The following is a 45258-nucleotide window of genomic DNA, read 5'->3' on the forward strand; positions in this document are numbered from 1 at the left end:
GTCGGTGCCGAAACTGTCCTTCCCCGGCGGTGCGCTGATCGGCTGCGCGGCCGGCTTCGTCAACGTGCCGCGCATCAAGGGCTCGCACAATGCCGTGCTCTCCGGAATGCTGGCGGCCGAGCATGTCTGTGATGCGATAGCCGCCGGCCGCGCCAATGACGAGCTGGCCTCCTACGAGGCCGCCTGGCGCGCCACCGATATCGGCAAGGACCTGAAGAAAGTGCGCAACGTCAAGCCGCTATGGTCGCGCTTCGGCACCATTGTCGGCGTCGGCCTTGGCGGCCTCGACATGTGGCTGAACACGCTGTTCGGCTTCTCGCCCTTCGGCACGATGAAGCACGGCAGGGCCGACTACGCCACGCTGGAACCGGCCGCCGCGCACCAGAAGATCGCCTACCCGAAGCCGGACGGGGTGCTGACCTTCGACCGGCTGTCGTCGGTGTTCCTGTCCAACACCAACCACGAGGAAAACGAGCCGGTGCATCTGCTCGTCGCCGACATGGACCTGCAGAAGCGCTCCGAGCATGACGTCTATGCCGGGCCCTCGACGCGTTACTGCCCGGCCAGCGTCTACGAATGGGTCGACAAGGACGGCAATGCCGCCGCCGATCCTGCCGCCAAGGATGTGCGCTTCGTCATCAACGCGCAGAACTGCGTGCACTGCAAGACTTGCGATATCAAGGACCCGAACCAGAACATAAATTGGGTGCCGCCACAGGGCGGCGAGGGCCCGGTCTACCAGAACATGTAAGTCACAAGGTTTGCTCCGGACCAAACAAGATGAGGAGCAGCGCAACCGTAGGATTGTTGAATAGACCGCCTGCCTGTGTTTCCTTTCTGTGACGACAGGGAGGAAGGAAAATGCGTCTGGCAGTTCTGACGAGCGTTGTGGCGATCGGGGCGTTGTGCACCCCTTCAGCCTTGGCCGACACTAAAGTATTGGTCAAGACACGAACTTACAACATTGCCGGAACCACCGGCGCGGCACTGATCGAGGCCATGGATCGCCGGGGGCCGAAGCACGGCTTCATGACCCACGCCATCGCGCAGACCGGCTACAGCGTCGATGATTGGACCTTCGACGCCCATCGGGAAAACGGCGTCTGCCGCCTGCGCCGGGCCAACGGGACGCTCAATCTCTTCTATACCTATCCCCGACTAGTCTCAGCCACGTCGCCTGCGCTGCAGAAGCGCTGGAAGCGGTTCTTCGCTGGCGTCCGCGCCCATGAAGAGACCCATGGCCGCATCGCCAGACAGATGATGCGGGCCACCGAAAAGTCGGTTCGGGGGCTGACAGTCGGTGATGACCCGCACTGTTTCGAGGCACGTCGCGAGGCGAAGCGCCGGATCAATGCCATCTATGCCGAATACGAGGCAAAGCAGATCGCCTTCGATGCGCACGAGCATCGCGACGGCGGCCCTGTCGAGCACCTCATCCGCGCTTTTGTGGGCCAGTAATAAGCCAGGTCGAGATTGGACTGCGGATTTTCAGCTTCGCGTCCCGCCAGGCAGCGCCGCAAGCGCGGTCGCCGTCTGGTGCTCGTCGAGCGGCTTTTGTTCATCCGACCGTAGCGAAAACTCCACCAGCACCGGCAGATGGTCTGAGCCGGTGTCTTCCAGCTTCGACGCCGAACGGATGATGATAGCGCCCTTGCTGAAAACCTGGTCGATCGGCAGTCCGGCGAAGCGCAGGAAATCCGGCAGCCTTCTGTAGAGCCAGGTCGGCCCGACCGACGGCATTACAGTCAGCTTGCCAAGCGATGCGACGCGCCGGACGGCGGCGCTCCATGGTGCTGCGTTGCAGTCGCCCGCCAGGATCGACGTCTCGCCAAGCGAGGCGATTTCGTCAGACAACCCTCCAATCTGCCGTGATTGGTTGTGCGGCCATGGCCAAGTGAGGTGGATGGCGGCGACATCGACGTCGGTTCCGCCGAAATCGACCGTGGCGATCGCCATCGCGCCGCGGCTGTCGCAGTGCGGCTCCGTGCCTATGGCAAACGGTCGTCTGGACAGCAGCGCAACGCCGAACACGCCATTGGGATATGGGCAGAGGATCCGGTGGGGATAGGCGCCGGACAGCAGTCCAAGCTTTGCCTTCCACATCTCGGACACCTCGTCGAGGGTGATCACATCAGGCTGGGTCCGGCCGATCAGCGACAGCACCTTCTCAGGCGTTGGATTGTTGAACCTGAGGTTCATCTGCAGCAGGCGGTAGACTGGCTCGTCACCGGGTTTGGCTTCGTAGGCCGCCTGCACCTGCCATAGCCGCGAAAGCGGCAAGGCATTCGACGTGGTGGCAAAGGAGGCTACCGCAAACAGCAATGCGGCCGCCGCCTGCAGGCGAAACGAGGTGGCGAGCAGCGGCAGCGCGCAAAGCGCCATCAGCACGGAAAAATGGACGCGGAAATGAGCAAAGGAATCGAGGGCCGGATGCAGCGATCCGAAGAACCCGGCCACCAGCGCGGCCGAGAGTGCAAGCATTGCGACGAATGCCAGCGCAACCGTCATGTCCAGAACACGTGCCATCGCTTTGTCTATCGGCAGAAATGCGGCTCAATCAAGATGACGAAATGTCCTGACCTGGACCGACACATGCGATTCGGCATCTACTGGAAGGCAGTTTCCGAAAAGCTCCTGAGCTTGCGCGAATGCAGTCGCTCCATCGGCATTCCAGCCAGCTTCTCCATCGCCCTGATGCCGATGGTCAGGTGCTGCGCTACTTGCCGCTTGTAGAACTCGGTCGCCATGCCGGGCAACTTCAATTCGCCATGCAGCGGCTTGTCGGATACGCAAAGCAGCGTGCCATAGGGCACCCGGAAGCGGAAGCCATTGGCGGCGATCGTCGCCGATTCCATATCGAGCGCGATCGCCCGCGACTGCGACAGCCGCTGCACCGGCCCGCGCTGGTCGCGCAGCTCCCAATTGCGGTTGTCGATAGTGGCGACGGTGCCGGTACGCATGATGCGCTTGAGGTCGTAGCCGGAAAGCCCGGTGACCTCGGCGACCGCTTCCTGCAGCGCCACCTGGATTTCGGCCAGCGGCGGAATCGGCACCCAGACCGGAAGATCGTCGTCGAGGACATGGTCTTCCCGCACATAAGCATGCGCCAGCACATAATCCCCCAGCGCCTGGGTGTTGCGCAGGCCGGCGCAATGGCCGAGCATCACCCAGGCATGCGGCCGGAGCACCGCGATGTGGTCGGTGATCGTCTTGGCGTTGGAAGGTCCAACGCCAATATTGACCATGGTGATGCCGCCATGGTTCGGCTTCTTCAGATGATAGGCCGGCATCTGCGGCAGGCGAGGCGGCGCGGCACCCTCACCGGGCGCGCTGTCCCCGACTTTGGTCACGATATTGCCCGGCTCGACGAACTCGACGTATCCGTCACCGCCATTGGCCATCAAATCGCGTGCACGGGCGACGAATTCGTCGATGTAGAACTGGTAGTTGGTGAACAGCACGAAGTTCTGGAAATGCTGGGGACTGGTCGCCGTATAATGCGACATCCGGTGCAGCGAATAGTCGATCCGTTGCGCGGTGAACGGTGCCAGCGGCCGTGCCTCGCCCAATGCCACTTCGAACGTGCCGTTGGCGATCTGGTCGTCGGTGCCGTCGAGATCCGGCACGTCGAACAGGTCACGGATCGGCCGTTTGATGCGTTCCGCGGCAGTGCCGTCGACATGAGTGCCCTCGAGAAAGGCGAAATGCAGCGGGATGGGAGTGGTCGATTCCGAGACCGTGACCGGAACGCCGTGGTTGCGCATGATCAGGCGAAGCTGTTCGGTGAGATAACTCTCGAAAAGAGCCGGCTGGGTGACGGTGGTCGAGAAATGCCCCGGCGTCGGCATGTGGCCATAGGCCTGCCGCGAGTCGATCTGGGTGAATGAACTCGTGGTGACGCCGATCTCCGGATAGAAGGCCCGGTAGCGTTTGTTGTTGTCACCGCCCGCGGCGAGAGCGGTAAATGAATCGCGCAGGAATTTGGTATTGCGATCGTAAAGCACCTGGAGGGCTGCAACCGCCTTCTTGGCGTCGTCGAAGCTCTTTCGGCCAAACGGCTCCGGCGTGACGACTGATTCAATGGCTTGGGGATAGATTCGCTTTTCCATGACCCAATATAGAGAGTTGGGCGCGCAGTTGGGAGGGGGTAAGGTGATCTCAGAACGCCTGTTGGCGTTTTCTTTCCAGCGGCCTTAAGCGCGTCGCGTTCGTCCGGCCTCATGCGACACGCTTTAGGTTCTTGCTTTTATGCATGCCGTTGTCGCAAAACCGCTGCACACTTTTGCGCGACATGCATTAGCCGCGCCGCAAGCTTACCAGCAGCACAAAGCCGATGCCGGACTTCCTCGGCGCAGGCGCCTCGATGGTCGAACCAGCATCGGCGCGCATCGTCGGCACGGCCAGGACCGGGGCCGCCAGGAGCATCAGGATGAGCGCCGTCCGCGGCAGAAGCCGAAGGGTCTTGACGATGTTGGCGGTGAGGCGGGTCATGGCGTGGGTTTCAATATCTCGCTGTCGGGTTCAGTGGCGAAGCTGGTTCGGGCAACCGAGCCGGCAGGAAATGGCGACGTCCCAGGCGCGGGCCGGCCGGCCGGCTTCGGCGACAAGGACGGCGAACAACATGCCGAACAGGCTCATCAGCAGGCAGACGATGGTGAAGCGGCGGGCAAGCATTGCGCGGTGTCTCCTTCAACACGCATGACAATGCCTTGCCCAGGCTGAACCGGCTCTGATGCCGCCGTTCATCTGGGGTTCAAAATGGTTGATGATCTCTGGGCGGGCCGCCTTGAAAGCAGCGACCTATGGCGACGCCGTGGCTGCCAGACCGACAACATGAAAACGGGGCCGACTGGCCCCGCTCACCACGGCAGGAAGGGCTCGATCAGAGCTTGTGCCAGGTCTGGCTTTTGCAGATCAGCCCGCCGAAAACGCAGCCGCTCATCTTGAGTGAACTGCCGGAAAGGGAAGCCTTGCCCGAATAGGTCTTGTCGGTTTCCGGGTCGGTTATGGTGCCGGCATATTTGTTGGCGCCGGCCACCTTCAGTGAACCGATGTTCTTGCCGGCAAATTTGCCGGATTTGAGCGTAATCGAAAATGCCCCGCCGCCACCCGAAATGGCGGCAGTCGATCCGGCTTGCGTTTTCCAATTGCCTTCGATCGGATCGGCCAATGCCGCGCCGGTCATCATTATTGCGGCCGCGAGGGCCAGGCTCACTTGTCGAAACATGTCTCTCCTCCCTCAGGCAAGTCCAATCGGGCTCCGTCCCGGCTGTCTGCCCCTTACGCAAACGTAAGCTAGTCCAGCTCCCGGAAAAACAAAAGCGGTGCCGCGACGGAAGGGTTGCGGGTTTTTGCCCGCTCCCGAACGGCCGCGCTGGCGAAAAATGAAACGGGCCGCACACGTCTTTGTCTTCTGTGGTTAGCGGAGTCTTGATCCGCGCCTCGCAAGTTTTCTTCAAATTTTGTGCAAACCGGCGCGATTGCTGGCTTTGTATCCTTAACGAATTTTCGCGTTTACCTCTTGTTTTAGCTTTGTTTTCTTCAAATTAAGCACGCCATTTAACGACGGATTCAAGCCTCCGCGGCATTCTCGAAAGCATCGAAAGAGCGGCCGCCCCCGAAGGTAATCAAGGACACCGAGGGACAGACGGAGACAGCTCTCGGGAGCCAGAACAGGGGATTTGAAATGGCACGTTTTGAAATGCTTGAAGCCGGCTTCGGCGCCATGGGGGCAACTGCCCAGGCCGATATTCTTTTCGAGTTGGGCATGATGTATGCGACCGGCCGCGATTGCGAGACCGATGTCGTCGCGGCCCACAAATGGTTCAACATCGCCGCGATCAAGGGTTCGGCCCGCGCCGCGGAACTGCGCTCTGAATTGTCGGCCGCCATGTCGAAGGGGGAGATCGCCAAGGCGCTGCGCGAAGCCCGCGAATGGATGACGATGCACTGAATTCGCCGGCATCGACTTCACAGGGGTACTGACCTCACGACAGGGACGCTTCGGATCAAAGCCGCGCAGACGGCTGGACCCGAAAATCAAGGCCGCGCAAGACGGCTGGGCCAACAAGAACACGGCAGGCGGACGAGCCGTGCAATAAACCCTACAAAACAGGGAAGGCGAGCGGATCCCGGTGCTGATACCTCGGGAAGCTCGATGAGAAAAGCTGCGACCGGCCGGAACAAGGCTGGCGCGGCTTTGTCTTTGGGACAGCGTGTTGCAGGCCCAATCGAGTGCCGCCGATGCGTCTAGACAGGCTTGGCGAAGGGTGAAATTCTCCCGCCCACTCTGGAAGAGGCGCGGCCGGGCGGCCGCGCGAGAGTGGAGGAGTGTATCACCATGAAAAAGTTGGGTATTTTGAGCGCGGCCATAGTGGGCCTGATGATGAGTGCGCCGATTGCCTTCGCCGACGACATCACCTTTTCGGTGGTCGGACCGATGACCGGTCAGCTTGCCACCATCGGCGACCAATTCAAGCAAGGCGCGCAAGCCGCCGCCGACGCGATCAACGCGGCCGGCGGCGTCGATGGCCGCCAGATCAAGCTCGACGTCCAGGATGACCAGTGTGATCCGAAACAGGCGGTTTCGGTCGCCAACCGCGTCGTTGCCAACGGCGTCAAGTTCGTCGATGGCCATGCCTGTTCGGGCTCGAGCATCCCGGCCTCCGCGGTCTATGCCGAAGCCGGCGCGCTGATGATGAGCCCGGCTTCGTCGAACCCGGTGCTGACTGACGCAGCGGCGAAAGCCGGCTGGCCGACGATCATGCGTCTCTATACGCGCGACGACGCGCAGGGCGCTTTCATCGGTCCATGGATCGCCAAGAAATATGCCGGCAAGAACGTCGTCATCCTGCACGACAAGAGCGCCTATGGGCAGGGCGTCGCCGATGTCGTCAAGGCAACGATGAACCAGAACGGTCTCAACGAGATCCTCTACGAGGGCATCAACGCCGGTGAAAAGGACTACGCGGCGCTTGTCACCAAGCTCAAGGACCTGAAGGCTGACGTCGTCTATTTCGGCGGCTACCACCCCGAAGCCGGCCTCATCCTGCGCCAGTCGGCGGAACAGAACCTGAAATTCCAGCTGATCATGCCGGACTCGATTGCCACGCCGGAATTCTGGCAGGTTTCCGGCCCGGCCGGCGAAGGCACCATGTTCGTCTTCCCGTCGGATCCGCAGGCGAAGCCCGAAGCCAAAGAAGCCATCGCCAAGATCAAAGCCGGCGGCTTCGTGCCGGAGGGCTTCACGCTGTTTTCCTATGCGGTGATCCAGGCCTTCGCCGAGGGCATCAAGCGCGCCGGCAGCGACGACCCGGCCAAGGTTGCCGAAGCTTTGAAGAGCGGCGAGCCGATCAGCACCGTCGTCGGCGCGGTCACTTTCGACGAAAAGGGCGACCTCAAGAACGTCAGCTACGACATCAACCAGTGGCACGACGGCAAATACGCGCCGATCCAGCCGTAATGGCCGCGGCGCCGCAAGACGCGCTGCTGTAATCGAACATGGCCGGGGTCAAACCCGGCCATGTTGTTTTTGGCGACGCCTTTGTGACGCGTTCGAGATCACTTCGTGGATAGGGAAACAGCAGTCAACTGGGGTTCCTCGGCAAAGCGAACCAGCACGGTCCCGTCGGTGACCTGCGCGCCTTCGGCAGCAATCTCGGCGATAACCCCGTCATGGGGCGCGGCAATGGTGTGCTCCATCTTCATCGCCTCCAGGATCAGCAGCGGCTGGCCCTTGATCACGGACTCGCCTCTGGCTGCACGCACCAATTTGACCAGGCCGGGCATTGGTGCGCGCAGGCTGCCGGAAGCGGCGGCGGCTTCGTCGGCTCGCGCCAGCGGATCCGGCACGGCAAAACCGTAGCCGATTGCGCCATCGAAGACCGTGACGTGGCCCGGCCAGCGGGCGAGGCGAGGCGCCGCGCGAAGATCATGCGAATTGACACGCTCATAGGGCGCATCCAGCACCACCTCGAACCGTCCGTCCGGCCGCACCGACACGCGCGCGACGATCTCCTGCTCGCCAAATTTCAGCAGGGTGCGCCGCGCTACAGCGTGGAAATGCGCATAGCCGGCCAGTGACGACCAGGGATCGTCCGAGGACGGCAAGTCGCCCGCACCAGACGCGGCAAGTGCCGCGGCGGCAATTGTCTCACCGCTCGGCGGCGGGACCGCCGTCAACGCCTGCTGATGCCTGGCGATCAGGCCGGTATCGACATCGCCCGCCGCAAAATCCGCATCAGCGGCCAGCGCGGCAAGAAAGCCAGTGTTGACCGTTGAGCCGGCGATTTCTGTCTGCGACAGCGCCGCGCCAAGTGCTGTGAGCGCCGCCCGTCTGTCCTTGCCATGAACGATCAGCTTGGCGATCATCGGGTCGTAAAACGGCGAAATCGCATCGCCGGCGCGCACACCGGTTTCGATGCGCATGGTTGCACCCTCCGGTGCCGGCTGCGGAAATTTCAAATGGTGCAAGGTGCCAGTCGCCGGCAAAAACCCCCTTGCCGCGTCCTCGGCATAGATACGCGCCTCGAAGGCGTGGCCGGAGAGCGCGATCTCGCTCTGCGTCTTCGGCAGTTTTTCGCCGGAGGCTACCCGCAACTGCCACTCGACCAGGTCGATGCCGGTGACCATTTCGGTGACGGGGTGCTCGACCTGCAGGCGGGTGTTCATTTCCATGAACCAGAAACGGTCGGCCTTCAGACCTTGCGAGGCATCGACGATGAACTCGATGGTACCGGCGCCGGAATAGTGGATTGCCTTGGCGGCTTTCACCGCCGCCTCGGTCATCGCCTTGCGCAGTGCCGGCGTCATGCCCGGGGCAGGCGCCTCCTCGATCACCTTCTGGTGGCGGCGCTGCGCCGAGCAGTCACGTTCGTGAAGATGTACGGCGTTGCCGAAATTGTCACCAAACACCTGCACTTCGATGTGGCGCGGCTTGTCGACATATTTTTCCACCAAGACGCGGTCGTCACCGAACGCGGCTTTCGCCTCGCGCCGCGCGCCCGACAATGCTTCCGAAAAATCATCGGGATGCTCGACACGCCGCATGCCCTTGCCGCCGCCGCCGGCGCGCGCCTTGATCAGTACGGGGTAGCCGATCTCGCGCGCCTTGGAGGCGAGCAACACGATCTCCTGCGCTTCGCCATGGTAGCCCGGAACGACAGGCACGCCGGCCTTTTCCATCAGCCGCTTGGCCGCGTCCTTCAGTCCCATGGCACGGATCGAGGCCGCCGACGGCCCAATGAAGATCAGCCCAGCCGCCGCGACCTGGTCGACGAATTCGGGGTTTTCCGAAAGAAAGCCGTAGCCCGGATGGATGGCCTCGGCACCTGTGGCCAAGGCCGCCGCGATGATCTTGTCGCCGCGCAGATAGCTTTCGTTGGCGGGAGAGGCGCCGATATGCACCGCTTCGTCGGCCATTTCGACATGCAAGGCGTGAGCATCGGCGTCGGAATAGACGGCGACGCTGCGCACACCCATCCTGCGTGCCGTGCGGATCACCCGGCAGGCGATCTCGCCACGGTTGGCGATCAGGATCTTGGCGAACATCGGGCCTCCACAGGCAGAGCTTGCCGCTAACGGCGCGAATTCTCTCTACGCGAGCTGCGGCGATGTCCTGCTTTGTAGTCTGGCGGTCAAAGGGTAGGCAAGCGAGGCCTGCCTACTTTGAGGCCGCGATTTCGCAAGCTCCCCCGGTTGTGACCTTGTAACGGTTGCGGGTGGCCTGGCAGGATTTCATCGCCATATCCTCGGCAGCCTTTTGCGACGGCGCATTCAAGCGTGAGCCGCACAGGATGTACAACGAACGCACCCGGGAATACGGAGTGGTCGCATAAGCTGAATGGCCGCTGGCCGCCACATAGGCCTTATATGCCTTGGTGCATGGCCGATCCGCGGTTGCCGGAAAATACGGGTAGAAGCGGACGTCGCCCTTGCTTCCAGCCAGCGATTCCGCAGCGCCGACACTGGGGCTCGAGATTAGAAGCAACCCAGCTATTAGCGAGAGGACTGCTTGTTTGACGCTGATAGACTTCATTTTTTCCCATCCATTGGAAACGTCGAAGGCCGCCGAGTGTCGGCCTATTTGGAGGCAGCTATGGCGCATGCCCCTGCAGTCGTGACCTTGTACTTGCTGCGCGCGGACTGGCAGGACTTCAACGCCAGTGCTTCAGCAGCCTTCTGGGATGGTGCATTCAGATAAGCACCGCAAATAGTGAATTCGGTTGCCCAGTTGAATGGCGTCATCGCATAGGCCGAGTGACCGCCAGCCGCCACGTAGTCCTTGTAATTTTTGCCGCAGCCTCCGATTGTACCCGGTGCAAAATAGACCGGAAAACGGCTGTCGCCCTTGCTTCCCGCCAGCGATTCGGCGGCGCCAACATTCGGTCCAGAGGCCACGAGCAGTGCAAGTACCGATATGGCTGTTCGCCTGATGGATAAAGATTTCATTGCCCAACCCATTTGAAAAACCCCAACACTGTAGATATTCGCTTATTTAGAGGCGGCGATTTCGCAGCCCCCACCTGTTGTAACCCTGTAACTGTTGCGGGTGGCCTGACAGGATTTCAACGCCAACTCTTCGGCAGCTTGCTGTGACGGTGCATTCAAGCGCGAGCCGCAGATGATGTACAGCGAACGCACCCGGGAATACGGAGTGGTTGCATAGGCTGAATGGCCGCCGGCCGCTACATAGGCCTTGTAGGCCCTGGTACATTCATCCTTCGGGTTCTGCGGCAAATAGGGATAGAAACGGGTCTCGCCCTTGCTTCCCGCCAACGACTCCGCTGCACCGACGCCAGGCGTCGCTAATATAAGCAACCCCGCAAGTATATGCACAGTTGTTCTCTGAAAAACCCGCCGCCTCATCTTCGCCCAATCCCCATTGGTATTTGCGATGATCAATAGCCGTGATTCTTTCGTCTGGCCAGATCAAGAAGCAAAAAATAGTCGGGAGATGTGGTGGGTTGTCGCCTGCGCAGGATCACACCCTGCCGAGTGCGGCAACGACCCACTGATACAGTTCGGCCGTCGGCTCGTCGAAGCAGCAGAAAATGACGGCTTCCGGAACGACGTTCTGGCCGATGAAGGCACTCACGGTACCGACGGCAATTTGCGTCGCCTGGTCCTTTGGATAGCGGTAGACGCCGGTCGAGATCGCTGGAAACGCCACCGTCCGGCAGTCCTTTGCGGCGGCGATTTCGAGCGACCGGCGATAGCAGGAGGCGAGCAGTTCGGCTTCTCCTTTGCTGCCGCCTTGCCAGACCGGCCCGACCGTATGGATGATGTAGCGCGCGGGCAGCTTGTAGCCCTTGGTGATTTTTGCGTCTCCGACCTTGCAGCCATTCAGCATCCGGCATTCGGCCAGAAGCTCGGGGCCGGCCGCGCGGTGAATGGCGCCGTCCACGCCACCGCCGCCGAGAAGCGAGGTGTTGGCGGCGTTGACGATGGCATCGACCGCCAGCTTCGTTATGTCGCCGGTTTGAATGCGAATCCTCGGGCCGGTTTCGCTCATCTCACATCCTGAACACGCCGAAGCGTGTCTCCTCGATCTCGGCGTTGAGCGCGGCCGAAAGGCTGAGCGCCAGCACCTCGCGGGTCTTGGCCGGGTCGATGATGCCGTCGTCCCAGAGCCTTGCCGACGAATAGAGCGGGTGGCCTTCGTGCTCGTACTTCATCAGGATTGGCTTCTTGAATTTCGCTTCCTCCTCGGCGCTCCATTCGCCGCCCTTGCGCTCGATGCCTTCGCGCTTGACGACGGCCAGCACCGTTGCCGCCTGCTCGCCGCCCATCACCGAAATGCGGGCATTCGGCCACATCCACAGGAAGCGTGGTGAATAGGCGCGTCCGCACATGCCGTAATTGCCGGCGCCGAACGAGCCGCCGATGATCATCGTTACTTTCGGCACCTTGGCGGTGGCGACCGCCATCACCAGCTTGGCGCCGTCCTTGGCGATGCCGCCGGCCTCGTATTTTCGCCCGACCATGAAACCGGTGATGTTCTGTAGGAAAATCAGCGGCACCCTGCGCTGGCAGCACAGTTCGATGAAGTGCGCGCCCTTCAGCGCGCTTTCCGAAAACAGCACGCCATTGTTGGCGACGATGCCGACCGGCATGCCGCTGAGGTGGGCGAAACCGGTGACCAGCGTGGTGCCGTAATTCTGCTTGAACTCATCGAACTCGGAGCCGTCGACGATTCGGGCGATCACCTCGCGCACGTCGTAAGGCTGGCGCAGATCCGTCGGTACGATGCCGTAGAGTTCATGTGGATCGTGAAGCGGCGGAATCGATTTCTTCAGGGCCAGGCTTACAATTTTGTTCCGATTCAGGTTTTTGACGATCCGCCGGCATATGGCCAGCGCATGCTCGTCGTCGAGCGCATAGTGGTCGGCAACGCCGGAAAGCCTTGTGTGCACGTCGGCGCCACCGAGGTCCTCGGCGGTGACGTCCTCGCCGGTGGCCGCCTTCACCAGCGGCGGCCCGCCGAGAAAGATGGTTGCCTGGTTGCGCACCATGATTGTCTCGTCCGACATCGCAGGCACATAGGCGCCGCCGGCCGTGCACGAACCCATGACGCAGGCGATCTGCGGAATGCCGGCGGCCGACATGTTGGCCTGGTTGTAGAAGATGCGGCCGAAATGATCGCGGTCGGGAAACACCTCGTCCTGGTTGGGCAGATTGGCGCCGCCGCTGTCGACCAGATAGACGCAAGGCAGATTGTTCTGTAGCGCGATCTCCTGTGCACGCAGATGCTTCTTCACGGTCAGCGGATAATAGGTGCCGCCCTTCACCGTGGCGTCGTTGACGACGACCATCACTTCGGTGCCTTCGACCCGGCCGATGCCGGCGATGAGGCCGGCGGAAGGGATGTCCTCGCCATACATCGACCAAGCGGCGAACTGGCCAATTTCGAGGAGCGGCGAGCCCGTATCGAGCAATTGCGCGAGGCGTTGCCGCGGCAGGAGCTTGCCGCGAGAGACGTGCCGCTCACGCGCCTCTTCCGAGCCACCGCGCTCGATGGCGGCGGCTTTTTCAGCGATGTCGGCGACCAGCGCCCGCATGCGCTCGGCATTGGCGCGGAAGATATCGGAGGCGGGCGAGATCTGCGAGGTGAGGGGGGCCATGGCGCTACCGGATCAGCTCGATTTTGCAGCCGACATCGAGGTCGCCCCAATCGCGATCGGCGGTGACGGCAATAGCGTTCTCGCGAATTGCCAGTGCGAGGCAGGCCCGATCGCCCAGCGACAAGCCGCGATGCCGCGTCAATTGGCGAAGCTGCCCGGCCGCGATGCCCATCGCGTCGTCGAAAACGGCGATCGGCATGCCGAGACTGGCGAGGTCGTCCGCGGCCTGTTCCATGCTGCGTCCCTTGTCGATCAGCTTGGCGATGATTTCGGCCGCATTGATTGAACTGCATTGTGCGTCCGGCGCGAACCCCAAAGCATTGTCGGTGCCTTGCTCGTTGAGCAGGATTGCGAGCGCCGCCGAGCTGTCCATGACGTAGGGCTTCATTTCGCCCGCTTTCCCGTTGTCCCTTCGGCGTGAAGCCGGTCGAGACGCTTGTCGCTTCGACGCTGCTCTTCCCGCCGCTCCTTCAAAAATTCGTCGACCACGCTTTCACCGGGCTGTTTCAGCGCTGACAATTCGGCCTGGACCCGTCGCAGATTCTGCAGCCACGATCTTACCCGCAGCTCGCCGCTTTCGACATGAAGGATCATGTCCTCGCCAGGCTTCACGCCCATCTCCTCGCGCATCGCGGCAGGGATGACGAAGCGCCCGCCCTCGCCAAGCTTGACACGCTCGCGTTTCGCCGGAACCCGAAGCTGTGGTTGGCGAGCGCCGGCATCGAACTGTGCTTGCGGGTCTTCTTCAAGTCCGGACTTTCCCGTTTTGCCCGCCATGGTCCGTCTCGCCTGTATTGTGGCACATATTCCGAGGTATGCCACATCTTGCGGCTTCTGGCAAAATCTTAAAAAGATGCCATCAGGCGCTCTCCGCCATGATTTCCCGCCCGATCAGCCAGCGACGGATTTCGCTGGTGCCGGCGCCGATCTCGTAGAGCTTGGCGTCGCGCAGCAGCCGGCCGGTCGGGTAGTCGTTGATGTAGCCGTTGCCACCCAAAAGCTGGATGGCGTCGAGCGCCATCAGCGTCGCCTTTTCGGCGGCGAAGAGAATACAGCCGGCAGCATCCTTGCGGGCCGTCTCACCGCGATCGCAGGCGGCGGCTACGGCATAGACGTAAGCACGCGCCGCGTTCATCGTCGCATACATGTCGGCGAGCTTGCCTTGCACCAACTGGAATTCGCCGATCGGCTGGCCGAACTGCTTGCGTTCATGCACGTAAGGTATCGCCACGTCGAGGCACGCCGCCATCAGCCCGATCGGGCCGCCGGCCAGCACGGCGCGTTCGTAGTCGAGGCCCGACATCAGCACCTCGACGCCGCGCCCTTCCTCGTGCAGCACGTTGTCGAACGGCACTTCGACATTCTCGAACACCAGCTCGCCGGTGTTCGAGCCGCGCATGCCGAGCTTGTCGAGCTTTTGCGCCACGGAAAAACCGGCAAAGGCCTTTTCGACGATGAAAGCGGTAATGCCGCGCGAATTGAGTTCCGGATCGGTCTTGGCGTAGACGACCAGCGTCTCGGCATCCGGCCCGTTGGTGATCCACATTTTGGTGCCGTTGAGTACATAGCGATCGTTGCGTTTTTCGGCGCGCAGGCGAAGCGACACCACATCGGAGCCGGCACCCGATTCCGACATCGCCAGTGCGCCGACCTTTTCGCCGCTGCAGAGCGAAGGCAGATATTTTTCCTTCTGCGCCTGCGTTGCCCAGCGGTTGATCTGGTTGACGCAGAGGTTGGAATGGGCACCGTAGGAGAGGCCGACCGAGGCGGAGACGCGCGAAATCTCCTCCATCGCGACAACATGGGCGAGGTAGCCCATGCCGCTGCCACCGAAATCGGGATCGGCGGTGATGCCGAGCAGGCCAAGCCCGCCGAGCTCCGCCCACAGATGTGCCGGGAATTCGTTCGAGCGGTCGATTTCGGCGGCGATCGGTGCGATCTTTTCCTGGGCAAAGCGCCGCACCAGGTCGCGCAGTGCCTCGATGTCTTCGTCAAGCCCGAAGTTGAGCGTATGCGTGTACATGCCGTTCCTCCCGGCGCACGATCCCGAAAATCGGGATCGTGCGCGAAATCAAGTTGCTAGAACGTCCTTTGCGCGCCCGAATAGACGCGCGGCGTCGTAGCTCGTTGACGCGCCGTCGTTCTTTGCTCCAACAAGGCGCAATGTCATTGCTAGATATGTAGCGGTGACTTCGGCGATCGACAGCCGTTCGCCCGGCCGGAACCAGACGATGACGCCGGTCATCATCTGGATCAACGCCATGGCGGTGAGCCCCGTGTCTTCGATACTGAACAAGCCCGCTTCGACGCCGTCGCGCAGGATAGCGCGCAGCTCCTTCTCGTAGGCCGCGCGCATGCGCAGGATCTGCGTTAGTTTTTCGTGCGACAGGCTGCGCAGCTCCATGTTCGAGACATGGGTGGAATGGCGGCGTTCGACATGGAAGGCGATGTGGTTTTCGACATAGGCGGCGAGCCGCGCTGCCGGATCGGCGCCGACAGGGCTTGTTGCGCGCCACGTCTCGATCAAGCCTTCCATATGCTCGCGCATCAGCGTGAACAGGAGGTCCTGCTTGGTCGGGAAATAGCGGTAAAGCGCCGCTGCCTGGACGCCAACCTCGGCCGCCAGCTGGCGCATCGACATCGCCTCGTAGCCGAGACGCGCAATCAGGCTGACCGCCGCCTCGCGGACCGCAGCTTCGGTCTTCTCTCCGTCGGAACCGGTCGTACGCGCCATGACAAGCCGCCTTTTCGCGGACAATAAAACAAACGTTCAATTAATTCAAGGGCCGAGGTATGTCCGGGCAGGGCAATGGCTTCAGGTTTGCTCTATCTGCATCTTGGAGATTTTGTGCGATAGAAGCGAATGAGCAGGATCATGCCTTGCTAGGCAACAATCCTGAAACCCGCGGACATATCGCGAGCCTCGATCTCCTCGACATCGACCTTCGAAACCGCTGCCCCTGGCGGCCCTTGCCAAAGCCGTTCGATCATTGTCGAGACCGCCGCACCCGTCCCTGCAATCAAAGCTGTCACCGAGCCGTCAACTTCGTTGCGCACCCACCCGGCAAGGCCAAGCGCCGACGCCTCGCGCCGCGCCCAGACCCGGTAGCTGACGCCTTGCACCTTGCCGTATATGCGTACCTGCACCGTCCGGTCGTCCATCGCGCTCTCCATCTTTTGAGTCGAGTCTGGCGCAGCGTCTTGCAAATTCAACCGCGCCGCGTGCATCGAAGGTCTCTCTGCCGATCGCGATCCGCCAGCTTCACGTGCGAGATGGGCGGCGTCTCCATCGAATGATTGACTAAGTCAAATAATAGGCGATCATGGTCCTTACGGAGCGATCAGCCCGAAGGAGGTCGACATGCCGGCCGATCGGAATGCCCTTGTCGCGGAGATCCGCGGCTTCAATCGCTTTTACACGCGGCTGATCGGTCTGCTCGACCAGACCTTGACGCACAGCGCCTATACGCTAGGCGAGGCGCGGCTGCTGTTCGAATTGGGCCGCCGATCCCATGCTGCCGCCAATAGCGGCGGTGAGGCAGGGTTTCTTGCGCGGGCATTCCACCTCGATCTCGGACCGGCAGCCTCCGAAATCGCTGCCGAGCTCCGGCTCGATCCGGCGTATGTCGTACGCGTCCTGAGGAGGTTCGCCGCCGCTGGCCTGACCGAGATGCGCACTGACCCAGCCGATCGGCGCAGACGCATCCTGTCGCTGACCGCTCGCGGAAGTGGGGAGCTCGCCAGGCTTCAGGCTGCGGCGGATCGCGACCTCGCGCGGCTGACGGGCGGGCTCGCCGATGAAGCGGCTGCCGAATTATCGGACGCCTTGAAGCGCGTCATGCGCCTGCTCGGGGAGAAATAGCGGGCAGCACTGGGGTCCCGGCGTTGCGCTGTTCAGTTCCCCCGCGCTGCTGCCAGTGCGCCAGGCAGTTCCTCGGCAAAGATGTCGAGCTCGTGGTCGAGGCCGACGCTGACCCGGATGCAGCGGTCGAGCACCGGCACCATCGGCTTGCGGATGAACACGTCGCGTGACAACAGCGCCTGCAGCACTTTTAGTGCGAAAGCGCCGTCGCGGCCGCAGTCTATGGTGACGAAATTGGTCGCCGAAGCCAGCGGCTTCAGCCCGTTCGCCTCGGCTATTGCGGCAATGCGCCGGCGGCCGGCGGCGACCCGCGCCACCACGCTCTCCAGCCAGGCCTGATCGGCAAGCGCCTCGACGCCGGCGATCTGCGCCATGCGGCTGACGCCATAGTGGTTGCGGATCTTCTCGAAGTCCCTAATCACCTGGGCCTCGGCCACCGCATAGCCGCAGCGTATGCCGGCCAGCCCATAGGCCTTGGAGAAGGTGCGCATGCGGATGACGTTCGGCCGCGCCACATCGATCGGCGGCAGCGCTGAGGCTGGCCCCAATTCGCCATAGGCCTCGTCGAGCACCAGCATTGTGGTCTCCGGCAAGGCTTCGATGAAGCGGCTGATCTCGGCGGCTTCCCACCAGCTGCCCATCGGATTGTCCGGATTGGACAGGTAGACCAGTGGCGCCTTTTCGCTGGCCACTGCCCCCAGCAGGCCGTCGAGGTTTTCCCGGTCGTTCTCGTAGGGCACCGCGACCAGCCGGCCGCCGACGCCGGCAACATGAAAGTTGAAGGTCGGATAGGCGCCGCGCGAGGTCACCACCGCGTCGCCGGGCGCCACATACATGCGCGCAACCAGGCTGAGCAGCCCGTCTATGCCTTCGCCGATGACAACATTTTCGGCGCCGACGCCGAGATGCCGGGCTACGGCTACCTTCAAATCGTGATTGTCGGGGTCGCAATACATCCACATGTCGCCGGCAATCTCGGCCATGCGGGCAACGACGCGCGGCGAAGGGCCAAAGCTGCTCTCATTGGCGCCGATGCGGGCGCGAAAGGCGCGGCCGCGGTCGCGCTCCTGCGCCTCCGGGCCGACAAACGGCACTGTAGAGGGAAGCGCATCGACGAGCGGCGTAAGGGGAGGGCGCATGGCAAAGGCTCGTTCGAAAAGGGGCCTTCTTGCTAGCCTGCTGGCTTGGCCTGCGCAAGTTCCATGGCCAGCGGCAATGGTCAGGCTGGGTTCTACCGGATCATTTTGCTAGCGAGACATGATGAGCAACCGACTGCCGCCCGCCTGGTCCAAGCACATAAGATCCCGTTCGGCGCCGAACGTGCAACCGCCGAAGGCGAAACCATTGACGCGCGTGCAGGCCGACGATGCGCTGCTGAAACAGGCGTATGGCTTGCAGCAGGCCAAGCGGTTGGCCGAGGCTGAGGAACTGTGCCGTCGCGTGCTGGAGCGCACGCCCAACCATCCCTTGGCTTTGTATATCATGGGCACGCTATTCATCGGGCTCGACGATGAAATGGCCCTGCGATATTTGGCCCGCGCCGTCGGCGAGGAGCCTCAAAACCCCTTTTATCACCTTAGTCTGGGTGAAGTTTATCTAAAAGTCAGCGAATATTCGCCCGCAATCAGGCATATTCAGCAAGCTTTGAAGTTGAAGCCCGATTTGCTGGAAGCGCTTTGCGCATTGGGACGCGCTTACGTGGAATTCGACAAGGCTGACATGGCTGTGCCGGTTTACGAGAAAGCGCTCAAGATCAACCCCGATCATCCTCGCGTTCGGACGGGGCTGGCCAGCGCACTCACCGGACTCGGTCGCGTGGACGAAGCCGAAGTCTATCTGAAAGAAGCGATCGAACGTCGCATCGCGATGCCCGCTGCCTATAACGAGCTTGTGCATACGCGCAAATTCACCGAAGAGCCGGCCGAACTTAAGTCCATCCTGCGCGAACTGGGCTACCCAAAGCTTGACCCCGAAAGTGCGATGAGACTTCATCACGCTGCCGGCAAGGTGCTGAACGACCTTGGGCGCTATGAAGACGCGATAGATCATTTCAAGAAAGGCAAGCAGGCCACAGGCCACAAGTTTGATCTGGAAGCCTATCGCCGCTGGGTCGACTCCACGATCGAGCTCTTCAACCCGGACATGGTGGCTGCCAAGGCGGGTTATGGAAGCCCATCGGAAGTGCCCGTGTTTGTACTGGGCATGCCCCGGTCGGGGACCACCCTGACCGAACAGATTTGCGCGAGCCACCCGGATGTTCATGGCGCAGGAGAACTGAGCAAGCTAAGGCGAGCCGCAAATGTTATCGGCCTCACGAAGGTTCCGTCACGAGCCTTGGGCCAATCGATTGTGCCGATCACCCCTGACGTGTCCAAAAGGTTGGCCGAGGAGCATTTGTCATACCTTCGTGAGCGTGCGCCGACCGCACTTCGCGTCGTCGACAAAATGCCCCAGAACTTCGAACTGATCGGTCTAATAGGCCTTCTCTTTCCCGACGCGCGGATTATTCACTGTCGCCGCGACGCCATCGACAATTGCCTCTCGTGTTTTTTCCAGAATTTCTCCAAGGGACACAGCTACATCGCCGACCTGCAGACGCTCGGGCTGTACTACCGTGAATATGATCGCCTGATGCGACATTGGGACAAGGTTTTTCCGGGACGCATCTTCGAAAACCGCTACGAGACGCTGGTTGCGGATCAGGAGGCACAATCGCGCCGTCTGATCGATTATCTTGGATTGCCCTGGGACGATGCCTGCCTGCGGTTCTTCGACAAGGAGGGATCGGTCAACACGGCCAGTCGCTGGCAAGTCCGGCAGCCGATCTACAGTTCATCTGTCAAGCGCTGGAAAAACTATGAGAGCGCAATCCAGCCGCTGATCCAATCGCTCGGCGATCTCGCCGGTGCCTGAGTTCCACGGCCGGCGGCAACGGTCTGGCTGGATTCTCCCAGACCATTTTGCTAGCGAGACATAATGAGCAACCGACTGCCGCCCGCTTGGTCCAAACACATAAAGTCCCGTTCGGCGCCGAAAGTGCAGCCGTCGAAAGTGAAATCGCCGTCGCGCGCGCAAGCTGACGACATGCTGCTGCGGCAGGCGCTCGAACTTCAGCAAGCCAAGCGGCTCCCGGAGGCGGAGGAATTATGCCATCGCGTTCTCGCCCGCACGCCCAACCACCCGCTTTCGCTATACATCCTCGGTACGTTGGGGCTCGGTATCGACGACGAGTTGGCTCTCAAATATTTTGCGCGGGCAGTAAGCCAGACGCCTCAAAATCCGTATTTCCACCTCAGCCTGGGAGAGGTCGGTCTGAAGCTTGGCGACAGCTTGCTTGCGATCAGGCACCTGCAGCGCGCCTGCGAATTGAAGCCCGATCTGGTGGAAGCGCTTTGCGGACTGGCGCGTGCCTACGTCAACTTCGACAAGGCCGAGATGGCTTTGCCCCTTTACGAGAAGGCGCTAAAGATCAACGGCGACCATCCCATGGTCCGGATTGGTCTGGCTGGTGCGCTCACCAGCCTCGGCCGCATGGACGAAGCCAGAGCCTATCTCGATCAGGCAATAGAACGTCGCGTCGATCTTGGTGCGGCCTACGACAGCCTGGTCAACACGCGCAAGTTCACCGGAAGGCCTGAGGAACTCGGTTCTATCCTGCGTGAACTCTCCAATCCCAAGCTCAACCCGGATGTTGCATCTCAACTCCATCATGCCGCTGGCAAAGTGCTGAACGATCTCGAGCGCTATGATGAGGCGATGGATCACTTCCAGAAGGCAAAAAAGGCCGCTGGCGATGCTTTCGATCTGGAGTCCTTCCGCCGCAGAATCGATTCCATGATCGAGATATTCAGCCCGTCAATGCTGGAAGCCAAGGTTGGCCACGGTAGTCCGTCCGAAGTGCCTGTGTTTGTGCTGGGCATGCCCAGGTCGGGGACGACGCTGACGGAGCAGATCTGCGCGAGCCATCCGGATGTCCATGGCGCCGGGGAACTCACGAAGCTGCGTCGAATGGCGGGCTTGATGGGTTTCAGAACGCAGCCGGATGAGGCCTTGCGCAGTTCGATCATGTCGATGACGCGGGATCAGTCGAGGGCGCTGGCCGAGGAATATCTGTCCTATCTGCGTCAACACGCGCCAGGCGCGCTCCGCATAGTCGACAAGATGCCTCATAATTTCGAGGTTGTCGGCTTGATCGGAATTCTCTTTCCCAACGCGCGCATCATTCATTGCCGGCGCGATGCCGTTGACAATTGCGTCTCGTGCTTCGTCTTGAGGTTCAACAAGGAGCATGGCTACAACGCCGACCTTAAGACTCTCGGGGTGTACTACCGTGAATATGATCGCCTGATGCGACATTGGGATAAGATTTTTCCGGGACGTATGTTCGAAAGTCGCTACGAGACGCTGGTTGCGGATCAGGAGGCTCAATCCCGCCGTCTCATCGATCATCTTGGATTGCCCTGGGACGATGCCTGCCTGCGCTTTTTCGACAAGGGCGGTTCGGTCAACACGCTCAGTCGCTGGCAGGTGCGGCAGCCGATCTATAGCTCATCCGTCAAGCGCTGGAAAAAATATGAGAGCACAATCCAGCCGCTGATTGACGCCTTGGGCGATTTGGCCGAACTTTGAAGAAGTGGGTTGCGTTCGACAGGCCGAGGCTGACCGTGACTTGCTGCCGAGATCCGTCGACCCTGTAGGCCAGCCCTTCAGATCGGAACAACGTTTTTATTTCTTGCACGTCTGAACAAGCGGGCACAGCGAGCATCGCAATCGCCCAGCCCTGCGATCGGTCTTCAGCCGCAGCCGCATTTTTGCATCGAGAGTTGATAGCTGCGTTCCCCGATGCAAAAACCCGGCGGTTGCCCGCCGGGTTTGGATTTCAGTCAGGCTCGGATTGTCAGAATGAGCGCTGGAAGCGGAGCATGCCGCCGATGCTGTCCTTGTCGTCGGCATTGGTCCAGTTGCGATCGTAGGCTTTATCAAACTGACCGTCGTGGGCCCAATCGACTTCGGCGGTGATCGTGAAGCCGGGAACGATATCGTAGGCGACGTTCGCGGCGACGCCGTAGTTCTTGTCGTCGTCAACCGACGCCTGGAGGTTGAACGAGGTCTTCTCGTTGATGGTGTAGGTGCCACCACCCCAGACTGCCCAGTTGCCGCCCCACTGCTTGTAGAAGTTGCGGTCGATGTTGTCGTCCGAACCGTAACCGGCCATGAGGAACAGTGTCAGGTTCTGTATCGGCGTAACGTCGACGCGAACCTTGCCGGCCCACTCTTCCCAGGTGCTGTCATAGGCGGCGACACCGGTGATCGAGCCCCAGCCCTGCGTGTATTTGATACCGCCGACGACATACGGGACATAGCTGTCGATGGAATCATTGCCGCTGTTGCTGTCTTGGAAAATGCCAGGATCCGCAGCGGCACTGCCCGAACCGGTTTCCAACGAAGCCACGGCCGAGAAGCCGTTTCCGGCATCGAAGTAATACTGGACGACGTTGGTGTCGAAGCCGCCGTAGGGGACCAGCGTATCCTGGATGACGTTGCCGGCGTAGCCGATGAAGGTATCGAAGGCCGATTCGTCCTTACCGACGCGGAGACCACCAAGCTGGACCCAGGCAAAGTTCAGCGAAACGCTCGTACCGCCATTGAAGTTGTCATCAAGGTAATCGTTGTGGTTACCCCAGTTGAAGCGGGTCTCGGTGTAGGTCTTCAAGGTGCCGAGCTCGGTTTCCTGGCCGGTCCAGGTCTTCAGCGTGAAGCGGGCGTGCTTGTAGTAGGTATCCTGCGAGTCGCCGTCCTGCTGATCGGTGGTCTTTGCACCGTCGAATGAGCCGACGTCACCGATGCCGATGTCATAGCGGACGTAGCCGCCGATGCGCAGGCAGGTTTCGGTGCCGGGGATGTAGAAGTAGCCAGCGCCGTAGACGTCGCAAATCTTGACGTATTCAGCGGGTTCCGGCTCGGCGACGACGACGGCGTCGGCGGCGCGCGCACCGGAAACTGCGATCAGTGCCGCAGCGGAGCCGAGAAGAAGGCTCTTGATGTTCATTTTCTGACCTCCAGTCAGAATCGAACCAAAGTGCGGAATTGGCGCCGTGTGTTTCGGTAGTAAGTATCTGGGATTGCGTCGTTATTTCGGAAAATCGTTGATTTTTGTGAGATCACGTGAACAGCCGCAGACGTTCACCAGAGGCGTTTGCTGGCAAACGCATGCCCGGAACCGGATTTGAGATAACGCTCGAATGAAGTCGCCTTGGCTTGGTTCGAGAAGGCGATACAGGTCACGACCCGCCACGGCAGGAATTTGGACGTATGGCTGGATTTTCCGGCGTTGTGCTCGGCGACCCGTCGCTTCAGGTCCGAGGTCACACCGATATAGCGTTCGCCTTCCGCGCTCTTGCTTTCCAGCAGGTACACATACCACACGAACCGGCCTCCCTCGCCAAGGCATCGGAGTACATCCTCCTTTGCAAGGAAGGATATGCCAACCTGATTTTGCAACCGTTCCAAGAGGTTGCAGTCCTCCTTCGCCACGGCTTCGGAGGGCATCCCGCTTCGCGCGGAGAGGGTTTCGCTGGACTTGTCCTGCGAAGCGCTCAGCGCGAAGCAGGATGGCCTGCCACCCGAAGCCCGCAGGGCGAAGGGTGGCGGAGAGGATGGGATTCGAACCCACGAGAAGCTTTTGACCTCTACTCCCTTAGCAGGGGAGCGCCTTCGACCACTCGGCCACCTCTCCGTTGCGCCGGTGGATAAAGAAAAGCGCCGGCACAATCAACAAGCTGGCGCTATTATCCTTGAAAAATCGACCCTTCGCCAAAGCGCCGCCCAGCGATGTGGCGATTCTGCGGCAATTCCCTGGTTCGCGACTCGGGCCATGGTCACATTTCGGGCCGACCATCGCCGGAATCCGCCGTTTGCAACGGCTTGCGAAGGGGTGTTGGTTAACAGGAGCTTTCGGAGTGAGGCCAAATCGTGTCATTTGTGCAACAACGCCGGGGTATAGCGCCAACACAAACCTTTTGCCGGTACGATCGTGGTTGAACGCCGCCGTGTCATGGGTAATGTCGGGTTTGAAGGAGCGGCGCGGTGCGCATCTTTTTCGGTAGTGGGGATGGGGCAGGGAACGCTGTCCTTCAGCAAAGAATACCCAGACCCGTTTTTTAACTTTTGACTGGAGGTCAGAAAATGAACATCAAGAGCCTTCTTCTCGGCTCCGCTGCGGCACTGGTCGCAGTTTCCGGTGCGCGCGCCGCCGACGCCGTCGTCGTCGCCGAGCCGGAACCCGCTGAATACGTCAAGATCTGCGACGTCTACGGCGCTGGCTACTTCTACATCCCCGGCACCGAAATCTGCCTGCGCATCGGCGGCTACGTCCGTTATGACATCTCCGCCGGCCAGGCTGGCTCGTTCGACGGCGCCAGGTACCAGGACCTGTCGGATGCCCTCGATGGCGAAGACAACGTCAACGACGGCTACTACAAACAGGCTCGCTTCACGCTGAGGACCTACACCGGCCAGGAAACCGAGATGGGCACCTTGAAGACCTACACCGAGACCCGCTTCAACTGGGGAACGGGTCACTATGACGACACCCTCTTTTCCAACTTTGGCAGCAGAGGCGTTTCGCTGAACTTCGCCTGGATCCAGCTCGGTGGTTTGCGCGTCGGTAAGGACGAAACGGCCTTCAATACGTTCACTGGCTACGCCGGCGACGTCATCCAGGATACGATCGTTCCCTACGGCGGCTTCGACACCAATGTCGTCCAGTACTACTTCGATGCCGGCAACGGCTTCTCGGCGGTGGCTTCGTTGGAAACCGGTGAAGGCTTTGTCGTTGACGGCGGCGCCCTCAATCTCGGTCACGACTCGATCGACAGCTATGTTCCGTATGTAGTTGGCGGCGTGAAGTACACGCAGGGCTGGGGATCCATCAGCGGTGTTGTCGCCTATGACAGCAGCCTCGAAGAATGGGCCGGCAAGGTTCGCCTCGACGTGACGCCGATGCAGAACCTGTCGCTGTTCTTGATGGCCGGCTACGGCTCTGACGACAACCTCCCGCGCAACTACTACAAGCAGTGGGGCGGTAACTGGGCAGTCTGGGGTGGTGGTGCCTACACCATCAACGAGAAGACCACGTTCAACCTCCAGGCGTCGTATGACGAAGCCAAGGAAGCTGGCGTCGCGGCCAATATCAAATACGAAATCGTTCCCGGCCTGGTGATCACGGCCGAAGTGGACTGGGCTCATAACAGCCATCACATCGATAGCGACTCGCTGCCCGGCTATGAATACAACTGGACCGGCATCCCGGGCGACAAGAAAAACGCCGTTGGCGGTATCCTCCGCTTCCAGCGCTCGTTCTAAGGGCTGGACTTAAAGCAAGTGAAATCCAGCCCGGGCGCTTAAACGTCCGGGCTGTTTTTGTTTTCGCGACTGGTAGGCAAACAGAAGGAAAGGGGGTTCGGTAGCTGAACAGGGTTGTGGAACGATGTCGTTGGGATCCGCCAACTGGTGGATGAAATCGGCCGCAACGCTTAAAACTCTTGAAAGGGCACCGCCAAGCAGGTAGGTCTAGGCCTATCCACTCGGGGGTGTGGCGAATAATGACGAATGATGCGATTCAAGAGGGAGGAACCTCTGATCATTTTTCGATGTTTTCTTCTCAAACTGCAAAGATAAAATACAGTTATAACAAGATACGAGAAGTAAAGTCGCACAGGATCGGAGAACTGTTTTCAGTATACCGGGACATACTTTGGGATGATGGGCGGCATAAATACAATGTCAGCTCCTTCATCGGCGAAATAGACGAGATCCTCCTTGGGGAGCGTTTCAGCGCCTTTGACCAAAGCACCCTCGACAACCTTATCGGCACCTTGCGCCAGCGCGGCAACAGCAACGCAACCATCAACCGGAAGATGGCTGCCCTCAGCAAACTGCTGCGCAAGGCTCATAAGATGGGGGATATCCACAGCCTGCCCGAGTTCCGCCGCCAGAAGGAGCGGGCGGGACGGATTCGTTTCCTCGAAAGAGACGAGGAGGCCCGGCTGTTCGCCGCCATCAAAAGCCGCAGCGAGGACGCTTATCGGCTTTCCGTCTTTCTCGTCGACACCGGCTGCCGTCTCGGCGAAGCGCTGGGCTTGATCTGGAACGATATCCAGGAGCACCGCGTCAGTTTCTGGATCACCAAATCCGGCCGCAGCCGCACCATCCCGATGACCGAGCGGGTAAAAGAAGTGATCAAGCTGCCGGCCACCGAGGGCCGCCGGCCCAAAGGCCCGTTCACCAAGCTCAGCCAGGCGCAGTTTCGCGCTATCTGGAACGATGCCAAGGCCGAAGTCGGGCTTGGCGCCGACGATCAGGTCGTGCCGCACATATTGCGCCATACTTGTGCCTCGCGTCTTGTCCAGGGCGGTATCGACATCAGGCGCGTGCAGATGTGGCTCGGCCATCAGACGCTGTCGATGACCATGCGTTACGCCCATCTGGCCACCAACGACCTCGACGGCTGCGTCACCGTGCTGGAGACGCCGCGGTGCAGTGGCGCGGACAGCGGCGGGGCAAGCGCTTTGTCTTCTCCACCTCCGCCAAGGCGGCAACCAAAAAGCGAGCCGGCCGCAAGCAAGGCCCCAAAGCCCGCGAAGAGAAGCGCCAAATCCTGACGGTTTGGGTGGATCTGGCATTGGGTTTCAGGGCAGTTGCTTCAGGTTAGCGCTGCCGCTCATTGCCCTGCCGGGCATTTCTCCCCGTATAGTGACGGGGAGAAAGGTACCCTCGCGAAAGATTTCGCTAGTCGCCAGCGTTCCGGCTAGCCCCTTCTCCCCGTCGCTATACGGGGAGAAGGTGCCGGCAGGCGGATGAGGGGCAGCGCCAACATCGATAAAATTATTTCACCGCTAATTCCAACGGAACTGTCAACGGCCGTCGGAATGCTTTGATCGACGCAAACCCTGCGCGTGAATTACTTCACTCGGTCGAGATTTACTTCCCGCCACCCCGTCGCTCCGCCCGATCGAAAAAGCCAGCGACCTTGCCCGGCAGGCCGCCGGTTTCGAGAAACGGTGCATGCCCCTGGTCGTCGGCGGTGATCGTCTCGATATCGGTATGGCGCGTCCGCATCTGCTCGAGCGTTTCGGCGGACAGCAGCTTCGAGTTGGCGCCGCGTATGACGAGCAACGGGATCGCCGCCAGCGCGTCGAACTGCGGCCACAGGTCGGGCAGCGGCGAGGAGAGGTCCAGGCCGGCCAGCGTGTCGACCAATCTCGAATCGAAATCGGGCAACAACCCTTCCTCGGTCTTGCGGTAAAGGGCTGACGCCATCCGCTCCCAATCCGCATCGGTCAGCGCCGAAAAATCCGCGCCATGGGTGCTGCGCAAGTCGCGGACCACCTCCGCGTACGTCTTCGGCCTTGGCGCGAGGTCGATATAGGAGCGGATATGGGCGAGACCTTGCGCCTCGATCACCGGGCCGATGTCGTTGAGGACGATGGCCTTCAGCACGGCCGGCCGCATCGCCCCGAGCACATGGATGATCAGTCCACCGCGCGAGGTGCCGATGAAGCCAGCCTGCTCGATGCCAAGTGCTGCCAGCCCGGCGAGAATATCGCCCGCTTCGATGCCGATATTGTAATGGCCGATGTCGGCATCGTAGGCGGACTGACCGCGCCCGCGATAATCGAAGGCGACGACCTTGCGCTTCGTCTGCGCTGACAGATAAAGCGCCAATTCGTGAAAGTCACGGCAATTGCGGGTCAGGCCGGGCAGGCAAACGACTGGCCAGCGGCCGGAATTCGCTTCGCCGTAGATGCGGGCGTGCAGGCACAGCCCGTCCGGCGCGGCGTAGAAGAAATCGGAAAAACCCTGCTCGGTTGGCATGTGGACCGCTTCCTCGCAGTTGCCGGATCGTTCCCGACTGCTACAGGCGATGGCAGAGACGGTCAAATCGAAGCATCGGCGCTGAGAATCTTCGAGACATCGGCGGGACAGAGGGGGGCGCAAAGGATCGCAGCCCGACTTAGCTTGAAGCCCGGTCGTCACCCCCGGCCGTTCACCAAATCCCCGACAATATCGTACTTGCCGGAGATACGCATCTTGTAGACCTCGTAATTCTCCATCACGCGCTGAACGTAACTTCTTGTTTCCGTATAGGGAATCCGCTCGATCCAGTCGACGACGGCGTCGACGTCCTTGCCGCGCGGATCGCCGTATTTCGCCACCCACTGGGCGGCGCGGGCGGGGCCGGCATTGTAGCCGGCGAAGGTCAGCACGTAGGAGCCGTCGAAACGGCCGAGCTGCTCGCCGAGAAAGGCGGCGCCCAGCGTTGCATTGTAGCCGGCATCGGTGGTCAGCCGGGCCTGCGAGAAAGTCACGCCGGCCTTCTTCGCCAATTGCTTGGCCGTGGCCGGCATTAGCTGCAGCAGCCCGCGCGCGCCGGCGCTGGAGATTGCGCCGATGTTGAACTCGCTTTCCTGGCGGGCAATCGCATAGGCCAGCGCCTTCCCGGAGCCGGAGATGTTGGCGGTGTCGGGAATGACGCCGAGCGGATGCGACAGCGCGCCGACATCGATGCCGCGGGCGCCGGCGATCTTGCCGACCTTCAGCGCCATGAAATGGTTGCCTTGTTTTTCCGCCAGCACCGCAAGCAGCGCCAGTTCGCCGGGGCTGTTCAGCTGCCCGGCGAGGTCGCGGTAGAGCGTCTCGGCATAGCGGTCATAGCCGGCCTCCTGCAGCCGCTCGATGGCGCTGACCGCCTCGCGGGTGGCAAAATTCTGGCGGTCGGCGGCACTCGGCTGTGGGTAGACGATGTTGAGGGTCTGCCGGCCGACCCGTTCGCCGGCAAGCTGGCCGTAAAAGGTCGTGCCGTAGCTGGCGGCACGGCTGAAGTAATCCTTGGCATTGCCGGGGCCGCCGACTTCGGCGGCGCGGCCGAGCCAATAATAGGCGCGCGACAGCGACATCGGCCCTTGGGCGAGCTCCGCGATTCGCACAAAATGCTTGGCGGCGGTGCTCGGGTCGTTGAGGCCGCGCAGCGCGTACCAGCCGGCATGGAATTCCGCCTCGGCAGCATTGGCGGGACTTTCGGCGGCATGCGCGGCGACTATTCTGTAGGCGGTCTTCATGGCGCCCTGGTCGACCAGCTCGCGCGACAGCACCCGGCGCTCCACCCACCAGGCGTCCGGATCGACCAAAGCGTCACGGTCGCCCGGCGCCTTCATCACCAGCGCGGCAGCGTCGGAAAATTTCTGTTGCTTGCGCAGATATTCGGCTTCGGCAAAGAGATAGCCGGCCGCCCGCTGCGCTGCCGGCACCGCCTTCAGCAGCTTGGCCGCGTTCTTGTCGCCTTTGGTGACTGCCGCCCAGGCATCGGCCAATTGCTGGGCGCCCGCGAGACCGGCGACGCGCAGCGCCGAAGCGACCCGGTCGGCATAGAACATGCGCTCCATGCGGAAGCGATGGTCGGCGGCCGGGATCAGCGCGCCGAACTCGCGGATGACCGTCGCCTCGTCCCTGGCTTCGAGCTTTTCGGTGCGCCAGAATGGCGACAGCACCGAGCGCGCCGCTTTGGTATCGCCCAGCGCTACATAGGAGCGGGCTAGGATCACCACGCCCTCGAAGGTCAGCGGCTGGCTGCCATCGAACGCCCGCACCACCACCTGTGGCGCGGGGTTCTCGCGGTAGAGCGCGCGCTCGCTGTTCTTGCGCAAGGCGATCGTGCCCGGCCAGTTCGGCAGCATTTTTGCCGCATCGGCGATGTCGCCGCTCGGCACCTGGTCGCCGCCATAGAGCGCGATCGCCCAGGCAAGGATGTGCCGGTCGAGCGATTTGGCCGGCAGCGCCTCGCGCACCTGGCGCGCGCGCTGAATGTCGTTTGCCGCCAGCGCATCGAGACCGCTCTTCAGCGCCGCGACGCTGGCGGACGGCGACTGCTGCAGCGCATCGTTCTGCGGCTCGGTCATCGGAATCGCCGACGTGACCTGCACATCGACGCTGCTGCCGATCGCGGCGCCGGGAATCAGCGCGACGATCGCGCTGATAAGCGCGAAAAGATGAGGCCGCCTGATCGGCATGGATTTGGTCATCCCCGTTCTTCGACGCTACAACAGGCACAGATGAATTGAAGCCTATTCGTCTGTGATGAAGGGCCCGTAAAGAAAACCCCATCGAGGTCGTTCGAATTGCAATTGCCGGCGCAATGCTTGCCGCGCAACAATGTCGAGACTATGGTGCGCCGCTTCGCTTTCGGCTAGAAGGCGCGCACGACAAACACCTACAGCGCCGCGCGTCTTCTCAGACGCGCAAAGGACGCTGTAGCACTTTAAATTTGGCGCATGATCCTTTCTGAAAATCGACTGCGATTTTCGGGGTCATGCGCTAGTCCCAAGGAGTTGGACGACATGCTGAGAGGCTCGCTGACCGCGCTCGTGACACCGTTCGAACAGAGCGGCCGTTTCGACGAGAAAGCCTTTCGCGCGTTTATCGCCTGGCAGATCGCCGAAGGCACGACGGGCGTGGTCCCGGTCGGCACCACCGGCGAGTCGCCGACGCTGTCGCATGACGAGCACCGCCAGGTCGTCAAGGTCTGCATCGAGGTCGCCAAGGGCCGGGTTCCGGTCGTCGCCGGCGCCGGCTCCAACAACACCGAAGAGGCGGTTGGCCTGGTCCAGTATGCCGAGAAGGCGGGCGCCGACGCGGCCCTGGTCGTCACGCCCTATTACAACAAGCCGACGCAGCGCGGCCTCTATGCGCATTTCGCCGCCGTCGCCAGGGCGACCAGCCTGCCGATCATCATCTACAACATTCCGCCGCGCTCGGTGATCGACATGAGCCCGGAGACGATGGGGCAATTGGTGCACGACTTCAGGAACATCGTCGGCGTCAAGGATGCCACGGGCAAGGTCGAGCGGGTTTCGGAGCAGCGCGCCACCTGCGGCAAGGATTTCATCCAGCTCTCCGGCGAAGACGCCTCGGCGCTCGGCTTCAACGCGCATGGCGGCGTCGGCTGTATTTCGGTGACGGCAAATGTCGCGCCCAGGCTCTGCGCTGAATTCCAGGAGGCGACGCTTTCCGGCGACAGCGCCAAGGCGCTCGACCTGCAGGACCGTCTGTTGCCGCTGCACAAGGCGATTTTCCTGGAACCCGGCGTTTCCGGCGCGAAGTATGCGCTGTCGAAGCTGGGCAAGGTCGAGAACGTGCTGCGCTCGCCGCTAGTGACGGTCGAGCCGTCGACTGCCGAGAAGATCGACGCGGCGATGAAGCACGCCGGCTTGATAAACTAGGGATGAGGCGCCACCTCTCCGCATCATGAATCAAGTCAGAAAAGCCGATCCCAACAACAAGACCGTTGCGGAAAACCGTAAGGCGCGGTTTTCCTATGAGGTGCTCGACACGATCGAGGCCGGCCTGGTGCTGACCGGTACCGAAGTGAAATCGCTGCGCCAGGGCCAGGCCAACATCCAGGACAGCTACGCCTCGGTCGAGGGCGGCGAGATCTGGCTGATCAACTCCTATTTGCCGGAATACCTGCAGGCCAACCGCTTCAACCACGAGCCACGCCGCCGCCGCAAACTGCTGCTCAACAAGCGCGAGATGGCCAAGCTGGCGCAAAGCGTCGACCGCGAGGGCATGACGCTGGTGCCGCTGAAGATCTACTTCAACGACCAGGGTCGTGCCAAGCTGCTGCTCGCCGTTGGCCGCGGCAAGAAGCTGCACGACAAGCGCGAGACCGAAAAGCAGCGCGACTGGTCGCGCGAGAAGGGCCGGCTGCTGAAGGAGCGAGGGTGAGGAGCAGTCCGCGAAGCGGACGAAAAGTCAATGATTTGGCTTTTCGAGCGGCGAACGTCCGGAGCCATAGCGGCGGGCAGGGTGGACCAATGGGGATAGATCTCTGTTGAAAAACCGGATCGTCTTGTGGAGCGCGGCCGGTCTGCTCCTGGCGGGCCTCGTCCTGGCCGGCGGCTATACCTACTTCAAGACGTTTTCTCCGGACCGCGGCAAATATCCGGTGAGGGGCATCGATGTTTCCCATCATCAGCGGCAGATCGACTGGCGGCGTGTTGCCGCCGACGATGTCGCTTTCGCCGTCATCAAGGCGACTGAAGGCGGCGACCATGTCGACGATGCCTTCGCCGCCAATTTGCGCGCGGCCCGCGCCGCCGGCCTTGCCGTCGGTGCCTATCATTTCTTCACCTTCTGCAGGCCGGGTGCCGATCAGGCACGCAACTTCATCTCGGTGGTGCCGCGCGATCAGCCTTTGCTGCCGCCGGTGGTAGACATCGAGTTCGGCGGCAATTGCCCGCAGCGGCCAACTCCCGAACAGCTGAGTGCCGAGCTTTCCGCCTTCCTCGGTCCGGTCGAGGCGGCGTTTGGCAAGACGGCGATCCTCTATGTGACCGACGAGGCGGCGCAAGCCTATGTCGGGCAGCTAGCCGGCCGCCCGCGCTGGCTGCGTTCGCTGGCGCTGCGGCCGGGCCATGACGACTGGATCTACTGGCAGTACCACAACCGGGGCCGCGTCGACGGCATCAGCGGCGACGTCGACCTGAATGTTCTCCAGGGTGGACCCGCGACGCTGGCCGCGTTGTTTGCCCCAGCGCCTGAAGCGATGTCGACGAATTGACGCTATTCCCGTCCACTAAAACACCCTCAATGGCCCGAAGACGGAACGACGAAGCCTTGACAAATACGGCTATTCGATAGCGTCTCAGTTTTGAGTTCAGCTTACGACCGTTTGCAGAGTTCATCGGCGGAGATACGCTAGCTTGGCCGCATAATTTTGGATTAGCCAATGGCCGCAGCACCAAAAAAATCTTGGATAGTCGCAAGCGACGTAGCCGACCGGGACGGAATCGGCATCGAGCTTTGGATTGAAGGCGACCTCGTGTTGGAGATTTTCCGTGACGACACAAGGCGAACCCGAGAGGTAACCCTCTACCGGAAGGAGATTCCTTTGGAGTTAGTCGAGGAGGCCATTGCGAGGTTCAAAGGTGACATTCCAAGGGATTTTGTAGATTGATCAATCGCCGCCCGATTCATTGTTTCCCCTAAAAGTTGAACGTCACCGTCCCGCCTTTTACGCTTCCGCTAACTATTCATATCGCAGGCGGCGCCGTGCTAAGTGCATTTGATGCCGGAGCGCCCTTCATCAACCAATGACAGCAACGCCCCGCCTGCTGCGACGGATGGCGGCGACCCCCGCCTAGCATTTGTCTATGCGGAGGCGGTGCGTGGCCTCCAGCACCAGCAGGGCGTGGTTGAAAGTCTCAATGCGCGCGCCGGCAATCTGATCTTCGCAACGGCGTTCGCGAGTTCTCTCCTTGGAGGCAGGGCGCTCCAGGATGGCGTAGGGCCTTGGGACTGGCTGGCGCTGACATTGCTTCTTCTTATCGGACTGCTGGTGCGATTATGGTGTGGCCATATTATAACTATACGTTCCGTTTCGATCCCGAGAAGCTGCTCCAGGATTTCGTCGATCAGCATCCTCCCGCAACCATGGATGGGATGCACCGAGCACTTGCGCTGCGCATCAAATCCGACATGGCCAGCAATTGGCGGATCATCCAACGCCTGCGCGTCGCGCTGCAGCTTGCACTGTTTCTGTGGTTGCTGGATCTCCTGGCCTGGTTGTTCGCGATTGCCCGAATCTAGGCGCTTGTGCGCCGGCGCGCCTCGTCTGACTCTATGTCTTCAGAAAAGCTTCTATCTGACTGAAGATATTAACGAACATCGTTTCCGTCAGCACGCCGGTATTGGTGTTGTAGCGCGAGCAATGATAGCTGGAAAATAGCGTGATGCCATTGGCCTGCTGCTGCCCGCCATGCCGGAACGGATAGGCGGCGACGCGTTGGCCGAGCGCCCGCACGGTCGACTGGTGCGCGATCGAGCCCAGCGCCAGCACGGCGCGCAGGTTTGGAAACCGCGCAATCGTCGGCACCAGGAACGTCCGGCAGGTCGCTATCTCGGCGCCAACCGGCTTGTTATCCGGCGGCACGCAGCGCACCGCATTGGTAATCGCCGTACCAACAAGCTCCAGCCCGTCATCAGGTCGCGCCTTGAATTCGCCGCGCGCAAAGCCGTGCGCGATCAGCGTGTTGTAGAGCAGGTCGCCGGCAAAATCGCCGGTGAAGGGGCGCCCCGTCCGGTTTGCCCCGCGCAGGCCAGGCGCCAGCCCGACGATCAGCAAGCGCACCGCATCCTCGCCTTCCGGCGGCAAAAAGGTCGGCACCGGCGCGTTGAACCAGGACGGCTCGCGCCGCCGCCACTCGGCGATGAAGTCGTGCAGCCGTGGGCAGAGCGGGCAGTCGCGATCGGGTTCGGGCGAGACGACCAGGGGCGCGGTCAAGGCAACGACCGTCAATAGTCTTCCTCGTCGACTTCGGCCGGCTCGGGCCGGCGTACCGGCCGCTCCGACGGATCGCGGCCGACTTCATTCTTGAGCGCCATCAAGTCGATGAAATGGTCGGCCTGGCGGCGCAGATCGTCGGAGATCATCGGCGGCTGCGAAGCCATGGTCGAGACGATCGAAACCTTGCGCCCGCGCCGCTGCAGCGCCTCGACCAGCGTACGGAAATCGCCGTCGCCTGAGAAGATGACATAATGGTCGACGACGTCGGCAAGCTCCAGCGCATCGACGGTCAGCTCGATATCCATATTGCCCTTGATCTTGCGCCGGCCGGTCGAGTCGGTGAATTCCTTGGCCGGCTTGGTCACCACCTTGAAGCCGTTATAATCGAGCCAGTCGATCAGCGGCCGTATCGAGGAGTATTCCTGATCCTCGACCAGCGCGGTGTAGTAATAGGCGCGCAGCAGATAGCCGCGTTTCTGGAAGCTCGACAGAAGTTTGCGGTAGTCGATGTCAAAACCCAGCGCGCGCGAGGTGGCGTAGAGATTGGCACCGTCGATAAAGAGAGCGATTTTTTCACGAGGATCGAACATGGAAAAATGTCCTTTTTCGAAATAAGCGGTCGTCTAAATGCGTGGCGACTATCGGCCGGTCTGATAATAGACCTGTTGGCCTTCATCGTTCGAGATAACGCCAGTTTTACGGCAATCCAAGGCACCATGCGGCACCGCAAGCAATTGTGATCGGCGCTGCGTCGTCGCAGGCGGCCCGCGTCAGAGCTGCGCACCGCCATAAAAGCTTGTATTTTGGCGGCGTTCGGGTTATGGACCGCGCCTGTTTTCCATCAAATCCAGGCATGAAAGGGGCAACTCATGGCCCGCGTAACCGTTGAAGATTGCATCGACAAGGTCGACAACCGCTTCGAGCTGGTGCTCCTGGCCGGCCACCGCGCCCGTCAGATCAGCCAGGGCGCGCAGATCACTGTACCGCGCGACAACGACAAGAATCCGGTCGTTGCGCTCCGCGAAATCGCCGACGAGACGCTGTCGCCGGACGACCTCAAGGAAGATCTCATCCATTCGCTGCAGAAGCATGTCGAGGTCGACGAGCCGGAAGCCGACGGCGAGGCGATTGCCGACCAGACCGGCAGTGCCGTTGCGGCCACCGATGCCGACGACGCCGAGGACAACGTCACCTTCGATCGCATGACCGAAGAAGACCTGTTGGCCGGCATCGAAGGTCTGGTACCGCCGGAAAAAAGCGACGATTATTGATCTTAGCAATAACTGCCGACACTTTCGCGTCGGCAGTTTCGTGGCTATCTATGACATGCGCCGTACGCCAGTGCGGCGCATGATTCATTTCAGCATTGCGAGATCCCGCCCATGATGCGTCAGTATGAGCTTGTCGAGCGCGTCCAGCGCTACAAGCCTGACGTCAACGAGGCGCTGCTCAACAAGGCCTATGTCTACGCCATGCAGAAGCATGGCCACCAGAAACGCGCCTCCGGCGACCCCTATTTTTCGCATCCGCTCGAAGTCGCCGCCATCCTCACCGAAATGCACATGGACGAGGCGACGATCGCCGTTGCGCTGCTGCACGACACGATCGAGGACACCACGGCGACCAGAGCCGAGATCGACGAATTGTTCGGCCCCGAAATGGGCAAGCTGGTCGAAGGCCTGACCAAGCTGAAGAAGCTCGATCTCGTCTCCAAGAAGGCCGAGCAGGCGGAGAACCTGCGCAAGCTGTTGCTCGCGATCTCGGAAGACGTGCGCGTGCTTCTGGTCAAGCTCGCCGACCGCCTGCACAATATGCGCACCCTCGACCATGTGCCGGAAGCCAAGCGCCTGCGCATTGCCGAAGAGACGATGGACATCTACGCGCCGCTGGCCGGCCGCATGGGCATGCAGGGCATGCGCGAGGAGCTGGAGGAGATCGCCTTCCGCTTCATCAATCCCGAAGCCTATCGCGCCGTCACCGCACGGCTCGCCGAAATCTTCGAGCGCAACAAGGGCGTGCTGTCCGAGATCGAGAAGGCGCTGTCCACGCTGTTCGACAAATATTCGATCAAGGCCGAGGTCAAAAGCCGGCAGAAGAAGCCGTGGTCGGTATTCCGCAAGATGGAAGCCAAGGCGCTGTCGTTCGAGCAGCTGTCCGACATTTTCGGCTTCCGCGTCGTTGTCGAGACGGTCGAGGACTGCTATCGCGCGCTTGGCGCCATCCACACCACCTGGTCGATGGTGCCCGGCCGCTTCAAGGATTACATCTCGACGCCGAAGCAGAACGACTACCGCTCGATCCACACCACCATCGTCGGCCCATCGCGCCAGCGCGTCGAATTGCAGATCCGCACCTACCAGATGAACAAGATCGCCGAATACGGCGTCGCCGCTCATTCGATCTATAAGGATACCGGCGGCAAGATGAATGGTGCCGCCCATGCGATCTCGAAGGAAACCAATGCCTATGCGTGGCTGCGGCGGACCATCGAGCAGCTTGCCGAAGGCGACAATCCCGAGGACTTCCTCGAAAACACCAAGCTGGAACTGTTCCAGGACCAGGTATTCTGCTTCACGCCGAAGGGCATGCTGATCGCGCTGCCGCGCGGCGCCACGCCGATCGACTTTGCCTATGCCGTCCACACCGATGTCGGCGACACTTGCGTCGGCGCCAAGGTCAATGGCCGCATCATGCCGCTGATGACGGAGCTGAAGAACGGCGACGAGGTCGAGATCATCCGCTCGAAGGCGCAGGTGCCACCGGCGGCGTGGGAATCGGTGGTCGTTACCGGCAAGGCGCGCTCGGCCATCCGCCGCGCCACCAAGAACGCTATCCGCAAGCAATATTCGGGTCTCGGTATCCGAATTCTGGAGCGTGCCTTCGAACGGTCCGGCAAGACCTTTACCAAGGAAAATCTGAAGCCGGTGCTGCACCGGCTGGCGCGCAAGGATATCGAGGATGTGCTGGCCTCGGTCGGCCGTGGCGAACTTGCCTCCACCGATGTCATGAAGGCGGTATTTCCCGACTACAAGGACGAGCGCGTCACGCTGGTCGCGCCCAAGCAGCGCGAGGAGGGTTGGTCGAAGATCCGCAACGCCGCCGGCATGCTGTTCCAGATTCCAGGCCGCGCCGCGCGCAAGGACAAGAACCAGCAGCGCGACGACGCGGTGCCGATCCGCGGTGTGCGCGGCGATCTGCCGGTGCGCTTCGCGCCGGAGGGGGCAGTGCCAGGCGACCGCATCGTCGGCATCGTGCAGCCGGGAACCGGTATCACCATCTATCCGATCCAGTCGCCGGCGCTGCAGGCCTTCGACGACCAGCCAGAGCGCTGGATCGATGTGCGTTGGGATATTGACGAGCGCACCAAGGAGCGATTCCCGGCGCGCGTCTCGGTCACCGCCATCAACGCACCGGGTTCGCTGGCCGACATTGCACAGGTCGTCGCATCCAACGATGCCAACATCCACACTTTGTCGATGGTGCGCACCGCGCCCGATTTCACAGAAATGCTGATCGATCTCGAAGTGTGGGATCTGAAGCACTTGAACCGGCTGCTGTCGCAGCTAAAGGACAATTCGAGCGTCAGCGACGCGCGACGCGTGAATGGGTGAATCGTGAATAGTGAAAGAGGGTGCTCTCACTACCATTCACCATTCACCATTCACCATGGGCATGGAGCGAACAATGAACACCGATGAAGTGCTGGGCATTTTCCGCGAGGCAGGCGCCGTTCTCGAAGGGCATTTCATCCTGACGTCGGGCCTGCGCAGCCCGGTCTTCCTGCAAAAGGCGCGCGTTTTCATGCATGCCGACAAGACCGAGCGCTTGTGCAAGGCGCTGGCCGAAAAGATCCGCGCTGGCGTGCCCGGCAGGATCGACTACGTCGTCGGTCCCGCAATCGGCGGGCTGATCCCGGCCTATGAGACCTCGCGCCATCTTGGTGCGCCGGCGATCTGGGTCGAGCGGGAAGGGGGCGAATTCAGGCTGCGCCGCTTCGAGATCGCCAAGGGATCGCGCGTTGTCATTGTCGAGGACATCGTCACCACCGGCCTGTCGATCCGCGAGACCATCGACTGCCTGCGCGGCCTTGGCGCCGATGTCGTTGCCGCTGCATGCATCATCGACCGCTCGGCCGGCAAAACCGATGTCGGCGTGCCGCTGATCGCGCTCGCCGAATATGAAGTTCCGGCCTATCCGGCCGACAGGCTGCCGCCCGAACTCGCCGCCATACCGGCGATCAAGCCGGGCAGCCGCAATATCTAATGCATGTCGCCCAAAAGTGTGCGGTGGTTTTGGGACAACGACATGCATAAAAACAAGTCAAGAGGCGCTGCCGTGATTGCCGGCATCGATCATTTCGTGCTGACAGTTCGTTCGGTGGACGATACCTGCGCCTTCTATCAGCGCGTGCTTGGCTTCGAGCGCCTCGACGAGCCGGACCGACCAACGGCGCTGCTGTTTGGAACGCAAAAGATCAATGTGCATCAGGTCGGGCGTACCTTCGAGCCGAAGGCCAAGGCGCCGACGCCGGGCGCCGGAGATTTCTGCTTGATTGCCGCCCGGCCGCTCGTCGAGATATGTGCCAGCCTCGCCGCCAATGGCGTGGTGATAGAGGTCGGCCCCGTCGAGCGTGTCGGCGCTCGTGGCGCGATGATGTCGGTCTATTTCCGTGACCCGGATGGCAACCTCGTCGAGGTCAGCGAATATCGATCCTAAGCGGCGCTCCTTAAATTCGCCGCGATCATACCCTGTTCAGAACGGCGACACCCAGGGCTGGCGCGACCGGCCGCCGAGCGGATGCCCTCGGCCTCGTTGTTCTTCGGCCAGCGCATCGCTATATCAAAGTCGTAGTTGCTTTTCGGCGACCGCAGAGCGCAGCATGGGGCTGTCGCGCCCTGGCTGGGAAAAGCCGGCGCGAAGTCATTAATGGAACTAGGAACAGGAACAGAGTGCTTTTTCGACGGCGCAAGCCTGATGGTTTTTTCGAGCGGGTGCGTACCTATTTGTGGCCGCGCCGCTCGTTCTCGCGCTCGCTGCGGTATTTCTCCAAGCGCATCCTGCGGCTTAGGGCCACGCCGCACGCCGTGGCCGCCGGTGTTGCGGCGGGCGTATTCGCGTCGTTTTTCCCGCTTGGCTTCCACTTCATCATTGCCGCCATCCTGTGCTGGCTGATCGCCGGCAATCTGGTCGCGGCAGCACTTGGCACGGTGTTCGGCAACCCCCTGACCTTTCCGCTGCTATGGGCCGCCTCCTGGGAGGTCGGCAAGCTGATCCTGCATGAACACCTGCCGGCGCATGGCCCGCCCGCCCATCTTGGCGACATGCTGCATAATCTTTCCTTTGCGCAGTTGTGGGGACCGGTGCTGAAGCCGATGACAATCGGCGCGATACCGCTCGGCCTGGTTTTCGGCCTGCTGTTTTACGGCATCACCCGCTGGGGCATGGTCACTTTCCACGAGCAGCGCCGCAAGCGTCTGGCCGAAAGAGCCGCAAAGGCTGGAAAAACCGGGCCGGAAGTTCCTGCCGAATGATTATCGGTATCGGCAGCGACCTCATCGACATCAGACGCATCGAGAAGTCGCTGGAACGTCATGGCCAGCGCTTCATCCAACGCATCTACACTGAGATCGAACAGGCGCGCTCCGAAAACCGCGCGGCGCGTGCGGCCTCCTTCGCCAAGCGTTTCGCCGCCAAGGAAGCCTGTGCCAAGGCATTGGGCACCGGTATGGCGCAGGGTGTGTTCTGGCGCGACATGGGGGTCGTCAACCTGGCCAGCGGCAAGCCGACCATGGCGCTGACCAACGGGGCGGCAGCGCGGCTGGACGAAATCCTGCCTGAAGGGCACCGCGCCGTGATCCACCTCACAATAACCGATGATTTTCCGCTCGCTCAAGCCTTTGTGATCATTGAAGCGTTGCCGGTCGAAGAAGCGCCACATTGATTGCATCTGACCACCGGCATGACGTTGCCCAGCGCGCGCCGAGACTCTATACCATCCAACGCACAATCGAGGACGACATGAGCGTGGCTGAAAAAACCCAGAAGAAATCCGGCGGACTTGGCGAAACCGTCAGCGTCATCGTCCAGGCCCTGCTGCTTGCGCTGGTGATCCGCACGCTCCTGTTCCAGCCGTTCTCGATCCCGTCCGGGTCGATGCGGCCGACTTTGCTCGAAGGCGACTATCTCTTCGTCACCAAATGGTCCTACGGCTTCTCCCGCTATTCACTGCCGTTCGGGCCGAACATCTTTTCGGGCCGCATCTGGGGCTCAGAGCCGAAGCGCGGCGACGTGGTGGTGTTCAAGTTTCCGCCGGATCCTTCTGTCGATTATATCAAGCGCGTCGTCGGCCTGCCGGGCGACAAGATCCAGGTCAAGGATGGCCAGCTCTTCATCAACGACGTGAGCGTGCCGCGCGTCAAGGTCGGGCAGATCGACAACCGCGACATCACCGAGGAGAACGGGCCGGTCGATGTCTATCGCGAGACGCTGCCGAACGGCGTCACCTACGACACGCTCGACCTGACGCAGGCCTCGATCGGCGACAATACCAAAGAGTTCAAGGTGCCGCCCGGTCACTATTTCATGATGGGCGACAATCGCGACAACTCGTCGGACAGCCGCTTCACGGTCGGCTTCGTGCCGGAGGAGAACTTGGTCGGCCGCGCCAACCTCATCTTCTTCTCGATCGCCGGCAGCGCCAGCCCGCTCGAAATCTGGAAATGGCCGTCGCAGATGCGCGCCTCGCGCCTGTTCCATTTCGTCAATTAGGACCATGGCGGCGACGAAACGGCTGACCGCCGATGCGCTCGCCGAGGCGCTCAAGGAGCGCACCGGCCACAGTTTTGGCAACCACCAGCGCCTGCAGCGGGCGCTGACACATGCCAGCGCTCGCGGCAGTCACGCCGGCATCGACTACGAACGTTTCGAATTCCTGGGCGACCGCGTTCTCGGCCTTGTCGTTGCCGATATGCTGCTGGCGGCATTTCCCGATGCCGCCGAGGGTGAGCTATCGCTGAGATTGAACGCGCTGGTCAACGCCGAGGCCCTGGCGGAGATCGCCGAGGAGATCGGCCTGCCGGAACTTATTCGCGCCGGTTCGGACGTACGCGGCCTCGATGGCCGCAAGCGCGTCAATCTGCGCGCCGATGCATTGGAATCGTTGATCGCCGTGCTCTATCTCGACGGCGGGTTGGAAGCGGCCCGCGCCTTCATCCACAGATACTGGCAGCCGCGCTCGCAAGCCATCGACGCCGCCCGCCGCGATGCGAAGACCGAACTTCAGGAATGGGCGCATCAGGCGGCGGGCGCAGTGCCAGTTTACATAATCGACAGCCGCGAGGGACCGGACCACGATCCGCTGTTCACCGTCAGCGTCAAGGTCGGCGCCTATCCGCCGGCGACCGGCAGCGGGCGCTCCAAGCGCGAGGCGGAGCAGGCTGCAGCCGCGGCACTTCTGCAGCGGGAAGGCGTCTGGCTCAATCAAGGGAGTGCCGCATGATCGCCACCGAAGCTCCGGCAACAGAAGCTCCCGCTACCCGCTCCGGCTTCGTCGCGCTGATCGGCGCGCCCAATGCGGGGAAATCGACGCTGGTCAACCAATTGGTCGGCGCCAAGGTGTCGATTGTGACGCACAAGGTGCAGACCACCCGCGCCATCGTGCGCGGCATTGCCACCCACAACAACGCGCAGATCGTCTTCGTCGACACGCCGGGCATATTCAAGCCGAAGCGCCGGCTGGACACCGCGATGGTGACCACAGCCTGGGGCGGTGCCAAGGACGCCGATATCGTGCTGCTCTTGATCGATGCCGAGCGCGGCATCCGGGGCGATGCCGACGCCATCCTCGAGCGGCTGAAGGATGTTCGGCAGCCGATGGTATTGATCCTCAACAAGGTCGATCGGGTCAAGCACGAGACGTTGCTGGCATTGTCGGCGGCAGCCAACGAAAGGGTGCCGTTCAAGCGCACCTTCATGGTTTCGGCGCTGACCGGGTCCGGCTGCAAGGACCTGCTCGACTATCTCGCCGAGACCTTGCCGGCCGGACCCTGGTACTACCCGGAAGACCAGATCTCCGACCTGCCGATGCGCCAGCTCGCGGCCGAGATCACCCGCGAAAAGCTCTATCTCAGGCTGCATCAGGAACTGCCTTATTCCTCCCACATCGAGACCGAGAAATGGGAAGAGAAGAAGGACGGCTCGGTGCGCATCGACCAGACCATCTATGTCGAGCGCGACAGCCAGAAGAAGATCGTGCTCGGCCATAAGGGCGAGACGATCCGCGCCATCGGCCAGGCGGCGCGCATGGAAATAGCAGGCATACTCGAGCAGAAGGTGCACCTCTTCCTGTTCGTCAAGGTGCGCGAGAACTGGGGCGACGATCCCGAGCGCTACCGTGAAATGGGGCTCGAATTTCCGCAGTAGAGATCGGCTAAGGTCAAACCGCGCGGCTCTGATACAACAGGCGGTCAGACCGGTCCTTACGTCGCCGCTTGGACGGTTCTCGTTCGTCGTCCCTCCGTCATACACGCTCCTTATAGGCTCTGCGAAAGACCCACTTCCGAGCAACACGGAACCGACGGGCAAGCAGCCAGATTTAGGACATGACCAGGACTTGGAATCGCATCGACCCCAACCGTCAGACCGAGTTTGCAAACGCCGTCGCTGTTGAGATCCAGCGCGTGCTGGCGCGGCAAAATGAGGTGACGAACAGTGATGCGATCGTCGCAGCGGGCAGGGTCGCCGGCGCCGTTGCCGCCGCCGTCGCCTTGCTTGCGCCGACGGACATCAGGGCGATCGATACCATGCAGGAGAGATTGCCTGACAGGGTATTGCAGCTGGTGAGGCTCCTGGCAGCGGAAGCCGCCGGCCAAACCACCGAGGCGTCCGCCTCATCGGCGTTTGGAGACCGGAGCATACAGGTCCCAAGCCGGCCTGCCGGAAGAGACGACATCGATTCGATGCGGGTGGAGGACTGGGCGGGGCGGGTGGCTGGACCGACATTCCTGGAAGACAATTTCGGCATATCGCGTTCGACCCTGCATCGTTGGCAGCGGAGCTGTAGGGTTGTCGCCTTGCGGACCGGTGGCCGCAAACATGTGTTTCCGCTGGCGCAGTTCGTCGATGGCAGGCCGGCATCCGGAAGTGTTGTCTGCAATGCCGAATCCGCGGCGCGCATGGCACTGGCTGATCGGCCCCGCCGCCGTGCTCGACGGCCGTATTCCAATTGAGTTGCTTAAACAGGATTTGGTGGCGGATGTTGTCGTTGCTGCTCAGCACGAAGCACGTATGAAGCTGGCTTAACTTCCTTCTGCCCTTCGAATTTTCTAGATGGACAGATAAAACGTTGGGCTGCAATTGTACAGCCGGCTAACGTAAAAGTACTCTTCTAACTTAAGGTGACAATGTGCCATTTGTGTCATTTCAGTCTGGGGAATTAAATGCACGTGATATTTGTGCAACACGGAGTTATTCTGTTGCAAAAACCATCATTATTTCTGGAATAGTCATTGAGGATCAAGCGCGGATGGGTATGTTCGCCGCCGAAAAGGGGGAGCGGTGCGAGCCTTTTTCGATCTGGGGTGAGGCGGGGAATGCTGCTGTTCAGCCACAAAATTCGAAACCATTTTTAACTTTGACTGGAGAGGTCAGAAAATGAACATCAAGAGCCTTCTTCTCGGCTCCGCTGCGGCACTGATCGCAGTTTCCGGTGCGCGCGCCGCCGACGCCGTCGTCGTCGCCGAGCCGGAACCCGCTGAATACGTCAAGATCTGCGACGTCTACGGCGCTGGCTACTTCTACATCCCCGGCACCGAGACCTGCCTGCGCATCGGCGGCTATGTCCGTTACGATATCGGCGTGGGTGATGTCGACTCGTTCGATGGTGCAACGTCCGGCGACCACGAGGACGGCGACGAGAACGACACCTACCGCAAGAACGCCCGCTTCACGCTTAAGACCTGGACCGGCCAGGAAACCGAACTCGGCACCTTGAAGACCTACACCGAGACCCGCTTCAACTTCGGCAACAGGCAGGGGTACGCCACCGTCAATAACAACGGTACTCCGGCTGATTCTACCGACGATTTCTTCAACCCTAACGCTGCCGGCAACTCCGGCGTTTCGTTGAAATTCGCCTGGATCCAGCTCGGTGGCCTGCGCGTCGGTAAGGACGAATCGGCATTCGACACCTTCATCGGCTACGCCGGCAGCGTCATCCAGGACACGCTGGTTCCGTATGGTGCCTTCGACACCAATGTCGTCCAGTACTATTTCGACGCCGGCAACGGCTTCTCGGCCGTGGTCTCTCTCGAAGAAGGCGCGGGCGACATTGGCACAATCGACAGCTACGTTCCGCATGTCGTCGGCGGCGTGAAGTACACGCAGGGTTGGGGCGCCATCACCGGCGTCGTCGCTTACGACAGCAACTATGAAGAAGTGGCCGGCAAGGTTCGCCTGGACATCAAGCCGATGGACAACCTGTCTCTGTTCATCATGGGCGGCTACGGCACCGACGACAACCTCACGGATGACGCCGGCAACGCGATCGACGCCCACGGTCGTGGCTTCTACAAGCAGTGGAGCGGCAACTGGGCGGTCTGGGGTGGTGGCACCTACACCATCAACGAGAAGACCTCGTTCAACACCCAGCTTTCCTATGACGAAGGCAAGAACTTCGGCGTTGCAGCGAACATCGCCTATGAAATTGTCAAAGTGACCTGCCACTGAATTTTCATCCGGCTGCAGTTAGAGCCTCGGCGGGTTTTACGCCGTATGGTGCGGGTTGAGCAACGGGTGATCGGCGGAGCTGGTCGGGGTTGCGCAGCCGATCGTCCGTTGCGGTGAGATTGGCGGCATAAGCCGCAGGCGTGATGTATCCGAGCGCCGAATGTGGGCGCGATCGGTTGTAGTCGTCTGCCCATTCGGCGATGGTTGTT

49 protein-coding genes, 1 tRNA gene and 1 pseudogene (1 of these 51 only partly in view) are annotated in these 45258 nt (G+C 61.4%); 26 read left to right on the top strand and 25 right to left on the bottom strand.

Translation table 11 applies throughout. From position 1 onward, the window contains the following. Both NKH13_RS22965 and NKH13_RS22970 read left to right on the top strand, forming a co-directional pair. Positions 1-751, top strand: the final stretch of a protein-coding gene (locus NKH13_RS22965; RefSeq protein ID WP_352717426.1) for an electron transfer flavoprotein-ubiquinone oxidoreductase. It extends 929 nt beyond the left edge of the window; only the last 751 of its 1680 coding nucleotides appear in the window; the start codon falls outside the window, past its left edge; the stop codon is at positions 749-751. A gap of 110 nt (positions 752-861) precedes the next feature. Then, positions 862-1458: a DUF922 domain-containing protein gene (locus NKH13_RS22970; protein WP_352717428.1), complete on the top strand. Its 597-nt coding sequence runs from the start codon at positions 862-864 to the stop codon at positions 1456-1458. 30 nt (positions 1459-1488) lie between these two features. Here NKH13_RS22970 and NKH13_RS22975 read toward each other — a convergent pair whose 3' ends face one another. The 5 genes from NKH13_RS22975 to NKH13_RS22995 form a co-directional block, all read right to left on the bottom strand. Next, entirely contained in the window at positions 1489-2526 is a 1038-nt protein-coding gene (locus NKH13_RS22975) for an endonuclease/exonuclease/phosphatase family protein (RefSeq protein ID WP_352914587.1), read from the bottom strand. Positions 2527-2606: 80 nt separating this feature from the next. Beyond that, positions 2607-4109: an AMP nucleosidase gene (locus NKH13_RS22980; RefSeq protein WP_352717431.1), complete on the bottom strand. Its 1503-nt coding sequence runs from the start codon at positions 4107-4109 to the stop codon at positions 2607-2609. Between the two features lie 187 nt (positions 4110-4296). Then, positions 4297-4491, bottom strand: a complete 195-nt coding sequence (locus tag NKH13_RS22985) for a hypothetical protein (RefSeq protein WP_352914590.1) — start codon at positions 4489-4491, stop codon at positions 4297-4299. A gap of 30 nt (positions 4492-4521) precedes the next feature. After that, a complete protein-coding gene (locus NKH13_RS22990) occupies positions 4522-4674 on the bottom strand; it encodes a hypothetical protein (RefSeq protein WP_023718367.1) in 153 nt (50 codons plus the stop codon). Positions 4675-4882: 208 nt separating this feature from the next. Next, positions 4883-5227 carry a DUF2147 domain-containing protein gene (locus NKH13_RS22995; RefSeq protein ID WP_352717433.1) on the bottom strand — a complete coding sequence of 115 codons (345 nt, stop codon included), beginning with the start codon at positions 5225-5227 and terminating at the stop codon, positions 4883-4885. A gap of 459 nt (positions 5228-5686) precedes the next feature. Here NKH13_RS22995 and NKH13_RS23000 point away from each other — a divergent pair, with 459 nt between their 5' ends. Continuing rightward, complete coding sequence (locus NKH13_RS23000; RefSeq protein WP_352490873.1) at positions 5687-5953, top strand: SEL1-like repeat protein; 267 nt, start codon at positions 5687-5689, stop codon at positions 5951-5953. A gap of 387 nt (positions 5954-6340) precedes the next feature. Beyond that, entirely contained in the window at positions 6341-7462 is a 1122-nt protein-coding gene (locus NKH13_RS23005; RefSeq protein ID WP_352914593.1) for a branched-chain amino acid ABC transporter substrate-binding protein, read from the top strand. Positions 7463-7560: 98 nt separating this feature from the next. On the opposite strand, the gene NKH13_RS23010 is transcribed toward NKH13_RS23005, so the two are convergent. The 11 genes from NKH13_RS23010 to NKH13_RS23060 all read right to left on the bottom strand — a co-directional run bounded on the left by NKH13_RS23010 (position 7561) and on the right by NKH13_RS23060 (position 16283). Beyond that, positions 7561-9549, bottom strand: a complete 1989-nt coding sequence (locus NKH13_RS23010; RefSeq protein WP_352914596.1) for an acetyl/propionyl/methylcrotonyl-CoA carboxylase subunit alpha — start codon at positions 9547-9549, stop codon at positions 7561-7563. 112 nt (positions 9550-9661) lie between these two features. Then, the gene (locus NKH13_RS23015; protein ID WP_352717438.1) at positions 9662-10036 is read right to left on the bottom strand and encodes a hypothetical protein; all 375 of its coding nucleotides are present in this window, start codon (positions 10034-10036) and stop codon (positions 9662-9664) included. Between the two features lie 44 nt (positions 10037-10080). Continuing rightward, positions 10081-10449, bottom strand: a complete 369-nt coding sequence (locus NKH13_RS23020) for a hypothetical protein (protein ID WP_352717439.1) — start codon at positions 10447-10449, stop codon at positions 10081-10083. A 42-nt stretch (positions 10450-10491) separates the two neighbouring features. Beyond that, positions 10492-10866: a hypothetical protein gene (locus NKH13_RS23025; protein ID WP_352914658.1), complete on the bottom strand. Its 375-nt coding sequence runs from the start codon at positions 10864-10866 to the stop codon at positions 10492-10494. 115 nt (positions 10867-10981) lie between these two features. Then, on the bottom strand, positions 10982-11512 hold the full coding sequence (locus tag NKH13_RS23030) for an O-acetyl-ADP-ribose deacetylase (protein WP_352717441.1): 531 nt from the start codon (positions 11510-11512) through the stop codon (positions 10982-10984). Position 11513: 1 nt separating this feature from the next. Beyond that, positions 11514-13121 carry a carboxyl transferase domain-containing protein gene (locus NKH13_RS23035; protein WP_352717443.1) on the bottom strand — a complete coding sequence of 536 codons (1608 nt, stop codon included), beginning with the start codon at positions 13119-13121 and terminating at the stop codon, positions 11514-11516. Positions 13122-13125: 4 nt separating this feature from the next. Continuing rightward, positions 13126-13509 (bottom strand): type II toxin-antitoxin system VapC family toxin, encoded by a 384-nt coding sequence (locus NKH13_RS23040; RefSeq protein WP_352665924.1) that lies wholly within the window; start codon positions 13507-13509, stop codon positions 13126-13128. Then, positions 13506-13898, bottom strand: coding sequence for an AbrB/MazE/SpoVT family DNA-binding domain-containing protein (locus NKH13_RS23045; protein ID WP_352914601.1), 393 nt, complete (start codon positions 13896-13898; stop codon positions 13506-13508). Before NKH13_RS23045 ends, NKH13_RS23040 begins: the two co-directional genes overlap by 4 nt. An 82-nt stretch (positions 13899-13980) precedes the next feature. After that, complete coding sequence (locus tag NKH13_RS23050; protein WP_352717446.1) at positions 13981-15144, bottom strand: isovaleryl-CoA dehydrogenase; 1164 nt, start codon at positions 15142-15144, stop codon at positions 13981-13983. Between the two features lie 48 nt (positions 15145-15192). Beyond that, positions 15193-15855, bottom strand: coding sequence for a TetR/AcrR family transcriptional regulator (locus NKH13_RS23055; RefSeq protein WP_352717448.1), 663 nt, complete (start codon positions 15853-15855; stop codon positions 15193-15195). Between the two features lie 149 nt (positions 15856-16004). Next, the gene (locus tag NKH13_RS23060) at positions 16005-16283 is read right to left on the bottom strand and encodes an acylphosphatase (protein WP_352914603.1); all 279 of its coding nucleotides are present in this window, start codon (positions 16281-16283) and stop codon (positions 16005-16007) included. A 199-nt stretch (positions 16284-16482) separates the two neighbouring features. Here NKH13_RS23060 and NKH13_RS23065 point away from each other — a divergent pair, with 199 nt between their 5' ends. After that, entirely contained in the window at positions 16483-16983 is a 501-nt protein-coding gene (locus NKH13_RS23065; protein ID WP_352914606.1) for a MarR family winged helix-turn-helix transcriptional regulator, read from the top strand. A gap of 32 nt (positions 16984-17015) precedes the next feature. Here NKH13_RS23065 and NKH13_RS23070 read toward each other — a convergent pair whose 3' ends face one another. Next, positions 17016-18122 (bottom strand): pyridoxal phosphate-dependent aminotransferase, encoded by a 1107-nt coding sequence (locus NKH13_RS23070; RefSeq protein WP_352914609.1) that lies wholly within the window; start codon positions 18120-18122, stop codon positions 17016-17018. A 121-nt stretch (positions 18123-18243) separates the two neighbouring features. On the opposite strand from NKH13_RS23070, the gene NKH13_RS23075 reads away from it, so the two are divergent. Together NKH13_RS23075 and NKH13_RS23080 are read left to right on the top strand one after the other, a co-directional pair. Beyond that, positions 18244-19896, top strand: coding sequence for a tetratricopeptide repeat-containing sulfotransferase family protein (locus NKH13_RS23075; protein WP_352914611.1), 1653 nt, complete (start codon positions 18244-18246; stop codon positions 19894-19896). A 63-nt stretch (positions 19897-19959) separates the two neighbouring features. Continuing rightward, positions 19960-21612 carry a tetratricopeptide repeat-containing sulfotransferase family protein gene (locus tag NKH13_RS23080; protein ID WP_352914613.1) on the top strand — a complete coding sequence of 551 codons (1653 nt, stop codon included), beginning with the start codon at positions 19960-19962 and terminating at the stop codon, positions 21610-21612. Positions 21613-21880: 268 nt separating this feature from the next. Here NKH13_RS23080 and NKH13_RS23085 read toward each other — a convergent pair whose 3' ends face one another. From NKH13_RS23085 to NKH13_RS23095, 3 genes are all read right to left on the bottom strand, one after another. Further along, positions 21881-23032 (bottom strand): porin, encoded by a 1152-nt coding sequence (locus NKH13_RS23085; RefSeq protein ID WP_292660091.1) that lies wholly within the window; start codon positions 23030-23032, stop codon positions 21881-21883. A 134-nt stretch (positions 23033-23166) separates the two neighbouring features. Further along, positions 23167-23409, bottom strand: coding sequence for a GIY-YIG nuclease family protein (locus NKH13_RS23090; RefSeq protein ID WP_352717666.1), 243 nt, complete (start codon positions 23407-23409; stop codon positions 23167-23169). A 219-nt stretch (positions 23410-23628) separates the two neighbouring features. Next, positions 23629-23719, bottom strand: a tRNA-Ser gene (locus NKH13_RS23095). A 449-nt stretch (positions 23720-24168) separates the two neighbouring features. Between NKH13_RS23095 and NKH13_RS23100 the strand changes: the two genes are divergently transcribed. Both NKH13_RS23100 and NKH13_RS23105 read left to right on the top strand, forming a co-directional pair. Continuing rightward, positions 24169-25347: a porin gene (locus tag NKH13_RS23100; protein WP_352717455.1), complete on the top strand. Its 1179-nt coding sequence runs from the start codon at positions 24169-24171 to the stop codon at positions 25345-25347. 239 nt (positions 25348-25586) lie between these two features. After that, entirely contained in the window at positions 25587-26645 is a 1059-nt protein-coding gene (locus NKH13_RS23105) for a tyrosine-type recombinase/integrase (protein WP_502908357.1), read from the top strand. Between the two features lie 319 nt (positions 26646-26964). Here NKH13_RS23105 and NKH13_RS23110 read toward each other — a convergent pair whose 3' ends face one another. Then, a complete protein-coding gene (locus tag NKH13_RS23110; protein ID WP_352914616.1) occupies positions 26965-27858 on the bottom strand; it encodes an alpha/beta fold hydrolase in 894 nt (297 codons plus the stop codon). A gap of 158 nt (positions 27859-28016) precedes the next feature. Then, the gene (locus NKH13_RS23115; protein ID WP_352914660.1) at positions 28017-30050 is read right to left on the bottom strand and encodes a lytic transglycosylase domain-containing protein; all 2034 of its coding nucleotides are present in this window, start codon (positions 30048-30050) and stop codon (positions 28017-28019) included. A gap of 327 nt (positions 30051-30377) precedes the next feature. Here NKH13_RS23115 and dapA point away from each other — a divergent pair, with 327 nt between their 5' ends. The 5 genes from dapA (at position 30378) to NKH13_RS23140 (ending at position 33627) form a co-directional block, all read left to right on the top strand. Next, the gene (gene dapA, locus NKH13_RS23120; RefSeq protein WP_352914617.1) at positions 30378-31259 is read left to right on the top strand and encodes a 4-hydroxy-tetrahydrodipicolinate synthase; all 882 of its coding nucleotides are present in this window, start codon (positions 30378-30380) and stop codon (positions 31257-31259) included. A gap of 25 nt (positions 31260-31284) precedes the next feature. Then, positions 31285-31764: an SsrA-binding protein SmpB gene (smpB, locus tag NKH13_RS23125; protein WP_023768487.1), complete on the top strand. Its 480-nt coding sequence runs from the start codon at positions 31285-31287 to the stop codon at positions 31762-31764. 106 nt (positions 31765-31870) lie between these two features. Beyond that, on the top strand, positions 31871-32599 hold the full coding sequence (locus NKH13_RS23130) for a GH25 family lysozyme (protein ID WP_352914619.1): 729 nt from the start codon (positions 31871-31873) through the stop codon (positions 32597-32599). A 168-nt stretch (positions 32600-32767) separates the two neighbouring features. Then, complete coding sequence (locus NKH13_RS23135) at positions 32768-32995, top strand: hypothetical protein (protein ID WP_352862677.1); 228 nt, start codon at positions 32768-32770, stop codon at positions 32993-32995. A gap of 335 nt (positions 32996-33330) precedes the next feature. Next, positions 33331-33627, top strand: a complete 297-nt coding sequence (locus NKH13_RS23140; RefSeq protein ID WP_352914621.1) for a hypothetical protein — start codon at positions 33331-33333, stop codon at positions 33625-33627. Positions 33628-33658: 31 nt separating this feature from the next. On the opposite strand, the gene NKH13_RS23145 is transcribed toward NKH13_RS23140, so the two are convergent. Beyond that, positions 33659-34336, bottom strand: coding sequence for a uracil-DNA glycosylase (locus NKH13_RS23145; protein WP_352914624.1), 678 nt, complete (start codon positions 34334-34336; stop codon positions 33659-33661). Then, on the bottom strand, positions 34333-34914 hold the full coding sequence (locus tag NKH13_RS23150; protein WP_352848761.1) for a LabA-like NYN domain-containing protein: 582 nt from the start codon (positions 34912-34914) through the stop codon (positions 34333-34335). Before NKH13_RS23150 ends, NKH13_RS23145 begins: the two co-directional genes overlap by 4 nt. A gap of 279 nt (positions 34915-35193) precedes the next feature. Between NKH13_RS23150 and rpoZ the strand changes: the two genes are divergently transcribed. The 12 genes and pseudogenes from rpoZ (at position 35194) to NKH13_RS23210 (ending at position 45049) form a co-directional block, all read left to right on the top strand. After that, complete coding sequence (rpoZ, locus tag NKH13_RS23155; RefSeq protein ID WP_023719890.1) at positions 35194-35595, top strand: DNA-directed RNA polymerase subunit omega; 402 nt, start codon at positions 35194-35196, stop codon at positions 35593-35595. 111 nt (positions 35596-35706) lie between these two features. After that, positions 35707-37935, top strand: a complete 2229-nt coding sequence (locus tag NKH13_RS23160) for a RelA/SpoT family protein (protein ID WP_352467217.1) — start codon at positions 35707-35709, stop codon at positions 37933-37935. A 73-nt stretch (positions 37936-38008) separates the two neighbouring features. Next, positions 38009-38587 (top strand): orotate phosphoribosyltransferase, encoded by a 579-nt coding sequence (pyrE, locus tag NKH13_RS23165; RefSeq protein ID WP_352914627.1) that lies wholly within the window; start codon positions 38009-38011, stop codon positions 38585-38587. Between the two features lie 42 nt (positions 38588-38629). Further along, the gene (locus NKH13_RS23170) at positions 38630-39040 is read left to right on the top strand and encodes a VOC family protein (RefSeq protein WP_352914629.1); all 411 of its coding nucleotides are present in this window, start codon (positions 38630-38632) and stop codon (positions 39038-39040) included. A gap of 233 nt (positions 39041-39273) precedes the next feature. Further along, positions 39274-39855 carry a DUF2062 domain-containing protein gene (locus NKH13_RS23175; protein WP_023677769.1) on the top strand — a complete coding sequence of 194 codons (582 nt, stop codon included), beginning with the start codon at positions 39274-39276 and terminating at the stop codon, positions 39853-39855. Beyond that, complete coding sequence (gene acpS, locus NKH13_RS23180) at positions 39852-40265, top strand: holo-ACP synthase (RefSeq protein ID WP_352914632.1); 414 nt, start codon at positions 39852-39854, stop codon at positions 40263-40265. The genes NKH13_RS23175 and acpS overlap by 4 nt, the downstream gene beginning before the upstream one ends. Positions 40266-40342: 77 nt before the next feature. Then, positions 40343-41092, top strand: a complete 750-nt coding sequence (lepB, locus tag NKH13_RS23185; RefSeq protein ID WP_352914635.1) for a signal peptidase I — start codon at positions 40343-40345, stop codon at positions 41090-41092. 4 nt (positions 41093-41096) lie between these two features. Further along, entirely contained in the window at positions 41097-41822 is a 726-nt protein-coding gene (gene rnc / locus NKH13_RS23190; protein WP_352914638.1) for a ribonuclease III, read from the top strand. Further along, positions 41819-42745, top strand: coding sequence for a GTPase Era (gene era, locus NKH13_RS23195; protein ID WP_352914641.1), 927 nt, complete (start codon positions 41819-41821; stop codon positions 42743-42745). The genes rnc and era overlap by 4 nt, the downstream gene beginning before the upstream one ends. 179 nt (positions 42746-42924) lie before the next feature. After that, positions 42925-43395, top strand: a pseudogene (locus tag NKH13_RS35680) (antitoxin Xre/MbcA/ParS-like domain-containing protein); the annotation flags it as partial. A gap of 22 nt (positions 43396-43417) precedes the next feature. Then, positions 43418-43624 (top strand): hypothetical protein, encoded by a 207-nt coding sequence (locus NKH13_RS23205; protein WP_352914646.1) that lies wholly within the window; start codon positions 43418-43420, stop codon positions 43622-43624. 351 nt (positions 43625-43975) lie between these two features. Further along, positions 43976-45049 carry a porin gene (locus NKH13_RS23210; RefSeq protein ID WP_352914647.1) on the top strand — a complete coding sequence of 358 codons (1074 nt, stop codon included), beginning with the start codon at positions 43976-43978 and terminating at the stop codon, positions 45047-45049. Positions 45050-45053: 4 nt separating this feature from the next. Here NKH13_RS23210 and NKH13_RS23215 read toward each other — a convergent pair. Then, positions 45054-45258, bottom strand: a 205-nt coding sequence (locus tag NKH13_RS23215; protein WP_352914649.1) for an integrase core domain-containing protein, incomplete at its 5' end; no start/stop codon positions are given.

The organism is Mesorhizobium sp. M1348, assembly GCF_040317925.1.
Classification (GTDB): Bacteria; Pseudomonadota; Alphaproteobacteria; order Rhizobiales; family Rhizobiaceae; genus Mesorhizobium.

Coding starts and splice junctions, on each gene's coding strand:
- NKH13_RS23025 (WP_352914658.1), bottom strand. CDS start 10,866: ATGAGGCGGCGGGTTTTTCAGAGAACAACTGTGCATATACTTGCGGGG.
- NKH13_RS22975 (WP_352914587.1), bottom strand. CDS start 2,526: ATGGCACGTGTTCTGGACATGACGGTTGCGCTGGCATTCGTCGCAATG.
- pyrE (WP_352914627.1), top strand. CDS start 38,009: ATGAACACCGATGAAGTGCTGGGCATTTTCCGCGAGGCAGGCGCCGTT.
- NKH13_RS23070 (WP_352914609.1), bottom strand. CDS start 18,122: ATGCGCCCTCCCCTTACGCCGCTCGTCGATGCGCTTCCCTCTACAGTG.
- NKH13_RS22985 (WP_352914590.1), bottom strand. CDS start 4,491: ATGACCCGCCTCACCGCCAACATCGTCAAGACCCTTCGGCTTCTGCCG.
- NKH13_RS23010 (WP_352914596.1), bottom strand. CDS start 9,549: ATGTTCGCCAAGATCCTGATCGCCAACCGTGGCGAGATCGCCTGCCGG.
- NKH13_RS22990 (WP_023718367.1), bottom strand. CDS start 4,674: ATGCTTGCCCGCCGCTTCACCATCGTCTGCCTGCTGATGAGCCTGTTC.
- NKH13_RS23000 (WP_352490873.1), top strand. CDS start 5,687: ATGGCACGTTTTGAAATGCTTGAAGCCGGCTTCGGCGCCATGGGGGCA.
- NKH13_RS23115 (WP_352914660.1), bottom strand. CDS start 30,050: ATGCCGATCAGGCGGCCTCATCTTTTCGCGCTTATCAGCGCGATCGTC.
- NKH13_RS23055 (WP_352717448.1), bottom strand. CDS start 15,855: ATGGCGCGTACGACCGGTTCCGACGGAGAGAAGACCGAAGCTGCGGTC.
- NKH13_RS23005 (WP_352914593.1), top strand. CDS start 6,341: ATGAAAAAGTTGGGTATTTTGAGCGCGGCCATAGTGGGCCTGATGATG.
- NKH13_RS23030 (WP_352717441.1), bottom strand. CDS start 11,512: ATGAGCGAAACCGGCCCGAGGATTCGCATTCAAACCGGCGACATAACG.
- NKH13_RS23080 (WP_352914613.1), top strand. CDS start 19,960: ATGAGCAACCGACTGCCGCCCGCTTGGTCCAAACACATAAAGTCCCGT.
- NKH13_RS23035 (WP_352717443.1), bottom strand. CDS start 13,121: ATGGCCCCCCTCACCTCGCAGATCTCGCCCGCCTCCGATATCTTCCGC.
- NKH13_RS23150 (WP_352848761.1), bottom strand. CDS start 34,914: ATGTTCGATCCTCGTGAAAAAATCGCTCTCTTTATCGACGGTGCCAAT.
- NKH13_RS23100 (WP_352717455.1), top strand. CDS start 24,169: ATGAACATCAAGAGCCTTCTTCTCGGCTCCGCTGCGGCACTGGTCGCA.
- NKH13_RS23205 (WP_352914646.1), top strand. CDS start 43,418: ATGTGTTTCCGCTGGCGCAGTTCGTCGATGGCAGGCCGGCATCCGGAA.
- NKH13_RS23040 (WP_352665924.1), bottom strand. CDS start 13,509: ATGAAGCCCTACGTCATGGACAGCTCGGCGGCGCTCGCAATCCTGCTC.
- NKH13_RS23085 (WP_292660091.1), bottom strand. CDS start 23,032: ATGAACATCAAGAGCCTTCTTCTCGGCTCCGCTGCGGCACTGATCGCA.
- NKH13_RS23050 (WP_352717446.1), bottom strand. CDS start 15,144: ATGTACACGCATACGCTCAACTTCGGGCTTGACGAAGACATCGAGGCA.
- NKH13_RS23045 (WP_352914601.1), bottom strand. CDS start 13,898: ATGGCGGGCAAAACGGGAAAGTCCGGACTTGAAGAAGACCCGCAAGCA.
- rnc (WP_352914638.1), top strand. CDS start 41,097: ATGGCGGCGACGAAACGGCTGACCGCCGATGCGCTCGCCGAGGCGCTC.
- NKH13_RS23065 (WP_352914606.1), top strand. CDS start 16,483: ATGCCGGCCGATCGGAATGCCCTTGTCGCGGAGATCCGCGGCTTCAAT.
- NKH13_RS22995 (WP_352717433.1), bottom strand. CDS start 5,227: ATGTTTCGACAAGTGAGCCTGGCCCTCGCGGCCGCAATAATGATGACC.
- NKH13_RS23015 (WP_352717438.1), bottom strand. CDS start 10,036: ATGAAGTCTATCAGCGTCAAACAAGCAGTCCTCTCGCTAATAGCTGGG.
- NKH13_RS23210 (WP_352914647.1), top strand. CDS start 43,976: ATGAACATCAAGAGCCTTCTTCTCGGCTCCGCTGCGGCACTGATCGCA.
- NKH13_RS23135 (WP_352862677.1), top strand. CDS start 32,768: ATGGCCGCAGCACCAAAAAAATCTTGGATAGTCGCAAGCGACGTAGCC.
- dapA (WP_352914617.1), top strand. CDS start 30,378: ATGCTGAGAGGCTCGCTGACCGCGCTCGTGACACCGTTCGAACAGAGC.
- NKH13_RS22970 (WP_352717428.1), top strand. CDS start 862: ATGCGTCTGGCAGTTCTGACGAGCGTTGTGGCGATCGGGGCGTTGTGC.
- lepB (WP_352914635.1), top strand. CDS start 40,343: ATGAGCGTGGCTGAAAAAACCCAGAAGAAATCCGGCGGACTTGGCGAA.
- NKH13_RS23105 (WP_502908357.1), top strand. CDS start 25,587: ATGACGAATGATGCGATTCAAGAGGGAGGAACCTCTGATCATTTTTCG.
- NKH13_RS23020 (WP_352717439.1), bottom strand. CDS start 10,449: ATGAAATCTTTATCCATCAGGCGAACAGCCATATCGGTACTTGCACTG.
- NKH13_RS23075 (WP_352914611.1), top strand. CDS start 18,244: ATGAGCAACCGACTGCCGCCCGCCTGGTCCAAGCACATAAGATCCCGT.
- acpS (WP_352914632.1), top strand. CDS start 39,852: ATGATTATCGGTATCGGCAGCGACCTCATCGACATCAGACGCATCGAG.
- smpB (WP_023768487.1), top strand. CDS start 31,285: ATGAATCAAGTCAGAAAAGCCGATCCCAACAACAAGACCGTTGCGGAA.
- NKH13_RS22980 (WP_352717431.1), bottom strand. CDS start 4,109: ATGGAAAAGCGAATCTATCCCCAAGCCATTGAATCAGTCGTCACGCCG.
- era (WP_352914641.1), top strand. CDS start 41,819: ATGATCGCCACCGAAGCTCCGGCAACAGAAGCTCCCGCTACCCGCTCC.
- NKH13_RS23060 (WP_352914603.1), bottom strand. CDS start 16,283: ATGGACGACCGGACGGTGCAGGTACGCATATACGGCAAGGTGCAAGGC.
- NKH13_RS23170 (WP_352914629.1), top strand. CDS start 38,630: ATGCATAAAAACAAGTCAAGAGGCGCTGCCGTGATTGCCGGCATCGAT.
- NKH13_RS23160 (WP_352467217.1), top strand. CDS start 35,707: ATGATGCGTCAGTATGAGCTTGTCGAGCGCGTCCAGCGCTACAAGCCT.
- NKH13_RS23110 (WP_352914616.1), bottom strand. CDS start 27,858: ATGCCAACCGAGCAGGGTTTTTCCGATTTCTTCTACGCCGCGCCGGAC.
- rpoZ (WP_023719890.1), top strand. CDS start 35,194: ATGGCCCGCGTAACCGTTGAAGATTGCATCGACAAGGTCGACAACCGC.